This window comes from Nocardioides sp. FY1077 (genome assembly GCF_058681775.1).
In genome coordinates this window covers 400,153-455,686 of record NZ_JBZWDB010000003.1, presented here as the reverse complement: position 1 = coordinate 455,686, position 55,534 = coordinate 400,153, and the positions used below count along the sequence as shown (strand labels likewise).

The following is a 55,534-nucleotide window of genomic DNA, read 5'->3' as shown; positions in this document are numbered from 1 at the left end:
TGACCGCCTCGGTGGACGGGTCGACCCGGCCCGGCGCGCCCCTCCACGTGTTCGTCAACCCCGACGAGATGGCGGGTCTGCGGGCCCAGGGGGCGCAGGTCGTGATGAGCCACGAGGCCACCCACGCCGTCACCGACGCGCCCACCAGCCGGGCGCCGCTGTGGCTGGTGGAGGGCTTCGCCGACTACGTGGCCCTGCGCGACGTCGACCTGCCGCTGGGCACCACGGCCGCCCAGGCCGCCGCCCGGGTGCGTCGTACGGGCCTGCCGGCCGCGCTGCCCACCGGCGACGACTTCGCCGCCTCCCGCACCCATCTCGGTGCCACCTACGAGGCGGCCTGGCTGGTGTGCCGCGTCGTGGTGGCACAGGCGGGGGAGCAGGCCCTGGTGCGGCTCTACGAGCGCACCAGCGCCGGGGCCGGCCTGGCGACGACGCTGCGTGCGGTCGTGGGGCTCGACGTCGCCGGGCTCACCGGGCGCTGGCGCGCCGAGCTCGCCCGCCTGGCGGACGCACCCCGCTCGCGCTGACCAGGGGCTCCGGACGACGAACGCCCCCGCCGGCCTCGGGGGAGGTCGGCGGGGGCGGTGCGACGACGTGGTCGCAGCCGTCGAACGACGCGTCAGCAGCTCCTCGTGCCGGTGGTCCCGCTGACGGAGTTGCAGGTGTGCACGTACGCGTCTGCAAGGCTGTCGCCGAATGCGAACAGGACCACGACGACCAGCGCGGCAATGCCGCTGATGAGCAGCCCGTACTCGACCGCCGACGCCCCTGTATCGCTCTGCTTCACGACTGGGGTCAGTCGGTCGTGCAGGTCGCGCCGCTCGCAGCCGTGCCGGTCGACGAACCCACCTTGTTGCAGGTGTCGTTGAAGATGTCCTTGACGCTGTCGCCGAAGGCGAAGACGATCACCACGATCAGCGCGGCGATGCCGGCGATCAGCAGGCCGTACTCCACGGCGGACGCGCCGCGCTCGTCGTCCTCGCGGACGGAGATGACGGTGATCAGGCTGCGCAGGTAGTCGATCATGGGGGGCTCCTAGAGTCAGTGTGGTTCCTCGGGCGAGGCGCGGAGCCTCATACCGGAGATCCTGCTCGATCCCGTCGCCGTGCGGATCGACCCTCCGCCTCGACCCCGGTAGTCCATTGGGACTACCCCGGGCGCCGGGACGTCGAGCCCATGGCCCACCTGGGGTGGACGCTAGGGGCGCCCACCTGGGCTGATGCTCGACAACAGGCCGATCCGCATGGCCGTGACCAGGGCCTGGGCGCGGTTGGCGGCGCCGAGCTTCTGGTAGATCCGGGCGATGTGGGACTTCGCCGTCGACTCGCTGAGGTAGAGCTTGTCGCCGATCGCGGCAGCACCGAGGCCGTCGGCGAGCAGCAGCAGGACCTCGTGCTCGCGATCGGTGAGCCGGCTCGACTCCGACGCGGTGCGGCGCATCATCGCGCCGACCAGCCCGGTGCAGACGAACGACCGGGGCGAGACCTTGGCGTGGCGCGCCGCGCGGATGACCTCCGCGGACGGTGCGTCCTTCCCGACGAAGCCGGAGGCGCCCGCCTCCATCGAGGCGAAGATCTGGTCGTCGCCGGAGTGCATGGTCAACACGACCAGGCCCACCGTCGAGCTGCGCTTGCGCACCGCCCGCACGACGTCGAGGCCGGTGCCGTCCTGCAGCTGCAGGTCGGTGACCACCACGTCGGGGGAGAGCCGGTCGAAGGCGGCGAGCCCCTCGGTCACCGACGCGGCGACCCCGGCGATGGTCATGTCGTCCTCCAGCTCGAAGACGCCCGAGAGCCCGGAACGGATCAGCTCGTGGTCGTCCACCAGCAGGACGCGGATGGGCTGGTCGGTCATGCCCTCACTGTAGTGGGATGCGAGCCGCTCGCACCGCCCGCCGGGTCGTGCCTTTCGGCCGGGCTCACCGGGAGGTCGGCCAGAGGTTCGGTGGCGGGCTCGGCGGCGGGCTCGGTCGGCTCGGCGGGGGCGACCGGCTCGCCCAGCCGCACCTGGACGGTCACGCCCCCGTCGGGCGGGCTGCTCACGGTGAGCTCCGCGCCGACGAGCCGGGCCCGCTCGCGCATGATGCCCAGGCCGTAGGAGTCGGCGCGCGCCTCGCCCAGGCCGCGCCCGTCGTCGACGACCGTGATCAGTGCCCGCGGGGGGTGCACCTGGCAGCTGACCCGGATGGTCGAGCAGCGTGCGTGCCGCACGGCGTTGTTCAGCGCCTCCTGCGTGATCCGGAACAGCTCGGCCTCGACCTCGGGGCGCAGTCGGCGCGCGTGCTCGTCGAGGGTCAGCTCGATCGCGACGTCGGAGACCTCGCTGAGGTTGCGCACGATCGCACCGATCGCCGCACCCAGGCTCTCGCTGGTGCCGACGGTGGTGCGCAGGTTGACCACCGAGCGCCGCACCTCCGCGACCACGGCGGTGATCCGCCGGCGCAGCACGGCGATGCGCTCGGCCTGCTGGGCGTCGGCGGGGCGGGCGGCCAGGGCGTCGACGAGGTAGCCCAGCGAGGCGATCTCCTGGGCGATCCCGTCGTGCATCTCGCGGGAGAGCCGGCGCCGCTCGTCGGCGGTGGCGGCGTCGCGGAAGGAGGCGAACAGCAGGGCGGTGTCGAGGTGCACCGCGCTGGGGCCGAGGTCGCGCCCGAGGTCGCGCAGCCGGGTCAGCAGGTCGAACCCGACGGGGTCGAGCCGGTCGGAGAGGGTGCCGGCGACGATGCCGGCCACCCCGGCACCCGTCTGCAGCGGGAACGCGAACGAACGGCCCTCGACGATCGTGGCGCAACCGGCCCAGGAGCGCTCGGCCCGAAGCTCGCTGTCGCCGAGGAGGCCGTCCAGGTCGCCGTCGAAGCCGGCGTCGCCGTCGCCGTCGTCCAGCGAGCGGCTGAGCAGCGGGGTGAGGCTGTCGCCGCGCGGCACGTACAGCACCAGCCGTGACGTCGGCACGTGGTCGCCCACCGACGCCAGGATGGCCCCGCCGAGCGAGGTGGGGTCGAGTCCCGAGCTGAACCCGCCACTCAGGTCGATGAGCTGGCGCAGCAGCTCCTGGGCGAAGCGGTAGGGCTCGAGCGGGTCGGAGGTGCGGAGGATGGCCGAGCGCAGGAACGTCGCGATCAGGCCCAGCCCCAGGGCGGTGATGCCCCAGGTGAGGACGCCGGTCATCTCCTCGCGCGTCAGGCCGCCGCCGTCGTGGGCGAGGGCGGAGGCGGAGGCGGAACCGAGCACCACCAGGACGGTGGCGAGCGACACCGCCACGGCCCCGACGCCGCGCTGCAGGCCCGCGACGAACGGCGGCACGACGATCGCCCCGAGCACGGCGGTCGAGTAGTGCACCCCCACGCCACAGGTCAGGCCGACGACCACGGCCTCGAACACAGCGACGCGCAGCAGGCCACGCTGTGCGCGCAGCTCAGCGGTGCTGACCAGGAGCCAGGCCACCCCGAGGGTGACCATCGCCAGGGCGGCCTGGATCTCACGGTCCCAGAGCACGGGCACCAGCAGCGCCACCAGCACGAAGGCTCGTGCGGCGGCGCTGATGGACAGCGGGTGCAGCTCCTTCACCGGTAGCGACCCACTAGAAGCTGTCCATGATGCTGATGACCGCAGGGCCCATGACGGCGATGAACAGGCAGGGCAGGATGCAGAAGATCAGCGGCACGGTGATCTTGACCGGCACCTGCTGGGCCTTCTCCTCCGCACGCTGGCGCCGCTTCATGCGCATCTCGGCGGACTGCACGCGCAGCACCTGGGCGACGGGGATGCCGAACGCGTCGGCCTGGACCATGGCACCGACGAATGATCGCAGGTCGTCGACGTCGGTGCGCTCCGACAGGCCGCGCAGGGCGGCGGACCGGCCCTGGCCGATCTGCATCTCCTTCAGCACGCGGGCGAACTCGTCGGCCAGCGGGCCCTCGGTGTTGCGCGCCACCTGCTGCACGGCGGCGTCGAACCCGAGGCCCGACTCCACGCTGATCGTCATCAGGTCGATGGCGTCGGGCAGGTCGCGCAGGATGCGCGCGGAGCGCTCGTAGGTCTTCTGGTAGAGGTACAGCGCCGGGCTGAGGAAGCCGAGCAGCAGCCCGCCGGCGGCCACCGCGACGAGCGTGGTGACCGACAGCCCGAGCAGCAGGCTGGCCCCGAGACCCAGGGCGAGGCCGACGACCGCCCCGATCACCTTGCCGGCGACGACCCCGTCGACGGTCAGGCCCTGGGGGTTGCCGGCCACGTCGAGCTTGTGACGGATCCGCTCGCCGGCGTCGGCACCGCTGAGGCGTCGGCCGACCCTCAGTGCCCGGCCGTGCAGGGGCTCGAGCACCCGCTCGCGGAAGGGCCGGTCGATCTCCTCGGTGAGCTCCTTCGGGGCGTCGGTCATCGCCTGGAGCACCGCCAGCGAGCGGGTGACGCCCACCGCCTCGGTGTCGCTGCGCAGCGCGGAGCCGACCAGCACCAGGGCGACGGCCACCAGGGCGACCCCGAGCACGAGCACCATCGTCATCTCACACCTCGACCTTGATCAGGCGGCTCATCCAGAACACGCCGACCCCCAGGATGAGGCCCGCGCCGCTGAGCATCAACCAGCCGAGGGGCTCGGTGAACATCGGCATGATGTAGTCCCGGCTGGTCAGCAGCAGGTAGACCAGGAACAACGGGGGCAGGCCGCCCAGCACCCACGCCGACAGCTTGCCCTCGGCGGCGAGGGCGGCGACCTGGCGGCGCATGTACTCCCGCTCGCGCATGGTGCCGGCGACGTTCTCCAGCAGCTCGGCGAGGTTGCCGCCGACCTGGCGTTGGATGCGGATCGCCATGACCACCCACGCGAAGTCCTTGCTCTCGTAGCGCTCGGCCACGTGGTCCATCGACTCCTCCAGCGAGACCCCGAGGCGGGTCTCGGCCAGCACCCGGCGGAACTCGGAGGCCACCGGCTCGACGCCCTCGCGCACGATGGTGTCGGCCGACTGCGCCAGCGAGAGCCCCGCCGACAGCGAGCCCGCCATCAGCTGCAGGGTGTCGGGCAGTGCGGTGTTGAACGCCTTGCGACGACGCGAGCGGCGCACCCCGAGGTAGAGCCAGGGGCCCACCAGCCCGACGGCCAGGAAGATCAGCCCGAGCACCAGGCTGCCGCCACCGAGCAGCAGGCCGAGCACACCGGCGACGAGGAAGACCGCGGAGTGCACCAGCAGCCACTCCGCGGGTCGCAGGTCGCTGCCGGCACCGTCGAGGCGCGTCGCGATGCGCTGCTCGAGGCCCTTGGCGCGGCGCAGCACCTTGTCGGCGGCGTCGGTGGCCTGGGCACGCGCCTGCTCGGCGTCGACCTTGGGCGGCGCCGCCGCCGACGCCCGCGAGGTGTCGGCGGTGTACGACGACACCCGCTCGGCCGCCGTCGGGGGCGCGGCCGGGCGAGGGACCAGCGCCAGCGCCAGCCCCACCAGGCCGACACCGAACGTGGCCACGCCGGCGGGCATGGTCCAGGTCGGCGCCACCCACCCGCCGTCGACGACGACCGCGGCGTCGAGGCCGGCGCCGACCTCGGGTGCCCGGGCGGTGGTGGTGGTGACGGTGGTGAAGGCCTCCGCCACGACGGGGCCGGTCGGGGAGGGGAGGGTGACCCGCAGCTGGGCGTCGGCGGAGGTGAGGCCGGCCGGCGCCTCCACGCTGACCAGCACCTGGCGGTCGAGGGCCTGCGCCTCGTCGGCGAACGCCCGCTCGAGGGCTGCGCTGGTGGCCGGCACCAGCCGGCCCTGCCCGGCCCGGGCGAGCCGCGTGAGCACCCGCTCCTGCTCGGCCCCCTGCTCCAGGGCGATCACGTCGACCAGCACCTCCGCCTCCGTCACGGCGTCGGTGACGTCGCGCAGCGGGGTCCCGGAGGTGTCGGCGCCGTCGGAGAGCACCAGCACCTGGCGGGAGCCGTCGCGACCGGCCATGTCCACGGCGGCCAGCACGCCGTCGTGGAGCCGGGTCTGCGCCGTGAGGGCCAGCCCCCCGACGACAGCGCGCACGGCGTCGCGGTCGAGGGTGGGCTCCTGGGCCGCGACCACCTCGCTGGCGAAGGTGACCACGCCGATCTCGACGTCCTCGGGGGCGCTGTCGACGAAGGTCAGGGCGGCGGCCTGGGCGGCCGCGAAGCGCTCGCCGGCCATCGAGTTGCTGGTGTCGACGGCCAGCACCGCCGTGCGGCGCACGGCGTCGGAGGTGCCGGCCGGCACGGCCGTGGCGCGGGCCGGCACGCCGTCGACGTCGACCTCGACGCCGCCGAGGTCGACCGCGGCGTCCGGCGGCACCGACACCAGCACCTCGGCCCCGCCACGACGCGGCTCGACGTGCGCGATCGCGGCGGCCGGGTCGTCGGCGCCCCCCGGAGCGGCGCCCGCCGGCACGCCCGCACCACCGAGCACGAGCAGGGCCAGCACGCCGACGGCCGCCGCGGTGCGGCGGCCACCCGTGGCAGCCGAGCGCATCAGACCCGGTCCGTGGCGAAGAGGCGGGGGTCGACGGTCACGTTGGCGTAGGCCATCTTCTCGAGGAACTTCGGGCGCAGGCCGGTGGGTCGCATCCGGCCCAGCGTGCGTCCGTCGTGGTCGAAGCCGAGGGAGTTGTCGAAGAGGAAGACGTCCTGCAGCGTGATGACGTCGCCCTCCATCCGCTCGACCTCGGTGATGTGGGTGATCCGGCGGGTGCCGTCCTTGAACCGGGTCTGGTGCACGATCAGGTCGACCGCGGAGGCCACCTGCTCCCGGATGGCGCGGATCGGCAGGTCCATGCCGGCCATCAGCACCATGGTCTCCATGCGGGCCAGGGTGTCGCGGGGGCCGTTGGAGTGCAGGGTGCAGATGGAGCCGTCGTGGCCGGTGTTCATCGCCTGGAGCATGTCGAGCGCCGACGCGTCGCGCACCTCGCCGACGATGATGCGGTCGGGGCGCATGCGCAGGCTGTTCTTGACCAGGTCGCGGATGGTGATGGCGCCCTTGCCCTCGATGTTGGCCGGGCGGGACTCCAGGCGCACCACGTGGTCCTGCTTGAGCTGGAGCTCGGCGGCGTCCTCGATGGTGACGATGCGCTCGTCGGCGGGGATGAACGACGACAGCACGTTGAGCGTCGTCGTCTTCCCGGCGCCGGTGCTGCCCGACACGATGACGTTGAGCCGTCCCCGGACGCAGGCGTCGAGGAAGTCGCAGGTCTGCGGGCTCAGCGAGCCGAACCGCACCAGGTCGTCAGCGGTGAGCGGGTCGGTGGCGAACTTGCGGATGGTGAGCGCCGAGCCGTCGACGGCCAGCGGCGGCACCACGGCGTTGACCCGGCTGCCGTCGGGCAGGCGGGCGTCGACCATGGGGCTCGACTCGTCGACGCGGCGCCCGATGCGCGAGACCATCTTGTCGATGGTGCGGCGCAGGTGGTCCTCGTCGGCGAACTGCGCCTCGGCCGGCACCAGCCGTCCGCCCCGCTCCAGCCAGATGCTGTCGTGGCCGTTGACCATGACCTCCGAGACCTCCTCGTCGCGCAGGTACGGCTCGATGGGGCCGTAGCCGAGGATGTCGTCGCTGATCTCCTGGGTCACCCGGGCCCGGTCGCTGCTGCTGATCGGGCGGTCCTGCGCGCCGAGCACCTCGGCCAGCACGGTGCGCACCCGTCGGTCGAGCTCCTCCTGGTCCATGTCGGCGGCGTAGAGGTGGGGACCGAGCTGCTTGACCAGCTCGCCGTGCACGCTGGCCTTGAGGTGCTCGATGCGGTCGCCCTGCTGCGCCGTGAGCGAGCGGCGTGCGGTGGTGCCGGCCGCGGCGCGCTCGTTCCCGGCGGCGGGCTGGCGGGCGGGGGCGGGAGCGGACGCCGGCGCCTCGGACCCGGGTCCGACCTGGTCGGCGTCGGCGTGGGCGTGCCGTCCGGCCGGGGCCGGCTGCTGGCCGGCCTGCTGTGCGCTCTGCTGGGCGGGGACGGCGGGGCGCTCGGCGACCCGTGCCCCGGGCGCGCGGCGTGCGGCGGCCAGCCGGTCGGCGAGGGTGCTCACCGGGTCACCTCCTGATCCGGAAGCGGGACCTCGCGGCGGGCGCCGGCGAGGTGGCGGGGGCGGCCGACGGGTCGTCGCCGACCAGCTGGGCGGCCAGGGCGACGAAGGCGGCGCTGGACTGGTGGGTCGGGGAGCCGGCGACGATCGGGGTGCCGGTGTTGGTGGACGCCGCGATCTCCATCGACGTCGCGACCCGCGCGGCCACCGGCATGCCGAGGATCGTCTCGACCTTCTCGGGGGTGATGCCGACGGCGTCGTCGGCGCGGTTGAGCAGCAGGTGGCGGTGGCCGGGGGCGATCGCCAGCGTGTCGAGGGTCTCCAGCGCCACCTTGACGTTCTTCAGGGTGGGCACGTCGAGGGTCGCCACGACCACGCACTCGTCGGTCTCGTCCAGTGCGGTGAGCACCTGCTCGTCGAACGACGGGGCCGTGTCGACCACGACGTGGTCGAAGCTCTCCCGCAGCGTGCGCAGCACCCGGGAGACCAGCAGCGGGCTGATCCGGTCGCGGACGTCGGGGTGGCTGGGGGCGGCCAGCACCATCAGCGAGTCGCCGTGGCGGGTCAGCAGGCTCTCCAGCAGCTCCTGGTCGAGGGTCTCCTCCGAGCCGACCGCGTGCTCGATGGAGTGGTGGGGGACCAGCTGCATGGTGATCGCCACGTCGCCGAACGCGAGGTCGAGGTCGACCAGGCAGACCCGGCGCGCGCCCCCGGCGTTCAGGGCGAGGGCGAGGTTGACCGCGACGGTGGTCTTGCCGACCCCGCCCTTGGGGGAGAACACGGTGACGACCTTGCCGAGCTGGGCGGCGCCCTGGGGCCCGCGCAGGGCGACCCACAGCTGGTGGGCGCGGTCGATCGCGGCGCTCAGCGAGTCTTCCTCCTCGCGGGGGACGACGTCGCGCGCCCCGGCCTTGATGGCCTGGGTGAGCATCGCGGTGTCCATCTTGTCGAGCACCAGCACGACGCTGACGGTGGGACGGGTGGTGCGCAGCTGGTCGCACACCTCGACGGCGGCGAAGAAGTCCACACCGGGGCCGAGCACGGCGACGTACTCGTCGGGGTGCTGGGCCAGCCAGGCGGCCATGCGGTCGGTGGTGTCGACGGCCTGGCTGCCGGCGGGCAGGCGGGCCTGCAGGGAGGCCAGGACGGTGGGGTCGGGCTCGACGACGACAGGCATGCCGGTCAGCCGAACAGGTTCTCGGCGGTGACGCCGGGGTCGGGGCGGACGTCGACGTCGGCGGTGAGCAGCGCGAACGTCAGCTCGCCGCTGGACTGGGCGTAGAGGATGCGCTGCGCCTCGTCCTGGTCGAGGGCGAGGGTGAGCAGGGTGCGGGCGACCACCTCGGGGGCCGCCGCGGCCTCCTCGGTCCCGCCGGCCGCGGCCACGCTGGCCGGGGTGTCGGAGCCGACGCCGAGCACCGTGACGCGCGGCATCAGCGTGCGGGTGAAGGTCGTGCCGGCCGGGTCGGTGCCGCTGTAGATGACCGCCACCTCGGCGCCCGGCACCAGGAAGCCCGCCACGCGGCCGGGGTCGGTGAGGTTCACGGAGACCGCCATCTTGCCGGGCGGGATGGTCAGCGGCGACTCGCCCGCCGCGCTCTTGCCGAGCTTGGCGTCGATGACCTGCTCGCCGGGGTAGATCGGGGTGAGGGCGACCAGGCGGGCGATGTCGTCGGTGGCGGCGGTGGCCCCGGCGAGCACCTGGCCCTCCGCCACGGCCTCCTTCGACAGCTTGCCGCCGGCCAGCGCGTCGGCCATGGTCTCGCCCCGCTCGATGGGGGCGTTGGCGACCAGCACCTCCACGGTGGCGAACTGCTGCTGCGCGCGGTCGTCCGCCCCGCGGGCGTACAGGAACACCAGCGCCGTGCCCAGCGCGGCGACCACGGTCGCTGCGACGAGCAGCACCCTGCGTCGGTCCATCGTGTGCGACCTCTCCCTCGGTGCCCGACGCGTGGTCCCTCCGACCCCGCGCCACGGCGTTCACACCTGCCGGGGCCCTGGCCCCCTCCGCGTCGCAGCCTAGGAGCGCGCGAGGGGGCCCGGCGCGTTATCGCCGGACGGCGACCGAACGGCCACGCCTCCACCACCCGGACGGGCCATGGCCCCCGCCGACCGGCTGACCACGGCTGACCACAGCGGGTCAGTGCGGGTCAGGGCGCGGTCGGCCGGGTCAGGAGCCGTAGAGGTCGTCGACCTCGGCGCGCAGCTCGCGCATCACGACGGCGCGCTTGAGCTTGAGGCTGGGCGTCAGCTGTCCGCCCTCCTCGGTCCACTGGTCGGGGAGGATGCGGAACTTGCGGATCGACTCCGCCTTGGAGACCGCCTTGTTGGCGTCGTCGACGGCCTTCTCCACCTCGGCGCGCAGGTCGGGGTCGTCGAGGCCGTCGGCGAGGTCCGCAGGCTTGCCGTGGGTCTCGGCCCACACGGCGTACGACTCGGGGTCGATGGTGACCAGCGCGCCGATGAACGGCTGGCCGTCGCCGACGACGAGGCACTGGTCGACGAGCAGGTGGGCGCGCAGGCGGTCCTCGAGCACGGCGGGGGCGACGTTCTTGCCGCCGGCGGTCACCAGGATCTCCTTCTTGCGCCCGGTGATGCGCACGAAGCCCTCGTCGTCGACCTCGCCGACGTCGCCGGTGTGGAACCAGCCGTCGCCCTCGAGCGCCTCGGCCGTCGCGGCCTCGTTGGCCCAGTAGCCGGTGAACACCTGGCCGCCGCGGAAGAGCAGCTCGCCGTCGTCGGCCACGCGCACCGCGGTGCCGGGGAGCGGACGTCCCACGGTGCCGATCTTGACGCCGTCGGGCACGTTCAGCGTGAGCGCGCCCGTGGTCTCGGTGAGGCCGTAGCCCTCGAGCACGACCAGGCCGATGCCGCGGTAGAAGTGGCCCAGGCGCTCGCCCAGCGGGGCGCCACCGGACAGCGCGTGGGTGCAGCTGCCACCGAGCGCGGCGCGCAGCTTGCCGTAGACCAGGCGGGAGAACACGGCGTGCCGGGCGCGCACGGCCAGCGACGGCCGGCCGCGCTCGAGGCCGCGGGAGTACGCGATCGCCGTCTCGGCGGCGCGGTCGAAGATCGCTCCGCGACCGTCGGCGGCGGCGCGCTGCGAGGCGGTGTTGAAGACCTTCTCGAAGACCCGCGGCACGGCGAGGATGAACGACGGGCGGAACGCCTGCAGGTCGTCGACGAGGTGGGTGATGTCGGCGCTGTGGCCCAGCCGGGTGCGCGACTTCACGCAGCCGACCTGGATGATCCGGGCGAACACGTGGGCCAGCGGCAGGAACAGCAGCGTGGCGGCGTCCTCGTCGAAGAGCCGGTCGAGCTCGTCGACGGCCACGCCGAGCTCCACCATGAAGTTGGCGTGGGTGAGCATGCAGCCCTTGGGCCGCCCGGTGGTGCCGGAGGTGTAGATGAGGGTGGCGAGCGCGTCGGGGGTGACCGCGGCGCGGCGCTGCTCGAGCTGGCCGTCGGAGATGTCGTCGCCGAGGCGGCCCAGGACGTCGATGGCGTTGTCGCCCAGCGACCACACGTGCTCGAGGTGCTCCAGGCCGCCGCGCACCGCCCGGACCCGGGCGAGGTGGTCGGGGGTCTCGGCCACCACGGCGCGGGCGCCGGAGTCGCGCAGGATCCACCCGACCTGCTCCTCCGAGGAGGTCTCGTAGACCGGCACGGTCACCGCGCCGGCGAACCAGATGGCGTAGTCGAGCAGCGTCCACTCGTAGCGCGTCTTCGAGATCAGGGCCACCCGGTCGCCGGCCTCGATGCCCGCAGCGAGCAGGCCCTTGGCGACCGCCGACACCTCGGCGAGGAACTCGGCGCTCGTGACGTCCTGCCACTCCCCGTCGGGTCCGGGCCGGCTGAACACGGCCTGGTCGGGGGCCTCGGCGGCGTTGCGGACGACGTCGTCGGTGAGGCTGCCCGTCGTCGGGGTCTCGATGGTCAGGGGCGTGGAGAACTCACGCACGGTGCCTCCTCGGTCGCAGCGGTGGAGTGGTCGGTCGGCGACCGGGGGCAGGTCGTCCCGCGCGCACGTTACCGCCGGGGCCGCGGCCCCCGGCATCCGGTACGCTCGCTGACCGACCGGAACGGACGTCGGACGCCCCGCGGGGAGCCCGGCACCGGGCAGGTCTCCCGGCCGTCCCCACCGGCCGCGGGCCCGGGACGGACCGGGCGCCCCACGCCCGTCCGAGCCACCAGGAGGCCACCGTGGCCGAGCAGACCACGTCGTCGATCGTGATCGACGCCGCGCCCTCCGCGGTGATGGCCGTCATCGCCGACTTCCCGGCGTACCCCGCGTGGGCCAAGGGCGTGCAGACGGTCGAGGTCGTGGAGCCCGGGGCCGGCGACCGCGCCGAGCGGGTGTTCTTCGCCCTCGACGTGGCGCCGATCAAGGACGAGTACACGCTGGCCTACACCTGGGACGGCGACCGCGAGGTCACCTGGACCCTGGTGGAGGGCAAGATGCTGCGCGCCCTCGACGGCGCCTACACGCTGCGCGCGCTGCCCGGCGGCTCCACCGAGGTCACCTACCGCCTCGCCCTCGACGTCACCATTCCGCTGATCGGCATGCTCAAGCGCCGCGGCGAGAAGATCCTCATCGACGCCGCGCTGAAGGGCCTGAAGAAGCGCGTCGAGTCGGTTGCCTGACGGGGTCGACCCGGTGCGCGTCGTCCTGTTCACCGGCAAGGGCGGCGTCGGCAAGTCCACCGTCGCGGCCGGCACCGCAGCGGCCGCCGCCGCGGCCGGACGGCGCACCCTGCTGCTCTCCACCGACGGGGCCCACTCGCTGGCCGACGCCTTCGGCGTGCCGGTGGGCGGTGAGCCGACGGAGGTGGCGCCGCTGCTGCACGTGCAGCAGGTCGACGCCCAGCAGCGGCTCCAGCAGTCGTGGGCCGAGGTGCAGGGCTACCTCACCGGCCTGCTCCGCACCGCCGGCGTCGACCCCGTCGCTGCGGAGGAGCTGACCGTGCTGCCCGGCGCCGAGGAGGTGCTGGCGCTGCTCGAGCTGCGGGTGCAGGCGCGCTCGGGGCGCTTCGACGTCGTCGTCGTCGACTGCGCCCCCACCGCGGAGACCCTGCGGCTGCTGGCGCTCCCCGAGGCGCTGGGCTGGTACGTCGACCGGTTGCTGCCCGCCGAGCGCCGCCTGGTGCGGGCGCTGCGACCCGTGGTCAGCCGGGCCACCGGGGTGCCGTCGCCGGGTGAGCACGTCGTCGACGCCGTGCGCCGGCTGCACGGCGAGCTCGCCGAGGTGCGCGAGCTGCTCGTGGGGCCCACCGCGAGCGTGCGCCTCGTGCTGACCCCCGAGGCGGTGGTGCTCGCCGAGGCCCGCCGCAGCCACACCAGCCTGTCGCTGCACGGCTACCGCGTCGACGGCGTGGTGGCCAACCGCGTCTTCCCCGCGTCGGGCTCCGACGACTGGCGCGCCGGCTGGGTGCGCGCCCAGGACGACGTGCTGGCCCGGGTCGCGGAGTCGTTCGCCGGCCTGCCGGTGTGGCGCTTGTCGTACCGGCCCGGCGAGCCGGTGGGCCGGGAGGCGCTGCTCGACCTCGCCCTCGACCTCTACGCCGGCGACGACCCGCTGGCGCTGCCGCAGGGCCCGGGCCCGTTCCGGGTGACCCCCACCGCCGAGGGCGCCCTGCTCGGGCTCGCCCTGCCCGGCGCCACCCGCGCCGAGGTCGACCTCGCCCGCACCGGTGACGACCTGGTGGTCACCGTCGGCTCCCACCGCCGACCGCTCGCGCTGCCCGCGGTGCTCGCGCGGATGGACGTGGTCGGTGCGTCGGTGGTCGAGGGCGAGCTGCAGGTGCGCTTCGCAGCCCCGGCCCCGGCCGCCGCCGAGGAGCGCAGCTCGTGACCCGCGACGGCTCGGCCGACGAGACCCCCGAGGAGGTCGGTGACGTCGCCGAGGAGGCGGCCAAGCTCGTCGAGGCGCTCGCCGGCTGGGCCGGGGGTGCGGGCGGCGTCCTCGGCGGTGGGCTGACCGGGGGGCTGGCCGGCGGGCTGGCCGGCGGGCTGGCCGGGCTGGCGGGCCAGGCCGCGCAACACCTCCAGCAAGGCCTGCACGACGCCGCCGGGTCCTCGGACGGCGCCGACGAGCCCGACCCCACCGACCCCCACCAGCACGCCCCCCACGAGCACGGCCCCCACGAGCACGGTCCCCACGAGCACGGCCCCGGTGAGCACGAGCCCCGCGAGCCCGGGACCGACGCGCCACCCGAGTGCGCGTGGTGCCCGGTGTGCCGGGCGGTGCGGGCGGCGCGCGGGGTCGACCCCGAGGTGCGCACCCACCTCCTCTCGGCGCTGTCGTCGCTCACCCGGGCCGCGGAGCTCTGGCTGGCCACCGACGTGCCCGACGACGCGCGCCCCGACCCCGGCCGGGCCCGGCGCGACGGCGTCCAGCACATCGACCTCGACGAGCCCGACCCCTCGCCCGGTCCGTCGCCCGGTCGTCCGGGGCAGGCGGGTGCCGGCGGACCTGCCGACCCGGGCGGGGACGACGACGCCGTACCCTCACCCGCGGCCGACCCCACCACGCCCCACCCCGAGGAGACCCAGTGACGCTCACGTGCGGCATCGACGTCGGCGGCACCAAGATCGCCGGGGGCGTGGTCGACGAGGACGGCAGCATCCTCGAGGAGCTGCGGGTGGTCTCGCCGGCCAGCGACGAGGAGGCCATCGAGCTGGCCATCGCCGGCCTGGTGACCGAGCTGCGCTCGCGCCACGCCATCACGTCGGTGGGGGTGGGCGCCGCGGGCTACGTGGACAAGTCGCGCTCGATCGTGATGTTCGCGCCCAACATCGCCTGGCGCCACGTCGATCTCAAGAGCGAGCTGGAGGCGCGTGTCGACCTCCCGGTCGTGATCGAGAACGACGCCAACGCGGCGGCGTGGGGCGAGTTCCGCTTCGGGGCCGGCCACGACGTCGACGACCTGCTGCTGGTCACCGTCGGCACCGGCGTCGGCGGTGGGCTGGTGCTCGACGGCCACCTGCGCCGCGGCGCGTTCGGCGTCGGCGCCGAGATCGGCCACATGCGCGTCGTGCCCGGCGGGCACCTGTGCGGCTGCGGCAACTACGGCTGCTTCGAGCAGTACGCCAGCGGCTCGGCGCTGGTGCGCGAGACCCGCAACGCCGCTGCCGGAGGGTCGCTGCTGGCCAAGGGCGTCCTCGACCGCGCGCAGGGTCGGGTGGAGGCCATCACCGGGCCGCTGGTCACCGAGGCCGCGCGCGACGGCGACGCCTTCGCCGTCGAGCAGCTCGCCGACCTGGGCCGCTGGCTGGGGGAGGGCATCGCGTCGCTGACCGCCGTCCTCGACCCCGCCGTCGTGGTGATCGGCGGCGGTGTCAGCGAGGCCGGCGAGCTGCTGCTCGACCCGGTGCGCCACGCCTTCGCCGCCAACCTCACCGGCCGTGGCCACCGCCCGAGCCTGGAGATCCGCAAGGCCCGCCTCGGCAACCGCGCCGGTCTCATCGGCGCCGCCGACCTCGCCCGGTACTGACGTGGGCGATCCCGAGCCGCGCGGGCTCTACATCGGCGTCGACGTGGGCGGCACGAAGGTGCTGGCCGCCGAGGTGGCCGACGACGGCACCCTCCCGCGGGTGGCCCGCCGGTCCACCCCGGGCCGGCGCGTCGAGGTCGCGCTGGTCGAGCAGGCCCTCGACGAGGCCGTGCGCGAGGTGGCCGACGGTCGTCGCGTGGACGGCGTCGGCCTGGCCGCGGCCGGGTTCGTCGACGCGGCGGGCGAGCGGGTCGCGTTCGCCCCCCACCTGCCGTGGCGCGGCGAGGACGTGCGTGCCCGGCTCGCCGCACGGTGGTCGACCGTCGTGGCGCTCGACAACGACGCGAACTGCGCGGCGCTGGCCGAGTCGCTCACCGGCGCCGCCGTGGGCGCCCAGGACGCCGTGGTGGTGACCATGGGCACCGGCATCGGCGGCGCGCTCGTCGTGGGTGGACGGGTGCACCGCGGGCGCAACGGCATGGCCGGCGAGTTCGGCCACATGCAGGTCGTGCCGGGCGGCGCGTCGTGCGAGTGCGGCGGCCAGGGGTGCTGGGAGCAGTACTCCAGCGGCAACGCGCTGGTGCGCCACGCCCGCAGCCGCCTGGCCGCGGCGCGGGGCCAGGTCGACGGTCGGCGGCCCGGCGTGCTGGCAGAGCTCTGCGGCGGCGAGCCCGAGCAGCTGGTGGGCCCGATGGTGACCACCGCCGCCGAGCAGGGCGACCCGGTGGCGCTGGAGGCGTTCGCGTCGGTCGGCGACTGGCTGGGCGTGGGCGTGGCCAACCTGGTGGCCGCCTTCGATCCCGACGTGGTCGTGGTGGGCGGCGGGGTCGCTTCCGCCGGCGACCTGCTGCTCGACCCGGCGCGCACCGCGCTGCGCCGCTCGCTCGTCGGCGCCGCGCACCGACGGGTGCCGCGGGTGCTGCGGGCCCGCTTCGGGCCCGAGGCCGGGGTGGTGGGCGCCGCCCACCTGGCCCGCCAGGCCGTCGCCGCGCGCGTCTGACGGCGGGGCCGGGGGACCGGTCGCCGGACCGGCGGCCGGCGGCCCGAGGGGTCAGACCTGGGCGCCGTCGTCCCAGGGCTCGCGGGGCTCCCGGGGCATCTGGGAGACCAGGTAGCAGAACCCGCCGACGAAGGCGGTGGCGAGCAGCAGCAGCACCCAGCCCGGCACGCTCAGGCCGAACGTGAAGGCCAGGACGATCAGCACCACCACGACGACGGGGCTGCCCAGCACGCCGGCCCAGGCCGCCAGCCGGTCGGCGGGCGGGCGGGGCGCCGCCGGCGGGTCGGGCGGCACGAACCGGTCGTCCGGCTCGGCCGGGGGCTCGTGGCGGGGCGCGTCGATCGGGGCGTCCAGCAGCGCGTCGTACGACGTGGCGCCGGCGGCGGTGTCCACGGGCGGAAGGGGCTCCTCGTCGAGGGGCGTCCGCTCGCCGTAGTTCTCGACGATCGAGCGCCAGGCGGCGTCGTGGGGGTCGCCCGCCGCGGGCTCGTCGTGGGGATCGCGCTGCACGTGCCCACCGTACGGGGTCGGTCGCGGCCTGCGCCCGCCCGCGACCGCGGAGGTGGCTGCGATCGTGGCTCGGGCGTCGGGGCCGCGATGCCCTAGTCTTCGGCTGACGGAACGGGCCGGCGGCCCGGGGGTGCCCCGGACGGCTCCCGGCCTCCGTCGAGGCCGCAGGCGGGAGGGATGGCTCGGTGTTCTACTGGTTCCTGAAGTGGGTGGCGCTCGGGCCGCTGCTGCGTGTGGTGTTCCGGCCGCAGGTCGTCGGCGCCGGCCACGTGCCCGACGAGGGCCCGGCGATCCTGGCCAGCAACCACCTGTCCTACGCCGACTGGCTGTTCATGCCTCTCACGCTGTCGCGGCGGGTCACCTTCGTCGCCAAGGCCGAGTACTTCACCGGCACCGGCCCCAAGGGCTGGCTGCAGCGCGGGTTCTTCTCCGGCGCCGGGCAGGTGCCGATCGACCGCTCCAGCGCCGACGCCGCGGCCGGTGCGCTGGCCTCGGCGAAGAAGGTGCTGGGCCAGGGCGGGCTGTTCGGCATCTACCCCGAGGGCACCCGCTCCCACGACGGTCGGCTCTACCGCGGCAAGACCGGGGTCGCCCGCCTCGCGCTGGAGACCGGGGTGCCGGTGGTGCCCGTGGCCGTGGTCGGCACCGACGTCGTGGCGCCCCCCGGCAAGACCTTCGGCACCTTCACCCGCCCGATCGTGCGCTTCGGCCGCCCGCTGGACTTCTCCCGCTACGAGGGCATGGCCAACGACCGCTACATCCTGCGCTCGGTGACCGACGAGATCATGTACGAGATCATGCGCCTCTCCGAGCAGGAGTACGTCGACATGTACGCCGGCCGCGCCAAGGACCTGGCCAAGGAGCAGGCCAAGGAGCAGGCCAAGGAGCAGGCCGCCCGCGAGAAGGCCGACGCGGCCCGCGACGAGCAGCAGCGCGCGTCCTGACCGCGCCGCTCGTCCCGATGGCCCCCGCGCCTGCGTCCGTCCCCCCGGTCGGCCCCGTCCGGGGGAACCGGTGAGGGCCGGGTCCCGGCCCACGGCCGCGGCGGCGGCGGTCGAGGACCGGCTGTTCGCGGCGCTCGCGGTGCTGCGCGTGGTGGTGCTGCTCAACGCCGTCGCCCTCAACGCCTACCGCGCCGACAACTTCCAGCGCCCCGTGGCGGGCGCCGTCGCGGTCGCGGTCATGGTGGCCTGGACCGGCACCGCGCTGTGGGCGCAGGCCGACGCGCGGCGCCGCAGCACGGCGGTGATGGTGCTCGACCTCGCGGTGGCGGTGGGGGCGCTGGCGGTGACGCCGTGGCTCAAGGGCGACGGGTTCAACGCCACGCTGCCCGGGTTCTGGGTGATGGGCGCGCTGCTGGCGTGGGCCGTGCACTACCGCTGGGTCGGCGGGCTCGTCGCCGGCGTCGCCCTGGCCGCCACCGACCTGCTGGTGCGCGACGAGCTCAACCAGGACGTCTACGGCAACGTGTTCCTGCTGCTCGTCGGCGGGCCCATGGTCGGCTACATGTGCGGCTCGCTGCAGCAGATGGCCACCGAGCGCGACGCCGCCGAGCGGGCCGCCGCAGCGTCGGCGGAACGGGTGCGCCTGGCCCGCGCCGTGCACGACGGCGTGCTGCAGGTGCTGGCGCTGGTGCAGCGACGGGGCCGCGAGCTCGGCGGCGACGGCGCCGAGCTCGGCCGGCTGGCCGGCGAGCAGGAGGTGGCGCTGCGCCGCCTGGTGCAGGCCGACGCCGCCCTCGACCCGGGTGGCCCCGGCGGCCCCGGCGGCCCCGCCGGCCCCGTGGCCGACGTCGACCTGGGGGCCGCCCTGCAGCGCACGGCGTCCCGGCCGGGCCTCACCGTGTCCGTCCCGGGCCGTCCGGTGCTGCTGCCGGGCGCGGTCGTCACCGAGCTGGTCGCCGCGGTGGGTGCCTGCCTCGACAACGTCGCGCGCCACGTCGGCGACGACGCTCCGGCCTGGCTGCTGGTCGACGACCGCGGCGACGTCGTGGAGGTGAGCGTGCGCGACGAGGGGGGCGGCATCGCCGAGGGCCGCCTGGCCGACGCCGCCGCCGAGGGCCGCCTCGGCGTCTCCGGCTCGATCCGCGGCCGGCTGCTCGACCTCGGCGGCACCGCCACCGTGCACACCGGACCCCACGGCACCGAGTGGGAGCTCGTCGTGCCCCGCTCGCAGGAGGACACGTGACCATCCACTCCACCCACCCGTTCGCCGACCCCGACCCCGACCCGGTACGCCGCTTCCGCGCCCGGGTGGGCGGCGCCGTGTCGCTCTGGGCGACGGGCGCCGGCGCGACCCGCGCGGGCCTCACCCTCACCTCGCTGATGGTCGCGGGGGGCGAGCCGGCGCGGGTGCTCGGGCTCGTCGACCCCGACTCCGACCTGGCCGACTCCCTCGACGTCGGCGACCCCGTGGTGGTGCAGCTGCTGTCGTGGCCCCACCGCGACCTCGCCGACCAGTTCGCCGGCACCACCCCCGCGCCGGGCGGGCCGTTCCGCCAGGCGGCGTTCGTCGACACCGACTGGGGGCCGCGGCTGGCCGGGCCGGTCACCTGGGCGGGCGCCCGGGTGGAGGTCCGCCAGCAGGTGGGCTGGTCGGACCTGCTCACCTGCACCCTCGAGCACGTCGAGGTGGTCGACGACCCCGAGCCGCTCGGCCACCGCCGGGGCCGCTACCTGCGCCTGGGCTGAGCCGCCCCGCGCCGCCGCCCTGCGCCCCGCCGCATCGGCCCGGCGGAGGGGGGCCCGCGGGGCTCGGTAGGGTCCCGACCGTGGAGGAGCCGGCGGTGCGGGTCATGGTGGTCGACGACCACCCCATGTGGCGCGACGCCGTGGAGCGCGACCTCGCCGCCGCCGGGTTCGACGTCGTCGCGGTGGCCGGCACCGGCGCCGACGCGGTGGCCCGGTTCCCGGCGGCGCGCCCGCAGGTGGTCGTGCTCGACCTGCAGATCCCGCCGCCGAGCGGGGTGGAGGTCACCGCGCAGGTCCTGCGCCACGACCCGTCGGCGCGGGTGCTGGTGCTCTCGGCGTCGGGCGAGCAGAGCGACGTGCTGGAGGCCGTGAAGGCGGGCGCCACCGGCTACCTGGTCAAGTCGGCGTCGCGCGAGGAGCTCGTCGACGCGGTGACCCGCGTGGCCCGCGGCGACTCGGTGTTCACCGCCGGCCTGGCCGGGCTCGTGCTGGGGGAGTTCCGCCGGATGGCCGAGGGACCCGCCACCGCGCCCGACCCCGCCGTCCCGGCGCTCACCGACCGGGAGACCGAGGTGCTGCGGATGGTGGCCAAGGGCCTGTCGTACAAGCAGGTCGCCGAGCGGCTCGTGCTCTCCCACCGCACCGTGCAGAACCACGTGCAGAACACGCTGCGCAAGCTGCAGCTGCACAACCGCGTCGAGCTCACCCGCTACGCCATCGCCCAGGGTCTCGACGAGCCCGACGGCGAGCCCACCGGCGAGCCCACCGGGCGCGGCGACGATGGCTGACCCCGACGACGAGCAGCCGCAGCTGCTCCAGATCGCCGACGAGCTCTACGCCCTGCCGCTGGCGCAGTTCACCCCCGCCCGCGACGCCCGGGCCAAGCAGCTCAAGGGCAGCGACCTCGCCGCGCCGGTGAAGGCGCTGCGCAAGCCGTCGACGGCGGCCTGGGTGGTCGACCTGCTCGTGCGCCGCGAGGCCGCCCAGGTGGAGCAGGTGCTGCAGGTGGGGGCGGCGCTGCGCGAGGCGCAGGCCGGCATGTCGGGCGAGCAGCTGCGGGCGCTCACCCGCCAGCGCCGTCAGCTCACCGCGGCGCTGACCCAGCAGGCCCGCTCGCTGGCCGGCGACGAGGGGCTGCGCGTCACCCAGGCCGTGGCCGACCAGGTGGAGGAGACGCTCACCGCCGCCGTGGTCGACGAGCGCTGCGGCCAGGCCGTGCGCAGCGGGCTGCTGGTGGCGACCCTCAGCTCCACCGGCGTGGGGGAGGTGGACGTCGCCGCCGCGGTGGCGCTGCCCGAGGCCCTCGGGTTCGCCGCCACCGCGCGCGCCGCGGAGCCCGCGCCCCGCCCCGACCTGCGCGTCGTGCCCGACCCGGAGGCCGAGGCGAAGGCGCTCGCCGCGGCCCGGGAGCGGCTCGCCGAGGCCGACGAGGCGCTCGACGTCGTGCGCACCGGCCACGACGAGGCCCAGGCCCAGGTGCAGGAGCTCGAGGCCCGCTCGATGCAGCTGCAGGCCGACCTCGACGAGCTGCGCCGGCGCATCGCCGAGGTCGAGGCGACCGCCGAGCAGGTCGACGACGAGCTCGACGACGCCGAGGACGCCCGCGACGGCGCCCGCACCGCCCTCGCCGACGCCCAGGCCGCCCGTGACGCCGCAGCCGCCGACGTCGCCCGCCTCGCTCCCTAGCCGCGGGCCGGCGGGTCTCGACACCGACGTCGGCGCGGTCCGGTCCCCGTTCCGTTGGTCGAGGAGCGAGCGCAGCGAGCGTCTCGAGACCACCGCAGCCCGCGCTGGGACCTGCCCCGGGCGGTGGTCAGGCGGGGCTGAGGGCGTGCAGGGGGAGGCGGAGGCCGAGGAAGGTGGTGGGGTCGGTGGTGCCCCAGGCGCCGGTGCGACCGGACGGCTCGACCACCTCCGGCAGCGCGTCGAGGGGCACGCCGAACAGCGCGCAGAGCTCGGGTGACCAGTCCTCGTCGCCGAGCAGCAGCGTGGGGCGGGCGTGGGCCCGGTCGGTGAGGTGCTCCAGCCCGCGGGTCATCCGCGCCACGAGGTAGGACTCCACGCCGCCGACGGCGTAGCGGCCCTCGGTGACCAGCGCCCAGGTGTGCGGCTCGTGCTCGGCCAGCCAGCGCAGCCGGGGGGCGGCCACCCGGTGGTCGAGGGGCTGGTCGGCGAGGGTCTCGGCGCGCGCGGCGGCACCCTCGGCCCGCAGCTGCTCGCACAGCGCCGTCGTACGGCGGTCGCCGGCGGCGAGCACGGGGCGGGGGGAGCCGAGGGTCTCGCGGTCCCAGAGCACCAGCGTGTGGGGGTCGCCGGCCACGCCGACCTGGTCGGGGCGGGTGCCGGCGGGCAGGGCGGCGAGGGCCTCGCCGACGGCGGCGAGGGTGCCCTGCCAGAGCTCTTCGGCGGACAGCTCGGTGCGGTCGGCGGCCGGGAGGTGGTGGCGCAGGGTGAGCGCAGCCGACGTGGACCCGGCGTCCCCCTCGGCGTCCCCCTCGGCGGCGCGGCTCACCGCCGCGTGCACCGCGGTGGAGGTGACCCGCACCGCGAGCAGGGTCACGACCCGTTCACGACCCGCTCGAGCGCACGACGTCGAGGATGCGGCCGTCGATCCAGGCCAGGGCCGGGTCGACGCGCATCTCGTAGTTCTCCGTGCCGACCCAGGCGTGGAAGTCGCGGTGGCCGTGGGCCTCCGCGAAGGCGGCGAGCTCGGCCTCGAGCTCCGGGGTCACGGCCACCTTCTCCTCCTCGGTCGAGGCGGTGAGGTAGAGGTCGTTGAGGTCGAGCAGGCGGGCCAGCTCGCCCACCGGCGCGGTGTGGTCGTCGACGCGCAGGTCGACGGCGATGTCGTCGAGGCCGCCGTACCCGGCGCCGTCGCTGACCACGAGCAGCGCGGCCGACTGGCGTCCGCGCTTGTCGCCACCCGCCTCGTCGCCGGCGGTGAGCGCGGCGAGCAGGCGGCGCGCGAGGGGCGCCTCGGGGGAGCTGGCCTCCCACGCGGCCTGCATGGCGTCCACGACGTGGGCGCCGGCGAGCACGTTGCCCTGGATGGCGAAGCCCTCGCCGCTGGCGCCACCGGCCCAGTCGAGGCAGGCGGGGCCGGTGTGGGTGACCGCGCCGCCGTCGACGTCGACGATGCCGACCTGGCGGTGGTCGCGCCCGTCGTCCTCCTCGAGCAGCCGGTCGAGCGCGACCTCGGCGGTGGCGCCCTCGTCGAGGTGGGACAGCGCGAGGCCCTTGTAGGCGACGTTGGCGTCGGCCTGGGTGGCGATGGCGCCGACCTGGGCGACGGCGGCGGGCACGGCCGAGCCGACCGCGAGGAACTTGGAGGCCACGGCGACGCCCCACGACTCGCCGTCGGCGGAGCGGGCCACGATCGAGAAGGTCATGGCCCGACCCTAGGACACGCCGGGGCGGCGGCCCGCAGGCACACGGGCTGGACGCGTCCTGGCTCCGGGGTGTGACCCGCACTACAGTCGGGCGCGGCCGTTGTGAACGATCCAACCCATCGCCGGCGGCGGACGCCTGCCGGCCCAGGACAGGAGCACCATGCGCGTCGGAGTACTCACCGGGGGCGGGGACTGCCCCGGCCTGAACGCCGTGATCCGCGCGGTCGTGCGCAAGGGCGTGCGCGACCACGGGTTCGACCTCCTGGGCTACCGCGACGGGTGGCGCGGCCCGCTCGAGGGGCTGACGATGCCGCTGGGCGTCGAGCAGTGCCGCGGGATCCTGCCCCGGGGCGGCACCATCCTCGGCTCGAGCCGCACCAACCCGTTCGCCCTCGAGGGCGGCGTGGAGCGGATCAAGGACAACCTGGCGGCCGACGGCGTCGACGCGCTGATCGCGATCGGCGGCGAGGACACCCTGGGCGTGGCGACGCGGCTGGCCGACCTGGGCGTGCAGGTGGTGGGCGTGCCGAAGACCATCGACAACGACCTGTCCGGCACCGACTTCACCTTCGGCTTCGACACCGCCGTCAACATCGCGACCGAGGCCATCGACCGGCTCCACACCACCGCGGAGTCGCACCACCGCGTGCTCGTGGTGGAGGTGATGGGCCGCCACGCCGGCTGGATCGCCCTGCACGCCGGCATCGCCGGTGGCGCCAGCGCCGTGCTGATCCCCGAGCAGCCGTTCGACGTCGCCGCGGTCTGCGCGCACGTCGAGACGCGCTTCCAGAGCGAGTACGCCCCGATCGTCGTCGTCTCCGAGGGTGCGGTGCCGGTCGCCGGCGGCGAGATGACGCTGATGTCGGGGGAGAAGGACGCGTTCGGCCACGTCCGCCTCGGCGGCATCGGCGACCGGCTGGCCGCCGAGATCGAGCTGCGCACCGGCAAGGAGGCCCGCGCGGTGGTGCTCGGCCACGTGCAGCGCGGCGGCACGCCGACGGCGTTCGACCGGTGGCTGGCCACCCGCTTCGGGCTGCAGGCCGTCGACGCCGTGGCCGACGGCGACTTCGGCACGATGATGGCGCTGCGCGGCACCCGCATCGAGCGGGTCCCCCTCGCCGAGGGCACCGCCCGGCTGAAGCTGGTGAGCCCGGCGGAGTACGCCGAGGCGGAGGTCTTCTTCGGCTGATCGCCTCCGGCGTCCGCTCGGGTGCGCGAGCGTGCCCGAGCAGGGGGGTCGTCGGCGCAGACCCCTGGTTGTCGACCGAGGCTTCGGCCGACGACCACGGGTCTCACCGGACATCCGGTGAAACCCGCAGGTCCACCACCAGCGGCAGGTGGTCCGACAGCGGCTGGCGGGGGGTCGAGCTGGCGAGCACGGTGACGTCGCCACGGGCGAGCACGTGGTCGAGCTGGCGACGGGGGCGGCCGGCGGGGAAGGTGGGGTGCTCGGCGAGCGGCCGCAGCCCGCTCAGCCTCGCCGCGCGGGCCGCGCCGGTGTTCAGGTCGCCGGTCAGCAGCAGCGGCCCGGGGGCGGCCGCGAGGTCGGCGGCGAGGGCGGTGAGCTGCCGGGCGCCCGACCACGGCAGGTAGGACAGGTGGGTGGTGGCCACGGTGACCGGCCCGTCGGGGGTGACCACGGTGGCCACCAGCGCCACCCGCGGCTCGTCGGTGGCCAGCGTGCGCAGCAGGTCGCCGTCGAGGTCGCGCGCCCGCCCGCCGGTCGGCCCCGGCAGCCGCACCACGCGCCAGTCGCGCACCGGGTGGCGGCTGAGCAGCGACACGCCGTACGCCGGCGTGCCCGGCGGTTCCGCGCCGGTGGCCGGCACCCAGCGCTTCCCCGGCGTACCGCTCAGCGCCGCGGCGAAGCGGTGCTCGACGGCCCCCATGGCCTGCGCGGCGAGCGCGGTGAGGTCGAGGTGCCGCGAGCGGGGCTGGTCGCGGTCGACCTCCTGCAGCGCCAGCACGTCGGCGTCGAGGGACGCCACGGCGCGGGCGAGCAGGTCGGGCTCGACCGGTCCGTCGCCGCGCACCCGCCCGCCGAGGACGTTGAAGGTGACCAGGCGCACCGCTCCTGAGTAGCAGGCCCGGGCAACCGGGGGCCGGCCGCCCCGCGGGGCGGGTAGCCAACGACCGCGCACCTGCGGTTGGCTGTGCCATCCCCGTCGACCCTGGAGGCCCGATGAGCACCCCCCACCCGACCCCGGTCGAGACCCGTGACTCGGAGCCCACCCTGAAGCGGGTGATGGGCCCCCGCCTGCTGCTGCTGTTCATCGTCGGCGACATCCTCGGCGCCGGCGTCTACGCCGTCACCGGTCAGATGGCCGGCATCGTCGGCGGCGTCGTGTGGCTGCCGTTCCTGGTGGCGTTCGTCGTCGCGACGCTCACCGCGCTGTCGTACCTCGAGCTGGTCACCAAGTACCCGCAGGCCGCGGGCGCCGCGCTCTACACGCACAAGGCGTTCGGCATCCACTTCATCACCTTCCTGGTGGCGTTCGCGGTGATCTGCTCCGGCATCACCAGCGCGTCGACCTCGGCCAACGTGCTGGCGCAGAACCTGCTGGCGGGCCTCGACGGGGTGGGCCTGGAGACCGGGCTGTCGACGGCCGGCACGACGGTGATCGCGATGCTCTTCATGGGCCTGCTCGCCGCGATCAACCTGCGCGGCGTGGGGGAGTCGGTGAAGTTCAACGTCGTGCTCACCCTGGTCGAGATGACCGCGCTGGCGATCGTCATCGGTGTCGGCTTCTGGGCGATGGCCCGGGGCGAGGGCAACTTCAGCCAGGTCACCACGTTCTCCTCGCCCGACGACAAGGGGCTCTTCCTCGCCGTGACCGCGGCGACGTCGATCGCGTTCTTCGCGATGGTCGGCTTCGAGGACTCGGTGAACATGGTCGAGGAGACCAAGGAGCCCGAGCGCATCTTCCCCAAGATGATGCTCACCGGCCTCGGCATCGCGGTGATCTTCTACATGCTGGTGGCCATCGCCGTGGTCACCGTGCTGACCCCCGACGAGCTGTCCACGATCAACGAGTCGGAGGGCCGCGCGCTGCTCGAGGTGGTCGGCAAGGGCGCCCCCGACTTCCCGATCGACAAGGTCTTCCCGTTCCTCGCGGTCTTCGCCGTGGCCAACACCGCGCTGATCAACATGCTGATGGCCAGCCGCCTGGTCTACGGCCTCGCGCGCCAGGACGTGCTGCCCCGTTCGCTGGGCAAGGTCTCGCCGCACCGCCGCTCGCCGTACGTCGGCATCATCTTCACCACCGTGCTCGCGGTGGCGCTGATCTGGTACGTCGCGACGCAGTCGGAGAGCAGCATCGTCACGGCCCTGTCGGGCACCACCTCGCTGCTGCTGCTCGCGGTGTTCACCATCGTCAACGTCGCCTGCCTGGTGCTGCGCCGCGACGACAAGCAGGGCGCCGGGTTCTTCCGCTCTCCGGGCGTCACCCCGGTCGTCGCCGCCGTGCTGTGCGCCTTCCTCATCGGCCCGTGGGTCGACCGCGACGTGCTGCAGTACAAGATCGCCGGCGTGCTGCTGCTCATCGGCGTGGGCCTGTGGGCGCTCACGTGGATGACCAACCGCGGCATCCGTGCCAAGAAGACCGGGTTCCGCGACATCGAGCACCTCGAGGACTGACTCCGCCGCGCCCCGCGGGCAGGGCACGGCGCGGGGGCTCGTCCGGCATCCGGGCGGGCCCGCGCTGGTGGGGGTCGGACCCGCGTGCGCACGTACCCTTGGCGGCGTGAGCACCGTCCCCGACCTCGCCAGCCTGCACGCCCTCGCCCCGGCCCAGCAGCCGTCCTACCCCGACCCCGCGGCCGTCGACGCCGCCGTGTCGCGGCTGCGCACGATGCCGCCGCTGGTGTTCGCGGGCGAGTGCGACGAGCTCAAGGGCAAGCTGGCCGCCGTCGCGCGCGGCGAGGCGTTCCTGCTCCAGGGCGGCGACTGCGCGGAGACCCTGGCCGGGGTCACCGCCGACAACGTGCGCAACAAGCTGCGGGTCCTGCTGCAGATGGCGGTCGTGCTCACCTACGCCGCGTCCGTGCCGGTGGTGAAGGTGGGGCGGCTCGCCGGGCAGTACGCCAAGCCCCGCTCCTCCGACCTGGAGACCCGCGAGGGCGTCACGCTCCCGGCGTACCGCGGCGACGCCGTCAACGGCTTCGAGTTCACCCCCGAGTCGCGGGTGCCCGACCCCCAGCGCCTCGTCGACGTCTACAACGCCTCCGCCGCCACACTCAACCTGGTGCGCGCCTTCACCACCGGCGGCTACGCCGACCTGCGCCAGGTGCACACCTGGAACACCGACTTCGTGCGCGAGTCGCCGGTCGGGCAGCGCTACGAGGTGATGGCCGGCGAGATCGAGCGCGCGCTGACGTTCATGGAGGCCATCGGCGCCGACCCCGACGAGTTCCACCGCGTCGACTTCCACTCCAGCCACGAGGCGCTGGTGCTGGAGTACGAGCACGCCCTCACCCGCATCGACTCGCGCACCGACTCGCCGTACGACGTCTCGGGCCACTTCGTCTGGATCGGCGAGCGCACCCGCCAGCTCGACGGCGCCCACGTGGAGCTGCTCAGCCACATCCGCAACCCCATCGGCGTCAAGCTCGGCCCCACCACCAGCCCCGACGACGCCATCGCGCTCGCGGCCAAGCTGAACCCGCTCAACGAGCCCGGCCGGCTCACCTTCATCACCCGCTTCGGCGCCGGCAAGATCCGCGACGGCCTCCCGCCGCTGGTGGAGAAGGTCACCGCCGAGGGCCTGCAGGTGGCGTGGGTCTGCGACCCGATGCACGGCAACACCTTCGAGGCGTCCTCGGGCTACAAGACGCGCCGCTTCGGCGACGTCATCGACGAGGTGCAGGGCTTCTTCGACGTCCACCGCAGCGCCGGCACCTGGCCCGGCGGGGTGCACGTCGAGCTCACCGGCGACGACGTCACCGAGTGCGTCGGCGGCGGCGAGGACCTCACCGACATGGACCTCTCCTCGCGCTACGAGTCCGTCTGCGACCCGCGCCTCAACCGCGTGCAGTCCCTCGAGCTCGCCTTCCTCGTCGCCGAGATGCTCCGCAAGGCCTGACCAGGCGGCCGGAGGTCGGGGGCGCAGGCGCCCGGCCCCGTTCGTCGGTCGACCAGGGCGCGCAGCGCCCGCCCCTCATTGATGATTGCGCAGGGCGCGCAGCGCTGAGTGCCTCCGTTGGTCGGCAGGGCGCGCAGCGCGCCCGCCCCTCATCGTTGGTTGAGCAGGGCGCGCTAGCGCCCGTGTCGAAACCTCTGCAGCCCGCGCTGGGACCTGCCGTGGTCGAGACCCAGGGGGCGGTTGCGGGGTCTCGATACACCTCGTCGCTGGCGCTCCTCGGCACTCGACCACCGAGGTCCCGGCTTCTTGTTGGTCGGCAGGGCGCGCTAGCGCCCGTGTCGAAACCCCCGCAGCCTGCGCTGGAACCTGCCCTGAGGCGAGTACCAGCGGACGGTTGCGTGGTCTCGATACACCTCGTCGCTGGCGCTCCTCGGCACTCGACCACCGAAGGTCGCTGGCGTGGTTCCTGAGGAGCGAGCGCAGCGAGCGTCTCGAAGGGCTTGTCGGCACTCGACCACCGACGGTCACTGGCGCTGGGCGCCCGGCCGGCGGGGCCGTCGCCCGGCCGGAGGAGTGGGGAGGGGCTGGGGCAGGATGGAGGGCGTGATCGACCTGCGCAGCGACACCCTGACCCGGCCGACCGAGGCGATGCGGACGGCGATGGCCCGTGCGGAGGTCGGTGACGACGTCTACGGCGAGGACCCCACCGTGCTCGCGCTCGAGGAGCGGGTGGCCGACCTGCTGGGCCACGAGGCGGCGCTGTTCACCCCCACCGGCTCGATGGCCAACGTGCTGGCGGTGCGCGCGCTGGTGGGTCCCGGCGAGGAGGTGCTGTGCGAGGCCTCCGCCCACATCGTGCGCGCCGAGCTGGGCGCCCACGGCGCCTACTCCGGCATCACCTCCCGCACCTGGGTGCACCCGCAGGGCCAGGTCGACCTGCCGGTGCTGGCCGGGATGATCGCGCCCGACATGGGTCCGTTCTTCGTGCGCACGGCGGCGGTGTCGGTGGAGAACACCCACAACTTCGCCGGCGGCCGGGTGCTCCCGATCAGCGACCTTCGCGACGTGCGCGAGCTGGCCACCGGCGTCGGCGCCTCGGTGCACATGGACGGCGCCCGCCTCTGGAACGCCCACGTCGCCACCGGCACCCCGCTGCGCGAGTACGGCGCGATCGCCGACGTGATGGCGGTGTGCCTCTCGAAGGGCCTCGGCGCCCCCGTGGGCTCGCTCGTGGTGGGCCCGGCCGACGTGATGGCCGAGGCCCGCGTGTGGCGCAAGCGGATGGGCGGCGGGATGCGCCAGGTGGGCGTGCTGGCCGCCGCCGGCCTGCACGCCCTCGACCACCACCTCGAGCGGCTCGCCGACGACCACGCCCACGCCCGGCTGCTCGCCGAGGCCGTCGGTGTCGACCCCGCCGGGGTCGACACCAACATCGTGGTGGTGCCCCACGCCGACGCCGCCGGCTTCGTCGTGCGCGCCCGGGAGGCCGGCGTGCTGGTCTCGGCCGTGGGTCCCTCGGTCGTGCGCCTGGTCACCCACCTCGACGTCAGCCGCGCCGACGTCGACCGCGCCGCGCAGGTGCTCGCCGGCCTCTGACCCCGCGCGACCCCGGGCGACCCCGCCCCACCGCGCCCGGCGCGCGTCGGCGCCTTGCCGCCCGACGTAGCGTCGCCCGGTATGAGCCCCGCCCTCGGCAGCACCGGTCGCTGGAGCGCCGTGGCGCTCGGCACCGCGCTGGTCGTGGGCGTGCCGGTCGGCCTGCAGGCGCTACCCGCCGACGACAGCGACCTCGGCGCCCCGGAGGTCGTGGCACTGGTCGAAGCCGCGCGCGACCAGCCCTACAGCGGGTACGTCGAGACCGACGGCACCCTCGCGCTGCCCGCCGCCGACGACCTCGACGACCTCGGCTCCCTGGCCGGCGGGCGCACCCGGCTGCGGGTGTGGTGGCGCTCGCCGACGTCGTGGCGCGTCGACCGTCTCTCGACCGCGGGGGAGTCGGACGTCGCCCGCGACGGCGACCTCGTGTCGCTGTGGGACTACGAGGACGCCGAGCTGCGCGTCGACGCCGAGCCCGACATCCGGCTCCCGCGCGCCGCCGACCTGACCCCGCCCGAGCTCGGCGCCCGCGCCCTCGCCGAGGGGGACGCCGCGGTGGAGCGCCTGCCCGCCGCGCGCGTCGCGGGGGTCTCCGCCGTGGGACTGCGGGTGGCACCCGCCGCCGCGCAGGCCAGCATCGACCACGTCGACCTCTGGGTCGACCCCGCGAGCGGCGTGCCGCTGCGCGTGGAGGTGCACGCCGACGCCACGGGCGACCCCGACTTCACCACCGAGTTCCGCGAGTTCGAGGCCGCGGCGCCGCCGGTCCCGGTGGTGCGGGTCGAGGGCCGCGACGGCGTCGACGTGGAGCGGGGCGGGGTGCTCGACATCGCCGAGGCGGCCGGGCAGTACGCCCCGCTGCGGCCACCCGCCACCGTCGGCGGCCTCGAGCGCACCCGCGGCACCGGCGCCGTCGGCGTCTACGGCACCGGCGTCACCCAGCTCATCGCGGTGCCGCTGCGCGACCGCGAGGCCCAGCCGCTGCGCGAGCAGCTGCAGGCGACGCTCGGCGCGGTGGCCGACGTGCCCGGCACCGGCGGCGGGACGTCGCTGGCGGCCGGCCCGCTCGGCGTGGTGCTCACCGGCTCCGAGGACGACGGGGGCTGGCTGGTCGCCGGCACCGTCACCCCCGACGCGCTCGCCGCCGCCGCCGGGGACCTCCTCGCCGGCACCGTCTACACGGGGGACCGATGATCACCACCCACGGGCTGACCAAGCGCTACGGGCGGATCACCGCCGTCGACCACGTCGACCTCGACGTGCGCGAGGGCGACGTCTACGGCTTCCTCGGCGCCAACGGCTCGGGCAAGACCACGACGGTGCGGATGCTGCTCGGGCTGGTGCTGGCCACCTCGGGCACCGCGGAGGTGCTCGGGCGCGCGATGCCTCGTCACGCCGCCGGCGTGCTGCCGCAGGTGGGGGCGATGGTCGAGGGCCCGGCCGCCTACCCGCACCTGTCGGGCCGCGCCAACCTGCGGCTGTTCGACGCCATGGGCACCGGCGGCGCTCGGCGCACCCGCCGTGACCGCGTCGAGGAGGCCTTCGACCGGGTGGGCCTGGGTGGGGTCGACGCCCGCGCGGTGTCGGCGTACTCCCTGGGCATGCGCCAGCGCCTCGGGCTGGCCCAGGCGCTGCTGCAGCGGCCCCGGCTGCTGGTGCTCGACGAGCCCACCAACGGCCTCGACCCCCAGGGCATCCACGAGATCCGCGAGCTGCTGCTCGCGCTGAACGCCGCCGGCACCACCGTGTTCGTCTCCAGCCACCTGCTCACCGAGATCGACCACATGTGCACCCGCGTCGGCGTGCTCGACCGCGGGCGGCTCGTGCTGCAGGAGCAGCTCGACGACCTGCGCCGGGCCACCGGCCGCGTGGAGGTGCTGCTCGCCGGGCCGGACGACGCCGCGGCCGCCGTGCGGCTGCTGGGCGACGCGGTGGACGCGGTGGACGCGGTGGACGCTGCCGGGTCGACCCGGCTGTGGGTGCGCGCCGACGACCCCGCGGCCCTGAACGCCCACCTGGTGGCGGCGGGGGTGGGCGTGGCCGGCATCGGGGCCGAACGGCGCAGCCTGGAGGAGGTCGTGCTGGCCGCCACCTCCCGCGGCAGCGACCGGCTCGACCGCGCGACCGCGGCGGCACCCCCGGCGGTGCCGGCGTGATCGCGGTCGAGCTGCGCAAGCTGCTGCTCAGCCGGCGCACCTGGGTGACCATCCTGCTCATCGACGCGCTGCCGTCGCTGGTGGCGGTGCTCCTGGCGCTGACCGACGTCGGGCCGCGCCCGGGCACCGGCCCGGCGTTCCTGTCGGCGGTGCTCACCGACGGCACGCTGTTCCCCCTCGCGGCGCTGGCGATCGTGCTGCCGCTCTTCCTGCCCATCGCGGTGGCGATCACCGCCGGCGAGGCGATCGCCGGGGAGGCCCAGCAGGGCACGTTGCGCTACCTGCTGGTGCGTCCGGTCGGCCGCACGCGGCTGCTGGTGGCGAAGCTGGTCAGCGTCATGGCGTTCGTGGTGGTGACCGTGCTGGTGGTGGCGGTGACGGCGTACGTGCTGGGGGTGCTGCTGCTGGGCCAGCAGGACGTGACGACCGGGGCCACCGGGTCGGTCTCCGGCACGTCGCTGTCGACCCAGGAGCTCGCGCTGCGCACCGGGGCGGCCCTGGCCTACGCGATGCTGTGCATGCTCGGGGTGGCCGCGATCGCGATGTTCTTCTCCACGCTGACCACCTCGCCGCTGGGCGCCGCGCTCGGCACCCTGGCCATCCTGGTGGCCTCGACGCTGCTGCTGACCCTGGAGGCCGCGTCGGTGCTGCAGCCCTACCTGCCCACCCGCTACTGGCTGGCCTTCGTCGACCTGTTCCGCGACCCCGTGCTGTGGCGCGACCTGCAGCGGGGCGTGCTGCTGCAGCTGGTGTACGTCGGGGTGTTCCTCGGGGCGGCCTGGGCCAGCTTCGCCACCAAGGACGTCACCAGCTGAGACCAGGCCCGACGGGTCGGCCCGTCGGGTCAGGCGCAGACGTCCGGCCCCGGCAGCGACGGAGCGGCCACGCCGAGCGCCGCCTCCACCATGGCCACGACCTGCGGGGTGCGCGGCACGTCGGCGTGGGCGACCTGGAGGCCGGGACACACCGACTGCACGCTGTAGCCCAGCGCGCCGTCGAGGTCGCCGGAGGTGGGCGGCACCACGGTGCGGTCGTCCTCGGTCCACAGCGCCACCCACCGCGGACCCGGCGGGGTCTCGTCGCCGGCGTCGAGGGCGGTGAGCAGCTCGCTGCCGGGCGCCAGCTGCCGGCACGCCACGGGGCACGCCCCGTCGCCCAGCCCACCGGCGAGCGCGGCGAGGTCGGTGCCGTGGTGGGGCGAGGCGAGGGTGACCACCCGGCGCGCCGTCGACCCGCCGCCCAGCTCGGCCACCCACCACCGCACCGCCACGCCACCGGCGGAGTAGCCGACGACGTCCACCGACGGGGCGCCGTCGGCCACGGCCGCCTCGGCCGCGTCGGCGACGTCGGCGGCCTGCGCGCGCAGGTCGCCGGTGCTGTCGCCGGGGCGCACCAGCACCACCTCGCGCCCGGCGCGCTCCAGCGCGGCCCCGAGCACCTCGAGGGAGGCCGTGGAGCCGCCGTACCCGGGCACCAGCAGCACGGGCCCGCGCTCGTCCTGCGCCACCGGCACGACGGGGTCGGGGCGGGTGGCCACCACCGCGACGACGGCGCCGACCACGGCCAGCACCACCAGGGCGACCACCGCCAGCACGAGGCGGCGGCGGGCGGGGGCCAGGGAGTCGAGCACGCTCAGGCCGGCCGGCCGACCAGCGACAGCCCGCTCAGGGCGGTGTAGTCCTTGGCGTCGGCACCCGCACCGGGCTCCGAGACGTCGAGCAGGCGCAGCCGCACGGTGCTGGTGACCACCTCGCCCAGGTCGAGCACCTGCTGCGCGCGGGTGTCACCGAGGCGCTGGCGCACGGTGGTGCCGTCGTCGAAGACCCACTCGACCTCCTGCACCCGCCGGTTCAGGGCGTACCAGTCGTAGCGGCGGCCGTCGGGGCCGGTCGCGGTCTTGGCGTAGCCGTTGACCAGGCCGACCCGGGTCAGCGCCACCTGGCCGGGCAGCGCCAGCACCAGCTCGGCACCGGTGCCGTCGCCGACCATCCGCCAGGCGGTGGTGGGGTCGCCGTCGGTGAGCCGGCCGGCGTCGTACGACACCCGGGTGACGCCGTCGGCCACGTCGACGCCGGGCGGGGCCGTGGCCGGCACCGTGAGCGCCGCCCGGGCGACCAGCTCGCGCGGCGCCGGAGCCGGGCGCCGCGCCGGCGCCTGCGAGCGTACGTCGGGCGCCTGCGCCCCCGCGTCGGCGCGGCCAGGGGTCGTGGTGCGCTCCGCGCCGCGTCCCACCGCCGCGGGCCGGGTGGTGTCGGTGGCGGTGCCGGCGGGGTCGCCGCCCGAGGCGTCGCCGGTGACCAGCCACGCGCCGAGGCCGACCAGCGCCGCGACGAACAGGCCCCCGGCCACCCACGGCAGCAGCGGGGCGGAGCGGGACGTCCGTGACGGCGGGGTGGTCACCGCCACCGGGGCGGCACCGAGCCCGGGCACGACCTCGTCGGCGGGCGCCTCGTCGGCGGGCACCTCGTCGGCGTAGAGGGGCCAGCGCGGACCGGGCAGCGGCGGCAGCGGCGGCGCGGGCGGGGCTGCCCGGCGGCGTCCGGGGTCCTGCCCGGTGTCGCGCACGGCGGGGCGCTCGGCGGTGTCGGTGCGCCGGGCGAGCAGGCCGGGGTCGGCGGCGGCGGCCGGGGGCGCGTCGCGCCGGGGAGCCGGGTCGGAGGGGGTCACGACCGTCCAGGCTAGGCCACCGCCCGCGGGCGGGCCCGGCGCCGCCGTCCTCACACCACCAGGTGCTGCACCTCGCCCTCCACCTTGCGCCGCGGCAACAGCTCGACGACGAGCATCGCGGCCAGCACCATCAGCCCGCCGGTGACCATGCGTCCGGTCACCCCCTCACCGCCCAGGAGCACCGCGAAGAACGCCGCGAACACCGGCTCCATGCTCATGATGATCGCGCACCGCGTGGGGGACAGGTGGGCCTGCGCCCAGGTCTGCCCCAGCAGCGCGAGGGCGCCGGCGAACAGCGCCATGTAGACCACCGAGGCCCAGTCGCCGCGGGTGGCGGGCAGCACGACGCCGTCGGGGGCGGTGGCGACCAGGCAGATGACGGCGATCACCAGGAGCTGCACGATCGACATGCCGAGCGCCTGCCGCGCGTCGGACCACGCGCCGAGGCCGACGATGTGCAGCGCGTAGAGCACCGCGCTGACCAGCGTGATGGCCTCGCCGTAGCCGACGGAGAAGCCGTCGAGGGTGAGCACACCCAGGCCGGCCGCCGCCAGCGCGACCGCCGCCCAGGTGGGCGCCGAGAGCCGCGTGCGCAGCAGCGCCGCGGCCAGCAGCGGGGTGAGCACGACGTACATGCCGGTGATGAACCCCGACACGCTCGCGGGGGTGTCGGCGAGCCCCGCGGTCTGCAGGATCTGCGCCCCGCCGTACACCCCGCCCAGCACCAGCGCGTGACGCCGCGACGCCGGCGTCAGCCGGGCCACCGCCCGGGGCGCGACCAGCAGCATCACCAGCCCCGCGATCGTGAAGCGCACCGCCAGGAAGTCGAGCGTCGGCACCCGCTCCAGCAGGTCCTTGATCAGGAAGAAGGTGGAGCCCCAGCAGGCCGTCATCGCCAGCAGCGCGGCCGTGGCCAGCAGCGTCGTGCGCCGGCTCGTGGTGTCGGCGGTCACCGGGCAGCGGGCCGCGACGAGGCGGCGCGGACGCGGAGGTCGCGCAGCAGGGGCAGGTCGGGGTCGCCGACCTCGCGGGAGCCGGGCGTCTCCAGGACGAACGGCACGCCGTCGGTGGCGGGGTGGGCCAGCAGCTCGACGAACGCCTCGGTGCCGATGTGGCCCTGGCCGATCTTCTGGTGCCGGTCCTTCATCGCGCCGCGCACGTCCGTCGAGTCGTTGGCGTGCACCAGCCTCAGCCGTGCGGGACCGGCCAGCTCCACCAGCCGGTCGAGGGTGGCCGTCGCGCCGCCCGGCTCGTCGAGCGGGGCGCCCGCGGCGAACACGTGGCAGGTGTCGAGGCAGACCCCGGCCTTCGGGTGGTGGTCGAGCGCACCGAGGTAGGTCTCCAGGTCGTCGACGCCGGCGCACAGCGAACGGCCCTGGCCGGCCGTCGGCTCGAGCAGGAGCCACGGCGCGGCGTCGTCGGCCACGGCGTCGAGCAGCGGCAGCAGCCCCTCCCGCACCTGGCGCAGGGCGGCGGCGTGCCGCGCCGCGCGCTCCCGCTCGTCGCCGCCGGCGTCGACGTACGACCCGGTGTGCACCACCACGCCCTCGGCGCCGATCTCGGCGGCGCGGCGCAGCTGGTGGGCCACCACCGCCACGCTGTGGTCGTACGTCGACGCGGTGGGCGAGCCCAGGTTGACCAGGTAGGGCGTGTGCACGAACACGCGGGTGCCGCGCTCGGCGGTGGCCGCGCGGAACGCGGCGTCCTCGGCGGGCCGGCCCGGCGAAAGCCGCCAGCCGCGGGGGTTGCCCAGGAACACCTGCATGGCCTCGCAGCCGAGGCGGTCGGCGTCGGCGAGGGCACCGGTGACCAGGCCGCTGCCGACGCGCACGTGGGTGCCGACCGGGTTGCGCATGGCGCGACCCTAGGCGGCGGCGCCGCGGCCCCCGACACCTGGTGACGCCCGGTCGCGCCGGTCGGTGGCCCGCGTCTCAGACCAGCGAGATGGTGACGGTGCTGCCCTTCGGCACCAGGTCGCCGGCGCCGGGATCGGTGGACAGCACGTAGCCCAGGCCGATGTAGGTCGAGGACTCCTCGACCTGCACCTCGAAGCCGAGGTCCTCGAGCCGCGCCGTGGCCTCGGCGACGCCGACGGCGGTGAGCCGCGGCATCTCGACGAGCTCGGGACCCTTCGACACCACGAACGTCACGGTCTCGCCGCGGAACAGCGTGCCCCCCTGCGGGCTCTGGCTCACCACGTCGCCCCGGGGCACGTCGGCGGAGAACACCCGCTGGTCGCGCACCACCACCAGTCCCCGGTCGACGAGCTCCTGCTCGGCCTCCGCGGCACTGTCGCCGACCCAGTCGCCCACCTCGACGGGCCGGCGGCCCTTGCTCACCACGACCTCGACCACCGCGCCCGGGCGCCGCACCGTGCCGCGGGCGGGGTCGGTGCGCACGACCGAGCCCACCGGCACCGACTCGGAGAAGCGCCGCACGACCTCGGGGCGCAGCGACAGCTCGCGCAGCGCCGCCTCGGCCTCGGCCTCGGTGCGCCCGCCGAGCCGCGGCACCTCGTAGACCTCCTCGCCCAGGGACGTCGTGACGGTGACGGTCTCGCCGTCGAGCACCCGCGAGCCCGGCTCGGGGTCGGTGGTGACCACGCTGCCCTCGGCCACCTCGTCGTCGTAGACCGGCTCGCCCAGCTCGACGTCGAAGCCGGCGTCCTCCAGCTCGCCGACGGCGCTGGCCCGGGTCTGCTCGAGCACGGTGGGCATGGTGGTGTAGCGCGCCCAGCCGAACCACCAGGCCCCGGCCCCCACGGCCAGGGCGACGGCCAGGGCGAGCAGCAGCACGAGCAGGCCGCGCCGCGAGCGACGCGGCCGGGCGCCACGCACCGGTGTCGACCCCGCGCGTCGCGGCGGCCCGGGCGGCTCCTGCGGCCCGTCGGGGCCCCCCGGTGCCCCCGGTGACCGGACCGGGGCGGGCTGGGCGGCGACGGCCAGGGCGGTGCTGCCGGTCAGCACGACCGGCCCGGCGCCCGGCAGGCCGCGCGGGTCGGCCTCGCCGTCGCGGGCCAGCCACGAGGTCGGCTCCGGGGCGGGCCGGGAGCGGTCGGGCCCGAGCAGCGCCTCGATCTCCTCGGGGTCCCACACCTCGGGGGCGGTGTCGCCGGGTGCGGGCACGTCGGGCGCGGGCAGGTCGGGGGAGCGCTCGCCCACCGGCAGGGCCCGCGGGGTCAGGTCGAGGGTCAGCTCGGGGTCGTCGGCGACGCCGTCGGCCAGCGCGTGCTGCACGCGGTGGAGCTGGTGGAGCAGGACGCCGGCGTCGGCGGGGCGCTGCGTGCGGTCGCGGGCGGTCGCGCGCGCCACCAGCGCGTCGACGTACGGCGGCAGCCCCGGCACCAGCCGGGAGGGCGGGGGCACGTCGGCGTGCACGTGCTTGTAGGCGACCTGGATGGGGGTCTCGCCCTCGTGGGGCTTGCGCCCGGTGAGCAGCTCGTGGAGGACGACACCGACGGCGTACACGTCGGCGCGGGTGTCGGAGCGGCCGTCGACCACCAGCTCGGGGGCCAGGTAGGACACCGTGCCGATCAGGACGCCGCCGGTGGCGGTGTGCTGGGTGTCGGTGGAGACCGCGCGGGCCAGGCCGAAGTCGGCGACCTTCACCACCTCGGCGCCGCCGCGGTGGGGGTCAGCGGCGATCAGCACGTTCTCGGGCTTGACGTCGCGGTGGATGATGCCGGCGCGGTGGGCGGCGGCGAGCGCCGAGACCACGGGCTCCACCAGCGCCAGGGCCCGCAGCGGCGCCATCGCGCCCTCGGCGGCGATGGTGTCGCGCAGGGTGTGGCCCGCCACGAGCTCCATCACCAGGAAGACGGTGCCGTCGTCGTCGCCCTGGTCGTGCACGGCCACGACGTGGGGGTGGGACAGGCGGGCCGCGGCCCGGGCCTCGCGCACGAAGCGGGCCGCGAACTGCTCGTCGTCGCCGAGACCGGCGTGCATCACCTTCACCGCCACCGTGCGCTGCAGGCGCAGGTCGAGGCCCTCGTAGACGCTGGCCATGCCGCCCCGCGCGATCCGGGCCCCCACGCGGTAGCGCCCGTCGAGCACCCGCCCGGTCATGGGGTCGCCCACGGGCGCCGGCGAGCCCGGCGAAGCGGGTCCGGCGTCACGGTGCGGCTGCCGGTCTGTCGGCACAGCGACCCTCCTGCGGTCCGGACGGGATCCGGGGCGCCCATCGTACGGTCGCCGGGGCCGCCCGGGCCGCTGCGACGGCCCCCGGCGTGGCGCCACCGGGCAGGTGGGACGATGACGCCATGAGCGAGCCCACGAGCGAGACCGCGTCCACGGGCGAGGTGCCCCTGGCCGACCACGACCTGGCGGTGCTGGTGCCGACGTGGCTCGACTGGGCCGCGGCCGCGCGCGAGCTGGAGGTCACCGTGGCGAAGGTGCGCACGATGATCCGCGACCACGAGCTCGCCGCGGCGGTGCCCTCGCCGGGCGCCGGCCAGCAGGTGCCGGCCGACCTCATCCAGGAGGGCTTCCCCGTCAAGGGCCTGCCCGGGCTGCTCACCGTGCTCCACGACGGCGGCTACACCGACCGCGAGATCATCGCGTGGCTCTACCTCGACGCCGGCCTGCCGGGCCGTCCCATCGACGCGCTGCGCGAGAACCGCGGCTCCGAGGTCAAGCGCCGCGCCCAGGCGATGGCCTTCTAGGCGACCGGGGCACCACCGTGGTCTACCGTCTGCCGCCCGTCGAGGACGCGCCGAAGCGCCGCCCCACCGGGCTGATGGCCATGGTGCTCGTCGTCGGGCTCGCGGTCGGCATCTGGCTGCTCGCCGGCCGCGACCCCGGCACCTCCACCGCCCAGCCGGAGACCACCGACCCCGTCAGCGGGCTGCCCTGGATCGACCTCGACCGCCTTCCCCCCGAGGCCGTCGAGACGCTGGCGCTCATCGACACCGGCGGGCCGTTCCCCGAGGACGAGGACGGCCGCACCTTCTACAACAACAAGGGCCTGCTGCCCGCCCAGCCGTCCGGCTACTACGCCGAGTACACGGTGGAGACCCCCGGTGAGGACGACCGCGGCGCACGCCGGATCGTGGTGGGCGACGACGGCGAGCAGTACTGGACCGTCGACCACTACTCCAGCTTCGAGCGGATCCGGTCGTGACCGTGCCGCCCGTGCCCGCCGTCCCCGGCGACCTGCCCGAGGTCGACCTCGAGGACGTGCTGTCGGGACGCACGGCGCCCGGCGTGCACCGGTGGCCGGCCCGCCGCCGGCGCACCGGTTCCGCCGAGCTCTCCGACGTGCGCCGCTCCGCCGAGCACGTCGGGTGGCGCTTCGCCTACCTCGACGGCTCTGGCCTCATCGACCTGCCCGACGTGCTGGCCGCGATGGGCTCCGCGCTCGACCTGCCGTCCTGGTACGGACGCAACCTCGACGCGCTGCACGACTGCCTGCGCGGCCTGCCCGGCCCCACGCTGCTGGTGTGGGAGGGCTGGCGCCGCCTCGCCCACGACGACGCCGCCGGCTTCACCCGGCTGCTGGCCGTGGTGGGCGGGCGCGACGACGGCGACCCGCTGGTCGAGGTGCTGCTCCCCACCGACGACCGCGACGACTGAGCGCTCCACCGGCGCGACCGCCCACGCGCGTGCGGCACCCACGCGGTCGCGACACCGCCGGCCGGGACGACGCCCGACCCGCGACCCGCGACCTCAGACGGTGCGCTGGGTGGCGGCGGCGGCCAGGTCGGCCAGCACCTCGCGTGCGGTGGGGGCCAGGCCGGAGCGGCGCAGCGACGCGGTGGCGCGGCTCGTCAGGGCGGTGATGACCTCCTCGAGCTGCGCGAGCGCGCCGGAGCTCGCGATGACCTCGCGCAGCCGCTCGACCTGGGCGACGTCGAGGGGGCGGCCCAGCGCGGCGTCGAGGCGCTCGGCGTCGGCCGGCTCCGCGGCGTCGAGGGCGAGCGCCACCAGCACGGTCCGCTTGCCCTCCACGAGGTCGTCGCCGGCGGGCTTGCCGGTCGTGGCGGGGTCGCCGAAGACGCCGAGCACGTCGTCGCGCAGCTGGAACGCCTCGCCCAGCGGCAGGCCGTAGGAGGTGAGCGCCTCGAGGGTGGCCGCGTCGGCGCCGGCCAGCGCGGCGCCCACGTGCAGGGGTCGCTCGACGGAGTACTTGGCCGACTTGTAGCGCAGCACCGTCATTGCGGCGTCGACGTCGGCGCGGCCGCGGGCCTGCACGGACACGTCGAGGAACTGCCCGGCGATGACCTCCGAGCGGCACAGGTCGAGCACCTCGAGGGCCGGCACCACCCGCTCCAGGGGCAGCCCGCAGCGGCGCAGCAGCTCGTCTGACCAGCTCAGCAGCAGGTCTCCGAGCAGCACGGCGGCGGCGGCGCCGTACTGCACGGGGTCACCGCGCCAGCGGTCGGCGCGGTGCTCCGCCTCGAACGCCTTGTGGGTGGCCGGGCGCCCGCGGCGGGTGTCGGAGGCGTCCATCAGGTCGTCGTGCACCAGCGCGCTGGCGTGCAGCAGCTCCAGCGCTGCGCAGGCGCGCACCAGGGCGCGCTCGGCCTCCGGCGACGGGGCCGGGTCGACGGCGTGGAACCCCCACCAGCAGAACGACGCCCGCAGCCGCTTGCCGCCGGCGACCAGGGCCCGGGCCTCGTCGAGCAGCCGGGTGGCGTCGGGGCCGACGGGCGCGAGCCGCACCACCTGCTCGTCGAGGAACGCGTCGAGGGCCACCTGCACGCGCCCGCGGAAGTCGCTGCCGTCCCAGGGGTGCGTGGCCGTCATGCCCCGACCCTAGGGCGTCGTCGCGGCGGACGGTCGCCGGGCGTCGGGCGGGCCGTGGCGCGGGCGGCCCCGCGAGGTGGACGGATGCGGGGGCGTGAGGCCCCCGAACCTACGATGGGACCCATGACCGACGGCCCCGGGCGCTCCCTCGCCGAGCTCATCTCCCGCGGGGAGCGATCGTTCTCCTTCGAGTTCTTCCCGCCCAAGGACGCCGCCGGGGAGGACCACCTCTGGCAGGCCGTCGCCGCGCTCGAGCCCTACCGCCCCACGTTCGTCTCCGTCACCTACGGCGCCGGCGGCGGCACCCGCGACTCCACCGTGCGCATCACCGGCCGCATCGCCCAGGAGACCTCGCTGCTCCCGATGGCCCACCTCACCTGCGTGGGTCACACCCGCGGCGAGCTCGAGGCCATCCTCGACGAGTACGCCGCAGCCGGGGTGCACCACGTGATGGCCCTGCGCGGCGACCCCGCCGAGGGCCCCCGCGCCGACTGGACGCCGACCGAGGGCGGGCTGACCTACGCCACCGAGCTGGTCGAGCTGGCCCGCGCGCGCGGTGACTTCCGCGTCGGGGTGGCGGCGTTCCCGGAGGGCCACCCCACGGCCGCCTCCCTCGACCACGACGCCGACGTGCTGGTCGCCAAGGCGCGGGCGGGTGCGGAGTTCGCGGTGACCCAGATGTTCTTCCGCGCCGCCGACTACTTCGGCCTCGTCGACCGCGTGCGCGACCGCGGCGTCGACCTGCCGGTCCTGCCGGGCATCATGCCGATCCTCAACCTGGCCGCGATCCGGCGCCAGGGCGAGCTCATCGGCACCGACGTGCCCGAGGAGGTGGTGGCCCGCATCGCCGCCCACGACGGTGACCCGGTGTCGATGCGCGCGGAGGGCATCGCCGCGGCCGCCGAGCTGTGCGAGGAGCTGCTCGAGGGCGGCGCGCCGGGGCTGCACTTCTACACGCTGAACCGCTCGCGGGCCACGCTGGAGATCTTCGAGAAGCTCGACGTCAACCTCTGACGCGCACGCCCTCGGCCGGCCCGACGGCCTGCGCCACGAGCGCGGCTGACAGCGCCACGAACGGCAGGCCCGCTCCGGGCGTGGCGTGGGCGCCGGCGGCGTACAAGCCCGGCACCGGGGTGTCCGGGCCGAGCCGGCGCCGCACGGTGGCGCGGCCCTGCCACAGCACGCCCAGCGGTGAGCCGCCCCACTCCTGCACCAGCTCGCGCGGGGTCAGGTCGAGGCGGGTGACGACCTGGCGGCGCACGTCGACCTGCGCGCGCGCCAGGGCGGTGACGACGTCCTCGGCGAGGCGACCGCGCCCGTGCAGCGTCCAGGCCGCGGCGCCGTCGGGGGCCTGGCCGCCGGTGCGCACCACCAGGGTCGGGTCGCCGTGCAGGACGACCTCGTGGGGCAGGTCGGGCAGGTCGCCCTCCAGGCCGAGGTGGCACACGGTCGGGGGGATGGCCGGCATCGTGCGCTCCACCAGGCCCGCCACCGACGGCAGCCCGCGCGGGTCGACGCCGAGCACGACCACGTCGGCGTCCGCCTCACCGGCGTCGGTGGCCACCGCCACCACCCGCCCGCCGCGCAGCACGACGTCGCGCACCGCCGTGCCGGTCACGACCTCCACCCGGCGGGTGGCCAGGCGGGCGGCCAGCGCCGCGCCCACCTGGTGCATGCCGCCCGGCACGATCCAGGCCCCGAAGCGCTGCTCGACGTAGGAGACCAGCCCGGCCCACGCCGGCACGTTGCGCGGGTCGTGGCCGTCGGCGGTGAACGGGTGGGCGGCCACCGCGCGCAGCCGCTCGTCGCGGAAGGTGCGGCGCAGGCGCCGGTGGAGGGTCTCGCGCGAGCCCAGGCGCGCCGCCACCTCGCGGGGCAGCTCCTCGCGCTGCCAGGGCACCTCGAGGTAGCCGCGGCGCAGCACCTCCCAGTCGTCGGTGAACGACGCAGTCCAGTCGGCCCAGCGCGCGCCGAGGCCGTCGCCGAGCTCGTCGAAGGCGCGCACCTGCGGGGCCCGGCCGACCGGCAGCCGCAGCCGGGAGCGGTCGGCGAAGCGGTGCTCGCGCACCAGGTCGAGCGGCACCAGCTCGAGCTCGCGCTCCAGCGGGCGGCCCGACTTGCGGAACAGGTCGCGCAGGGCGGCCGGCAGCAGGGTGGAGGTGGGGCCGGCGTCCCAGGTGAACCCGTCCTGGTGGCGCGCGGCGAGGGCGCCGCCGAGGTGGGTCGAGCGCTCGAGGAGGCTCACCCGGTGGCCGAGCTTGGCAAGCCGCACGGCCGCGGCCATCCCGCCGTACCCCCCGCCGACCACCACCACGCGCGCCATGGGCAGACCCTAGGCCCCGGTAGGTCGGCGCCGGGCGGCGCTCACCGCGTCGGCTCGAGACCGGTGACGGCGTCGCCCACCCGCACCGTGCCGGAGGTCAGGGCCCGCAGCACCGAGCCGCCGCGCCGACGCAGCGCCGCGGCGCCACCCGGGCCGATCGAGCGCTCCATCAGCGCGCACGGCGCCGCCACCCGCACGACCTCGAGCTCCACCTCGCCGACCCGCACCCGGTCGCCCGGGGTGGTCGGCACCCGGCCGTGGCTGACCGTCACGGTGCGTCGGGTCGCCGCTGCCGTAACCGGCGCGCCCAGGGCCGCTGCGGCCTCGGCGAGCGCCTCGGCCGACTGCACGGTGACGTGGCGGTGGCGGCTGCCGTGGAAGCGGTCGCCGACGACGCCCGCCCCCGCCTCGACCCGGACCTCGTCGCGGGGCTCCATCGGGGCGTGACGCTGCGGGGCCACCCACAGCTCGGTGACCACGGGTCCGGGCCCGGCGGCGGCAGGGCGGGCAGGCTCGAGGTCGGGGGCCTCAGGGGCCCTCGACATCCACCGGGCTCCCGCCGGTCATCTCGACCAGCTCGTCGTACGTCGTGGAGAACACCGCCGCCGGGTGGCCGGCCGCGGCCCACACCACGGGGTGCCGGCTCAGCCAGGTGTCGACGTGGGTCGGGACGCGCTCGGGGTGGCCGACGGGGGAGACCCCGCCGATGACCTGGCCGGTGTGGCGGCGCACGAAGTCGGGCGTGGCCCGGCGCAGCCGGGGCGTGCCGAGGCGCCGTGACACCGCGGTCGTGTCGACGCGGTGGGCGCCCGAGGTCAGCACCAGCACCGGTGCGCCGTCGGCGTCGAAGAGCAGGCTGTTGGCGATCGCCCCCACCTCGCAGCCCAGCGCCTCGGCGGCCAGGGCGGCGGTGTGGACCGCGGCTGGGAGCACCACGACCTCCCCGCGGCCGCCGCGGGCGCGGTGCGCCTCGCGGAATCGGGTGATGCCCAGGTGCTCGTGGTCCATGCCCCGACCCTAGGCGCCCGCGCGGCGGACGTGGCAGTCCCCGGCGCGCTCGCGCCCCGGGTGGCCCGGTCGCGACCCCGTCGGACGCCCGTCGGGCGCCCGTCTGGGACGATGCTGGCGATCAGGGTCGTGACGGACGGAGGAACGAGATGGTGCGCCAGCAGCCGAGGTCGTTGCGGGTCGCGGTGGCGCTGCTGACGCTGCTCGTGGTCGTGGGCGGGGTGACCACCGTCCTCACCGGCCTGCTGCGTGACGAGCTGATCCTCAACTGGGCCGAGGGCAGCCGCTCGGCCCAGGAGATCCTGCAGACCCAGAGCCTGGAGCAGTTCAAGGCCGAGGAGCCGATCGTCATCCCGCAGTTCTTCCAGGTGGCGGCGGTGCTGTTCGTGGTGATGGCCATGCTGCTGGCCGTGCTGGTGGTGTTCCTGCGCGACGCCCACAACTGGGCCCGGCTGAGCCTGACGGCGGTCGTCGTGATGATCGCGGTGGCCACGATCGGCGGCATCCGCATCGACCCGCCGGCGGTGTTCGTCGCGATCTCCTACCTCGCCCTGGTCGTCGACGCCGGGGTTCTCGCCGCGCTGTGGCACCGCGACACCAACGCGTTCATGCGCGGCGACGTCCGGCAGCCGGCCTGACGCCGACCGGCCCCGCCCGCCGGGCGCGCCCGCCCGGTGCACAGCCTGAGCGGCCTCAGTCGTCCAGCGGACGCTTGAGGCCGAGGTGCGTGGCGGCGTACCCCAGCCGCTCGTAGAACCGGTGGGCCCCGGTGCGGCTCGTGTCGGTGGTCAGCTGGGCCAGCACGGCTCCCCGCTCGCGGCCCCAGCGGTGCGACCAGTCCAGCAGCGCCGCGCCGAGGCCGGTGTCGCGCGCTGACGCGGCCACCCGCACCCCCTCGACCTGCAACCGGGTCGCCCCACCGCGCGCGAGGCCGGGCAGGAGGGTGAGCTGCAGGGTGGCCACCGCGGCGCCACGGGGCTCGCGCACCACGACGAGTAGGTGCCGGTCGTCGGCGTCGACGGCGGTGAACGCCGCCTCGTACGGCGCGAGGTCGTCGAGCTCGCGGGTGGCGCCCAGCGGGTCGTCGCGCAGCAGCGCCACGATCTCGGGCAGGTCGCTGCGCGTGGCGCGCGCGACGGTGTGGCGGGTGCCGGCGACGTCGAGGTGGTCCATGCCCGAGTGTCCACCGCGACACCGGGGCGGGACCACGCCGGGTCCCGACCGGCCCCGCCCGGCCCGGTCGAGTGCGGCGCGTCCTCGCCCTTGACGCGCTGTCGGTGCGGCGGTGTACCTTCGTCCTGTGTTCGAACGCGTGTTCGAACACTGCCGGCGGGGGCGACCTCGACCCCCGTCCCCGCCGGCACCCGCCCCGGAGGCGGGGCGCCCGGGGTCGGTGCGGGTCGACGAGACGAACGAGGTGGACCATGACACGAGACGACGACCCGATCGAGGTGCGCACCGCAGCGGTGGCGGGCGCGGAGGCCCCCGAGCAGTTCCTGTGGCGCGGGCGGGTGTGGAAGGTGCGGGCGGTGCTGGCCCGCTGGCTCGACGCGCCGTGGTCGCAGCACCGCTGGCAGGTGGAGGCGGGCTGCGGGGCCGGGCGCGAGCGCGAGGTCTTCGAGCTGGTGCACGACACCACCGACGGTGGCTGGCGGCTCACCGGGTCGGCCGACCCCACCGGGTCCGCCGGGTCCGCCGACCTCGCCAGGTGCGGGGGCCGGTGATGGCCACCTCGCGTCGCTCGTCGGTGCCGGCGCCGCAGCCCCACCCCTACGCCCTCTCGGCGACCACCCACTCCTACCTCGCCCGCGCCGCCGAGTCGCTGCAGGAGGCGATGACCTCCACCGAGGTGCCCACCCGCTACGCCTGCGCCCACGTCAGCGCGCTGCGGGCCGCCGCCGCGCTGCTCGCGGCGCGGGCCCAGCCCGCCCCGGCGCGGCGGCGCCCGCAGAAGAACGCCTGGGTGCTGCTCACCGAGGTCGCCCCCGAGCTCGCCGAGTGGGCCACCTTCTTCGCCGCCGGGGCCGCGAAGCGGGCGGCGGCCGAGGCCGGCTCGCGCCGCGCGGTCACCGAGCGGGAGGCCGACGACCTCGTGCGCGACGCCGACCGGTTCCTCGGCGTGGTCGAGCAGTCGCTCGGGCTGGTGCCCCACGCGGCACCCGCCGAGCGCATCGCCCGCGCCGGCTGAGGTCGCCCACCCGTGCCCCACCTGTCCCCGCCACCCGCCCCCGCCGGGTCGAGGCGGCGCGGGCGCTCGCAACCGGGCGCCCAGCGCGGGGCACCGGGGCCCGGGGAGCGCCACCGGAGTCCCCTAGGGTGGGCCGCATGGCACCGACCGAGCGGCCCGGCGAGCGTCCCCCCGAGCGACCCGGCGAGCGGCGGGGCGCCGCCCGCACCGCCGTGGTGTGGGAGGCGCTGCGCGGCGTCCTCGACGACGGCGGCCCCGGTGGCCTCGACGTGCTCGACATCGGCGGCGGCACCGGTGGCCTCGCCGTGCGGGTCGCCGAGCTCGGCCACCGCGTCTCGGTGGTCGACCCCAGCCCCGACGCGCTCGCCTCGCTCGCACGCCGGGCGCGCGAGCGCGGGGTCGAGGTCTCCGGCCAGCAGGGCGACCTCTCCACGCTGCCCGACGTGGTCGCCGCGGCCAGCGCCGACGTCGTGCTGTGCCACGGCGTGCTCGAGGTGGTCGACGACCCCGCGGCCGCGCTGGCGGCACTGCAGGAGGCGATGCGGCCGGGCGCGACCCTCAGCCTGCTGGTGGCCCAGCGCCACGCGGCGGTGGTCGCCCGCGCCATGGCCGGGCACTTCGGCCAGGCCCTCACCCTCCTCGACACCACCGCCGACCAGCCGCTCAGCGGTCGCTCGGGACGCCGCTTCACCCACGACGAGATCGTCGACCTGCTCTCCGACGCGGGGCTCGCGCTGTCGTCGGTGCACGCCGTGCGGGTCTTCGCCGACCTCGTCCCCGGCTCGCTGCTCGACCTCGAGCCGGGCGCCGCGGCCGCGCTGGTCGAGCTGGAGCGGGCGGTGTCACGACGTCCGGAGTACCTCCCGCTCGCCACGCAGCTGCACCTGCTCGCGCACTGACGACCCCGGGGCCCTGAGCGGCGCCGTCGGCGGGTCCCGCGCCCGAGGACGGGCGCGGTCGTGGTGAGCGGCGCCCCGGACGTGGCGACGCCCATCCTCCACGTCGACATGGACGCCTTCTACGCCTCGGTGGCCACGCGCGACCGCCCCGACCTCCAGGACGTCCCGGTGGTCGTCGGCGGCGGGCACCGCGGGGTGGTGCTCTCGGCCAACTACCTCGCCCGCGGCTTCGGCGTCCGCTCGGCGATGCCGACCGCCCGGGCCAAGCGGCTCTGCCCGCAGGCGGTGGTGATCCGACCCGACTTCGCGGTCGTGCAGACCGTGTCGGCGGCGGTGATGGAGAACTTCCGCCGGGTGACACCGCTGGTGGAGGCGATGTCGCTCGACGAGGCGTTCCTCGACGTGCGGGGCGCGGTGCGCCGGCTCGGCCCGCCCGAGGCGATCGCCGAGCGGCTGCGCGCCACGATCCACGACGAGCAGGGCATCACCTGCTCGGTGGGCGCGGCCGCGTCGCTGTCGGTGGCCAAGCTGGCCAGCCGCCGCGCCAAGCCCGACGGCGTCGTCGTGGTGCCCCCCGACGAGGTCACCGCGTTCCTGCACCCCCTCGACGTCGGTGAGCTGCACGGCGTGGGGGAGAAGACCCGCGCGATGCTCCACCGCCACGGCCTGGTCACCGTGGGGCAGGTCGCCCACACCCCGCTCGACACCCTCCAGCGCACCGTCGGCACCGGCCTCGGCGCCCACCTCCACCAGCTGGCGTGGGGCACCGACCGGCGCGAGGTGGTCACCCGCCGGGCGCCCGGCTTCGGCGGGGGCGACCCCGAGCGGTCGATGGGCGCCCAGCACACGTTCGGCCGCGACGTCGACGACCGCGACGTCGTGCTGCGCGAGCTGCTCCGGCTCACCGGCACCGTCACCACCCGGATGCGTGCTGCCCGGATGGCGGGGCGCACCGTCGCGATCACCGTGCGGTTCACCGACTTCACCACGATCAGCCGCTCGCGCACGCTGGGCGAGCCCAGCGACGTCACCCAGGACGTCTACCGCGCTGCGGCCGGCCTGTTCGACGCCCTCGGCACGCCGCGGTCGCGGCTGCGCCTGGTCGGGGTGCGCGTGGAGGGGCTGGTGCCGCGCGGCAGCGTGCACCACCAGCTCGAGCTGGGGGAGCGCGAGCACGGCTGGTCGGAGGCCGACCGCGCGGTCGACCGGGCCGCCCGCCGCTTCGGGTCGGCCGCGGTCCGACCGGCCAGCCTGCTGGGGTGAGCCGCGCCCGGCGCGGGCGTGGCACGGTGAGCAGGCCGGTGTGGTGGACGGCCCCGCTCACCGGCACAGCAATTTGTGCACGCGCCTACCGTGACGCACATCGCCTGCCTAGACTTGTCATGACGGCGCGAGCCGTCGACGAACCGGTCGACCCTGGAGGATCCCGTGCCACTCTCCGAAGAGGAGCTGCGACTGCTCGAGCAGATGGAGCGCGCCCTCTCGGAAGAGGATCCGAAGTTCGCCTCCACGCTGCGCGGCACGTCGCTGCGCCGCTCCGCGCGCCGCCGCGCCATCCTCGCCGGCGTCGTGTTCCTGCTCGGCATCGTGGTCCTGATGACCGGAGTGGTCACCCAGGTCTACCCCATCGGGATCGTGGGCTTCGTCATCATGCTGGCCTCGGCGACCATCGGGCTCAACGCCGTCAAGGGACAGCAGGCCGCTGCGGCCGCCGAGGTGCAGGGCGGGGGCGCCCACCCGGCGTCCGGCTTCACCGTCATCGAGGGCGGCCGCTCGGGCCGTGGCCGTTCCAAGGCCCGCTCGACCCGCCGCCCCCGCAAGTCCGGCACCTTCATGGAGCGCACCGAGGAGCGCTGGCGCCGCCGCCGCGAGGAGAACGGCGGCTTCTGAGCCGCCTCTCCAGCTCCTGACCGCACCGCTCCTGACCGCGCCGCGCGCAGGCCGGTCCGAGGCCGTTCACCCGACCTCACCGACCGGTGCTCGCGCCCCCGGTCGCTCAACCGGGGGCCGGTGCCCGGTGCCCGGTGCGGCCGACCGTTGGCGGCCGCACCGTTGACCGCCTCTGAACGGGCGGCCGACGGCCGGGTCAGCGCACCTCGTCGACCACGGCGACTGACGGGCCCCGCGGGGTGGACAGCAACGACGACGGGGTGGCGGTGGCCGCAGGGGCGCCACGACGGCGGGGCGAGACCACCGAGCGCGGCCACCAGTGCGCCCGGCGTCGGGCCCGCGGTGACACGCCCGCCTCGAGCGCGGCCAGGCTGACGGCGGCGTCGGCGCGCAGGGCGTCGTCGGAGGCCACCGCCGCAGCGGCGCCGCCCCGCGCGTAGCGCAACCGTTCCAGCGAGCCCACGACGCGGGTGGTGGCCAGCGCGGCCTCGGGAGCGACGCCCGACCCCCGGCGCGGCCGGTCGAGCGGCGCGGCGTCGGGGTCGCCGTACCAGCCGACCAGGGTCGTGCCGGTGTGGCGCAGCGAGCGCTGGTCGGGCCAGGGGTGGCCGAGGTCGACCGCGGTGGCCCGCAGCTCCTCCCACACGCCCTCGGGTCCGCCGGCCAGGCGCACCTCGCGGCGGCGGGTGCGCAACGCACGGGGGAGCACGAGGCCCACCGCGAGCAGCGCCGCACCGGCGAGGCCGCCACCGACGGGTGCCCACGGGAACCCGCCGGCCTCGTCGTCGCCGCCGCTGTCGGCCTCGGCGCCCTCCGGGAGCACCGGGTCGGTGCTCGGCACGGGACGCGGTGCCACGGTGGCGGCCGGCTCGCGGGTGGTCGAGGCGTCGTCGCTCGGCTCCTGCTGCGGCTGGGGGACGTCGGCGGTGTAGCCGGGGGAGTCGCCCGAGCGGTCGGGCGGGGTCGGCTCGAAGCGCACCCAGCCGGAGCCCGCGATGTAGAGCTCGGGCCAGGCGTGCAGGTCGTAGGCGCTGTACTCCCAGGTGGCGGGCGCGACCTCGTCGGGTCGCAGGAAGCCCACCGCGACGCGGGAGGGGATGCCGAGCTGACGTGCCATCACGGCCATGGCCGAGGCGAACTGCTCGCAGTAGCCCACCCTGCCGCCGGGGGCGTCGGTGAGGAACTCCTCCAGGGCGTCGACGCCGTTGGCGGCCGAGGCCTGCTCGATGTCGTAGGTGAACTCGGAGCGGAACCACTCCTGCAGCGCCACGGCCTGCGCGAACCGGGTGGGCTGGTCGGCGGTCACCCGGGTGGCCAGGTCGCGCACGATCGGCGGCATGTCGGTCGGCAGGTCGGTGTAGGACGACGCCACCATGCCCGCCGCCGACGGCGCGGCCGCGAGCTCCTCGGCGCTCAGGTCGAGCTCCACCCCGGTCATCTCGTAGGAGAGGCCCGCGGTGTCGAGGTCGTCGGAGCTGGCCAGGAAGTCCATCGTCGACTCGTCGTAGCGCCAGTCGCCCTCGGCGGCGATCTCGCGGATCGGGGCGTAGGTCGGCAGCCAGGTCGACTGGAAGTCGTCGCCCACGTCGAGGCGGTAGTCGTACTGCTCGCGCGGGACGTCGTCGCGCACGCCCTCCAGGGCAGGCATCCGGCCGTCGGGCAGGTTGGTGGTGGGGATGGCCCGGTCGCCCGAGCTCCACTGGTCGCCGGTGAAGCGGTTCAGCACCGAGATCCGCAGGTACGACGGGTCGGGGTCGTTCGTGGCGACCTGCAGCAGCGGGACGTCGGCCTCGCGGCGCAGGTCGCGGCGCAGGTCGAGCATCGGGTTGTCGATCTCGATGTCGTCGTCGCCGTCGTCACCGCGCCCGAGGTCGAAGGCGCTCACCTGCAGGGTCGGCACCGCCAGGGGGACGACGACCGCCAGCGCGACGGCCACCCCGCCGATCACCCAGGCGCCGGTGCGGGTGGCGCCGGCGCGGACGCCGGTGCCGGGGGGCGCCGGGCGCACGGGGGTCGTGGCGTCGTGGGCCTGCTCGTCGACCGAGCGTCCCCAGCGGGTGACCTGCTCGCCCTCCTGCAGGTACAGCATCGTCATGAAGCCGGCCGCGGCCAGCACGAACACCCACCACGTCAGCTCGGTGCCGGCCAGGCCGACGGGCACCGCGTAGACCGCGAGCAGCGGCAGCCCGGCCAGCGGCACGCGGCGCAGGCCGCACGCCAGCAGGTCGACGAGCAGCAGGCACGCCAGACCGCCCCCGACCAGCAGCGGGTCGATGGGTGGGACGTCGGCCGGCACCGGGGCCCGGTACTGGTTGGAGGAGCCGACCGCGGCCTCGACGGCGCGCACCAGCTCGGCCCAGCCGACGCCGATCGGCAGCGGGGTGCCGATCAGGGCCACCGAGGAGGCCACGCCCCCGACGACGGCCTGGGCGAGCAGCACGAGCGGGAAGGGGACCCGGCCCCAGCGTGCGAACGCCCCCACCGCGGCGACCAGCAGCCCCACGACGAGCAGCGGGCGCAGGAACCCGCCGGGTGCCTCGGTGAGGCCGCGCCAGGCGAACACCGCGACCCAGGTGGTCATGGCGGCGGTCGTCGCCAGGACGAGCTCGGTGCCGAGGTGCCGGCCGGGTCGGGCGGGCGGTCGCGGCGGGGCGGAGGAGGGGGCGGTCTGGGTCACGAGGTGGCTCCGGCGCGGTGGTCGGTGGGGGCGGGTCCGGGGGAGGCGGCGCGCACGGCGCTGCGGCCCAGGGCCTGCCAGGCGGTGTCGATGCGGTCGCGCGGGCCCAGCGGCGCGGTGCGCCAGCCCTGCTGGGCCAGGCCGAGCGCCCCCGCGCCGCTGGGCGCGGCGCCGGTCCAGGCGTCCACGTCGAGGCACAGCGCGAGCGCCGAGCCCGCGCCGTGCTGGATGCGGCGCAGCACCGGCAGGTCGTGCTGCTCCATCGAGCCGAGGACGGCCACGACGAGGCCGCCGCCGCCCTGGTCGCGCAGCCAGGTCGTGTCGAGGCGCGGGGCGTGCTGCGCCTTCAGCACCGCGAGCGACTCGAGGATGGGTGCGGTGTCGAGCGAGGCCTGCCGCACGTGCCACGGAGCGGCGACGTCCTCGCCCTCGGCGGTCACCAGGCGCACCGCGAACCCGCGGCGACCGAGGTGCTCGGCGATCGAGGCGGCCGCGACCACGGCGGTCTCCAGCGACGAGGCCACGCCCTGGCCGCGGTGGCTGCGCAGCCGGTTGTCGACGAAGAGGGTGGCCCGCGAGTGCCACGGCTGCTCCTCGCGGCGCACCATCAGCTCGCCGGTGCGCGCCGAGCTGGGCCAGTGCACGCGTCGCAGGTCGTCACCTCGGCGGTACTCGCGCACCGTGACGTCCTCGGCGCTGCCGTGGGCGAAGGCCCGGGGGCGGTTGTCGCCCGAGCCCGACGACGACCCGCCCAGGCCGATCGGGGGCAGCGGGACGGTGGGCGGGGTCACCGTCAGCGGCACGGTGGTCTGGAAGGCGCGGCCCAGCTCGACGAGGCCGAAGGGGTCGCTCACCCGGACGGTCATCGGGCCCACCTCGTAGCGCCCGCGCACGTCGCTGCGCACGGTGTAGGACACCTCGCGACGCCACCCCTGGCCGATGCCCTGGAGCACGAAGCGCGGGCGGGTGCCGAGCACGTAGGGCAGCTGGTCCTCCAGCAGCAGCACGGCGCTGGGGGTGCGGCCCTGGTTGGTCAGGGTGAGGTCGACCCGGGCGGGCTGCCCGGCGGTGACCAGCTGGGGGGTCACCGTGCGCACCAGTGCGAGGCGGTAGCGGCTGCGCCCGACGTAGACCGCGGTGACCAGCGGCAGTGCCAGCACCAGCACCCCGACCCGGGTGAGCGCCGGCTGCCCGAGCAGCACCGCGCACACCACGGCGGTGACGCCGGCGGCCAGGAAGGCACGCCCGCGCACCGTCAGGCCGGCGAGTGCTTCACGCATGGGGGGCTCGGCGTCCGGTGGCTCAGGTGCGGTCGGGCTCGGGGACGGGCACGGTGGCCACGATCCGGTCGAGCACGGCCTCGGTGGTGCGCCCGCTCATCGCGGCCTCGACGCTGGGCATCAGGCGGTGGGCCAGCACGGGGCGGGCGAGCACCTGCAGGTCGTCGGGGACGACGTAGTCGCGGCCGTGCATGGCGGCGTACGCCTTCGCGGCGCGCACGAGGTGGAGGGTGGCGCGGGGGGAGGCCCCGAGGGTGAGGTCGCCGGTGGTGCGGGTGGCGCCGGTGAGGGCGACGGCGTAGCGCTGCACGGCGTGCGCGACGTGCACCTGGGCCACCGAGCCGGCCAGCTTGCGCAGCTCGGCGGCGTCGGTGACCGGCTCGAGGTCGTCGAGCGGGTTGGCACCGGTGTGGGAGTCGAGCATCGCGATCTCCGCCGACGGCACGGGGTAGCCCATCGACACCCGGGCCATGAAGCGGTCGCGCTGCGCCTCCGGGAGGGCGTAGGTGCCCTCCATCTCGACGGGGTTCTGGGTCGCGATCACCATGAACGGCGGCTCCAGGTGGTAGGTCGCGTTGTCGACGGTGACCTGCCGCTCCTCCATGGCCTCGAGCAGGGCCGACTGGGTCTTGGGCGAGGCGCGGTTGATCTCGTCGCCCACCACGATGTTGGCGAAGATGCCGCCGGGGCGGAACTCGAACTGGCGGGTGTCCTGGTTGAACACCGAGACGCCCGTGACGTCGGAGGGCAGCAGGTCGGGCGTGAACTGGATGCGCCGCACGCTGCAGTCGATGCTGCGGGCCAGGGCCTTGCTCAGCATCGTCTTGCCGACGCCGGGCACGTCCTCGATGAGCAGGTGGCCCTCGGCCAGCAGCACGACGAGCGCGGCGGAGACGACGTCGGGCTTGCCCTCGATGACCCGCTCGACGTTGTCGCGCACCCGTCCGACCACCCGGGCCAGGGTCTCGAGGTCGGCGCCTCCCGCGTGCTGGGCAGCCACGTCGGTCCTTCCGGTCGTCGGGTGGTCCGGCCGAGGCTCGGACGGCACAGGTCGTGCCCCCTCACCGTAGGACGTCGGGGCAACCCGTGTCCCGCGCTGCCGGGCCGCGGTCGGCCGGTCGGGCGGCGCGCGCCACGCCCCGGCACCCCACGGTTCCTCCACGGGCCCTCCACCGGCGCTCCACCTGCGGTCGTGTCCGCTCCACCACGCTCCACCCCGCTGTCGCGGAGCTTCCCGAGCACCGGCCGGGGACGGGTCAGGTGGGCGCCCGCAGGGCGCTGACCTGCGACGACGTGCGACGCGCAACGTGCGGATCGGCCCGTGGGGTGGCGGCGCGCGCCGGTGGCCGGACGCCGGCGCGGCGCCGGGTGGGGGCCGCAGCAGCGGGTCGGACGGCCCATGGAGGGGTCGAACGTGGTTGACGGTGGAGGGAAGTGGAGTAAGGTGGTGCGAAGTGGAGGAGGCTCCCGAATCGGAGGTGCGACGTGTTCTTCATGGGCACGTACACGCCGAAGCTCGACGAGAAGGGACGCCTCTTCCTGCCGGCCAAGTTCAGGGACCGACTCGCAGAGGGGCTCGTCGTGACACAGGGTCAGGAGAAGTGCCTGGTCGTGTGGCCCGAGGACGTCTTCATGCAGGAGGCCCAGCGCGCCCAGTCGACGCCGATGACCAACCGCGACGCCCGCGACTACGCCCGCGTGCTGTTCGCCGGCGCCGAGCAGGGCACGCCCGACAAGCAGGGGCGCATCGGCATCCCGCCGGTGCTGCGCCAGTACGCCTCGCTCGAGCGCGACGTCGTCGTCATCGGCGTGATGGACCGCATCGAGATCTGGGACCCCGCCCGGTGGAGCGACTACGCCTCCGGCGCCCAGGAGAAGTTCGCCGAGCTCGACGAGCAGCCGCAGGCCTGACCTGCCCCCGCTCCAGCCGCACCACCAGCACC

56 protein-coding genes (1 of these 56 cut by a window edge) are annotated in these 55,534 nt (G+C 75.7%); 29 read left to right on the top strand and 27 right to left on the bottom strand.

The window, feature by feature from the left end; translation table 11 throughout:
• Window positions 1-527 carry the final stretch of a peptidase MA family metallohydrolase gene (locus tag AC4OR8_RS11680; RefSeq protein ID WP_492165729.1) on the top strand. The gene continues 694 nt to the left of window position 1, outside the view, so 527 of the gene's 1,221 nt are visible here — the last part of the coding sequence; its start codon lies off the left edge, out of view; it ends in the stop codon at window positions 525-527.
• 92 nt (window positions 528-619) lie between these two features.
• Here AC4OR8_RS11680 and AC4OR8_RS11675 read toward each other — a convergent pair whose 3' ends face one another.
• The 10 genes from AC4OR8_RS11675 to AC4OR8_RS11630 form a co-directional block, all read right to left on the bottom strand.
• Window positions 620-787, bottom strand: coding sequence for a Flp family type IVb pilin (locus tag AC4OR8_RS11675; RefSeq protein ID WP_492165728.1), 168 nt, complete (start codon window positions 785-787; stop codon window positions 620-622).
• 8 nt (window positions 788-795) lie between these two features.
• Window positions 796-1,026 carry a Flp family type IVb pilin gene (locus AC4OR8_RS11670; protein ID WP_492165727.1) on the bottom strand — a complete coding sequence of 77 codons (231 nt, stop codon included), beginning with the start codon at window positions 1,024-1,026 and terminating at the stop codon, window positions 796-798.
• 171 nt (window positions 1,027-1,197) lie between these two features.
• Entirely contained in the window at window positions 1,198-1,854 is a 657-nt protein-coding gene (locus AC4OR8_RS11665) for a response regulator (RefSeq protein WP_492165726.1), read from the bottom strand.
• Window positions 1,851-3,566, bottom strand: coding sequence for a sensor histidine kinase (locus tag AC4OR8_RS11660; protein ID WP_492165725.1), 1,716 nt, complete (start codon window positions 3,564-3,566; stop codon window positions 1,851-1,853). The genes AC4OR8_RS11665 and AC4OR8_RS11660 overlap by 4 nt, the downstream gene beginning before the upstream one ends.
• A 13-nt stretch (window positions 3,567-3,579) precedes the next feature.
• Window positions 3,580-4,500: a type II secretion system F family protein gene (locus tag AC4OR8_RS11655; RefSeq protein ID WP_492165724.1), complete on the bottom strand. Its 921-nt coding sequence runs from the start codon at window positions 4,498-4,500 to the stop codon at window positions 3,580-3,582.
• Between the two features lies 1 nt (window position 4,501).
• Entirely contained in the window at window positions 4,502-6,460 is a 1,959-nt protein-coding gene (locus AC4OR8_RS11650; protein ID WP_492165723.1) for a type II secretion system F family protein, read from the bottom strand.
• Window positions 6,460-8,004: a TadA family conjugal transfer-associated ATPase gene (locus AC4OR8_RS11645; RefSeq protein ID WP_492165722.1), complete on the bottom strand. Its 1,545-nt coding sequence runs from the start codon at window positions 8,002-8,004 to the stop codon at window positions 6,460-6,462. The genes AC4OR8_RS11650 and AC4OR8_RS11645 overlap by 1 nt, the downstream gene beginning before the upstream one ends.
• Window positions 8,005-8,008: 4 nt before the next feature.
• Window positions 8,009-9,178, bottom strand: coding sequence for a CpaE/TadZ family protein (locus tag AC4OR8_RS11640; RefSeq protein ID WP_492165721.1), 1,170 nt, complete (start codon window positions 9,176-9,178; stop codon window positions 8,009-8,011).
• 5 nt (window positions 9,179-9,183) lie between these two features.
• Complete coding sequence (gene cpaB / locus AC4OR8_RS11635) at window positions 9,184-9,921, bottom strand: Flp pilus assembly protein CpaB (RefSeq protein WP_492165720.1); 738 nt, start codon at window positions 9,919-9,921, stop codon at window positions 9,184-9,186.
• Between the two features lie 250 nt (window positions 9,922-10,171).
• Window positions 10,172-11,962: an AMP-dependent synthetase/ligase gene (locus tag AC4OR8_RS11630; RefSeq protein WP_492165719.1), complete on the bottom strand. Its 1,791-nt coding sequence runs from the start codon at window positions 11,960-11,962 to the stop codon at window positions 10,172-10,174.
• 242 nt (window positions 11,963-12,204) lie between these two features.
• Here AC4OR8_RS11630 and AC4OR8_RS11625 point away from each other — a divergent pair, with 242 nt between their 5' ends.
• Genes AC4OR8_RS11625 through AC4OR8_RS11605 form a run of 5 tightly spaced genes read left to right on the top strand, consistent with a single transcriptional unit; the run spans window position 12,205 to window position 16,494 of the window.
• On the top strand, window positions 12,205-12,645 hold the full coding sequence (locus tag AC4OR8_RS11625; RefSeq protein ID WP_492165718.1) for an SRPBCC family protein: 441 nt from the start codon (window positions 12,205-12,207) through the stop codon (window positions 12,643-12,645).
• Window positions 12,646-12,658: 13 nt separating this feature from the next.
• On the top strand, window positions 12,659-13,852 hold the full coding sequence (locus tag AC4OR8_RS11620) for an ArsA family ATPase (RefSeq protein WP_492165717.1): 1,194 nt from the start codon (window positions 12,659-12,661) through the stop codon (window positions 13,850-13,852).
• Complete coding sequence (locus AC4OR8_RS11615; RefSeq protein WP_492165716.1) at window positions 13,849-14,556, top strand: hypothetical protein; 708 nt, start codon at window positions 13,849-13,851, stop codon at window positions 14,554-14,556. Before AC4OR8_RS11620 ends, AC4OR8_RS11615 begins: the two co-directional genes overlap by 4 nt.
• Window positions 14,553-15,494, top strand: a complete 942-nt coding sequence (locus AC4OR8_RS11610) for an ROK family glucokinase (RefSeq protein WP_492165715.1) — start codon at window positions 14,553-14,555, stop codon at window positions 15,492-15,494. Before AC4OR8_RS11615 ends, AC4OR8_RS11610 begins: the two co-directional genes overlap by 4 nt.
• Before the next feature lies 1 nt (window position 15,495).
• Window positions 15,496-16,494, top strand: coding sequence for an ROK family protein (locus AC4OR8_RS11605; protein ID WP_492165714.1), 999 nt, complete (start codon window positions 15,496-15,498; stop codon window positions 16,492-16,494).
• A 51-nt stretch (window positions 16,495-16,545) separates the two neighbouring features.
• Here the strand turns inward: AC4OR8_RS11605 and AC4OR8_RS11600 are convergent, their stop codons facing one another.
• Window positions 16,546-17,004, bottom strand: a complete 459-nt coding sequence (locus AC4OR8_RS11600) for a hypothetical protein (protein ID WP_492165713.1) — start codon at window positions 17,002-17,004, stop codon at window positions 16,546-16,548.
• A 185-nt stretch (window positions 17,005-17,189) separates the two neighbouring features.
• Here AC4OR8_RS11600 and AC4OR8_RS11595 point away from each other — a divergent pair, with 185 nt between their 5' ends.
• The 5 genes from AC4OR8_RS11595 to AC4OR8_RS11575 all read left to right on the top strand — a co-directional run bounded on the left by AC4OR8_RS11595 (window position 17,190) and on the right by AC4OR8_RS11575 (window position 21,380).
• Window positions 17,190-17,948, top strand: a complete 759-nt coding sequence (locus AC4OR8_RS11595; protein ID WP_492165712.1) for a lysophospholipid acyltransferase family protein — start codon at window positions 17,190-17,192, stop codon at window positions 17,946-17,948.
• A gap of 70 nt (window positions 17,949-18,018) precedes the next feature.
• Window positions 18,019-19,191: a MacS family sensor histidine kinase gene (gene macS, locus AC4OR8_RS11590; protein ID WP_492165711.1), complete on the top strand. Its 1,173-nt coding sequence runs from the start codon at window positions 18,019-18,021 to the stop codon at window positions 19,189-19,191.
• Window positions 19,188-19,694: a flavin reductase family protein gene (locus AC4OR8_RS11585; protein ID WP_492165710.1), complete on the top strand. Its 507-nt coding sequence runs from the start codon at window positions 19,188-19,190 to the stop codon at window positions 19,692-19,694. The genes macS and AC4OR8_RS11585 overlap by 4 nt, the downstream gene beginning before the upstream one ends.
• 104 nt (window positions 19,695-19,798) lie before the next feature.
• Complete coding sequence (locus AC4OR8_RS11580; protein WP_492166414.1) at window positions 19,799-20,482, top strand: response regulator; 684 nt, start codon at window positions 19,799-19,801, stop codon at window positions 20,480-20,482.
• Entirely contained in the window at window positions 20,475-21,380 is a 906-nt protein-coding gene (locus tag AC4OR8_RS11575; RefSeq protein ID WP_492165709.1) for a hypothetical protein, read from the top strand. Before AC4OR8_RS11580 ends, AC4OR8_RS11575 begins: the two co-directional genes overlap by 8 nt.
• Window positions 21,381-21,507: 127 nt before the next feature.
• Here the strand turns inward: AC4OR8_RS11575 and AC4OR8_RS11570 are convergent, their stop codons facing one another.
• Window positions 21,508-22,254, bottom strand: a complete 747-nt coding sequence (locus AC4OR8_RS11570) for an FGGY family carbohydrate kinase (RefSeq protein WP_492165708.1) — start codon at window positions 22,252-22,254, stop codon at window positions 21,508-21,510.
• 7 nt (window positions 22,255-22,261) lie between these two features.
• Window positions 22,262-23,083 (bottom strand): DUF1028 domain-containing protein, encoded by an 822-nt coding sequence (locus AC4OR8_RS11565; protein WP_492165707.1) that lies wholly within the window; start codon window positions 23,081-23,083, stop codon window positions 22,262-22,264.
• A gap of 160 nt (window positions 23,084-23,243) precedes the next feature.
• On the opposite strand from AC4OR8_RS11565, the gene AC4OR8_RS11560 reads away from it, so the two are divergent.
• The gene (locus AC4OR8_RS11560) at window positions 23,244-24,272 is read left to right on the top strand and encodes a 6-phosphofructokinase (protein ID WP_492165706.1); all 1,029 of its coding nucleotides are present in this window, start codon (window positions 23,244-23,246) and stop codon (window positions 24,270-24,272) included.
• Between the two features lie 103 nt (window positions 24,273-24,375).
• Here AC4OR8_RS11560 and AC4OR8_RS11555 read toward each other — a convergent pair whose 3' ends face one another.
• The gene (locus AC4OR8_RS11555) at window positions 24,376-25,152 is read right to left on the bottom strand and encodes an endonuclease/exonuclease/phosphatase family protein (RefSeq protein ID WP_492165705.1); all 777 of its coding nucleotides are present in this window, start codon (window positions 25,150-25,152) and stop codon (window positions 24,376-24,378) included.
• 113 nt (window positions 25,153-25,265) lie between these two features.
• On the opposite strand from AC4OR8_RS11555, the gene AC4OR8_RS11550 reads away from it, so the two are divergent.
• The 6 genes from AC4OR8_RS11550 (at window position 25,266) to AC4OR8_RS11525 (ending at window position 32,731) form a co-directional block, all read left to right on the top strand.
• Window positions 25,266-26,720, top strand: a complete 1,455-nt coding sequence (locus AC4OR8_RS11550; protein WP_492165704.1) for an APC family permease — start codon at window positions 25,266-25,268, stop codon at window positions 26,718-26,720.
• Between the two features lie 106 nt (window positions 26,721-26,826).
• Window positions 26,827-28,164, top strand: coding sequence for a class II 3-deoxy-7-phosphoheptulonate synthase (locus AC4OR8_RS11545; protein ID WP_492165703.1), 1,338 nt, complete (start codon window positions 26,827-26,829; stop codon window positions 28,162-28,164).
• Between the two features lie 594 nt (window positions 28,165-28,758).
• On the top strand, window positions 28,759-29,760 hold the full coding sequence (locus tag AC4OR8_RS11540) for a threonine aldolase family protein (protein ID WP_492165702.1): 1,002 nt from the start codon (window positions 28,759-28,761) through the stop codon (window positions 29,758-29,760).
• 81 nt (window positions 29,761-29,841) lie between these two features.
• Entirely contained in the window at window positions 29,842-30,954 is a 1,113-nt protein-coding gene (locus AC4OR8_RS11535; RefSeq protein WP_492165701.1) for a hypothetical protein, read from the top strand.
• Window positions 30,951-31,916 (top strand): ABC transporter ATP-binding protein, encoded by a 966-nt coding sequence (locus tag AC4OR8_RS11530; protein ID WP_492165700.1) that lies wholly within the window; start codon window positions 30,951-30,953, stop codon window positions 31,914-31,916. Before AC4OR8_RS11535 ends, AC4OR8_RS11530 begins: the two co-directional genes overlap by 4 nt.
• Window positions 31,913-32,731, top strand: a complete 819-nt coding sequence (locus AC4OR8_RS11525) for an ABC transporter permease (protein WP_492165699.1) — start codon at window positions 31,913-31,915, stop codon at window positions 32,729-32,731. Before AC4OR8_RS11530 ends, AC4OR8_RS11525 begins: the two co-directional genes overlap by 4 nt.
• Before the next feature lie 29 nt (window positions 32,732-32,760).
• On the opposite strand, the gene AC4OR8_RS11520 is transcribed toward AC4OR8_RS11525, so the two are convergent.
• From AC4OR8_RS11520 to AC4OR8_RS11500, 5 genes are all read right to left on the bottom strand, one after another.
• A complete protein-coding gene (locus AC4OR8_RS11520; protein WP_492165698.1) occupies window positions 32,761-33,546 on the bottom strand; it encodes an esterase/lipase family protein in 786 nt (261 codons plus the stop codon).
• 2 nt (window positions 33,547-33,548) lie between these two features.
• Window positions 33,549-34,583 carry an NADase-type glycan-binding domain-containing protein gene (locus tag AC4OR8_RS11515; protein WP_492165697.1) on the bottom strand — a complete coding sequence of 345 codons (1,035 nt, stop codon included), beginning with the start codon at window positions 34,581-34,583 and terminating at the stop codon, window positions 33,549-33,551.
• A 50-nt stretch (window positions 34,584-34,633) separates the two neighbouring features.
• Window positions 34,634-35,536 (bottom strand): DMT family transporter, encoded by a 903-nt coding sequence (locus AC4OR8_RS11510; protein WP_492165696.1) that lies wholly within the window; start codon window positions 35,534-35,536, stop codon window positions 34,634-34,636.
• Entirely contained in the window at window positions 35,533-36,438 is a 906-nt protein-coding gene (locus AC4OR8_RS11505) for a deoxyribonuclease IV (protein ID WP_492165695.1), read from the bottom strand. The genes AC4OR8_RS11510 and AC4OR8_RS11505 overlap by 4 nt, the downstream gene beginning before the upstream one ends.
• A 76-nt stretch (window positions 36,439-36,514) precedes the next feature.
• Entirely contained in the window at window positions 36,515-38,659 is a 2,145-nt protein-coding gene (locus AC4OR8_RS11500; protein WP_492165694.1) for a Stk1 family PASTA domain-containing Ser/Thr kinase, read from the bottom strand.
• Between the two features lie 182 nt (window positions 38,660-38,841).
• On the opposite strand from AC4OR8_RS11500, the gene AC4OR8_RS11495 reads away from it, so the two are divergent.
• From AC4OR8_RS11495 to AC4OR8_RS11485, 3 genes are read left to right on the top strand one after another with little or no spacing between them, the layout of a single operon-like run.
• The gene (locus tag AC4OR8_RS11495) at window positions 38,842-39,243 is read left to right on the top strand and encodes an Rv2175c family DNA-binding protein (protein ID WP_492165693.1); all 402 of its coding nucleotides are present in this window, start codon (window positions 38,842-38,844) and stop codon (window positions 39,241-39,243) included.
• Between the two features lie 17 nt (window positions 39,244-39,260).
• Window positions 39,261-39,701 carry a guanyl-specific ribonuclease gene (locus tag AC4OR8_RS11490; protein ID WP_492165692.1) on the top strand — a complete coding sequence of 147 codons (441 nt, stop codon included), beginning with the start codon at window positions 39,261-39,263 and terminating at the stop codon, window positions 39,699-39,701.
• Window positions 39,698-40,153 carry a barstar family protein gene (locus tag AC4OR8_RS11485; RefSeq protein WP_492165691.1) on the top strand — a complete coding sequence of 152 codons (456 nt, stop codon included), beginning with the start codon at window positions 39,698-39,700 and terminating at the stop codon, window positions 40,151-40,153. Before AC4OR8_RS11490 ends, AC4OR8_RS11485 begins: the two co-directional genes overlap by 4 nt.
• A gap of 93 nt (window positions 40,154-40,246) precedes the next feature.
• Here AC4OR8_RS11485 and AC4OR8_RS11480 read toward each other — a convergent pair whose 3' ends face one another.
• Window positions 40,247-41,326 (bottom strand): polyprenyl synthetase family protein, encoded by a 1,080-nt coding sequence (locus AC4OR8_RS11480; protein WP_492165690.1) that lies wholly within the window; start codon window positions 41,324-41,326, stop codon window positions 40,247-40,249.
• Window positions 41,327-41,449: 123 nt separating this feature from the next.
• Between AC4OR8_RS11480 and metF the strand changes: the two genes are divergently transcribed.
• The gene (metF, locus tag AC4OR8_RS11475; protein WP_492165689.1) at window positions 41,450-42,340 is read left to right on the top strand and encodes a methylenetetrahydrofolate reductase [NAD(P)H]; all 891 of its coding nucleotides are present in this window, start codon (window positions 41,450-41,452) and stop codon (window positions 42,338-42,340) included.
• Here the strand turns inward: metF and AC4OR8_RS11470 are convergent.
• Genes AC4OR8_RS11470 through AC4OR8_RS11460 form a run of 3 tightly spaced genes read right to left on the bottom strand, consistent with a single transcriptional unit; the run spans window position 42,330 to window position 44,657 of the window.
• On the bottom strand, window positions 42,330-43,649 hold the full coding sequence (locus AC4OR8_RS11470) for a phytoene desaturase family protein (protein WP_492165688.1): 1,320 nt from the start codon (window positions 43,647-43,649) through the stop codon (window positions 42,330-42,332). The genes metF and AC4OR8_RS11470 overlap by 11 nt on opposite strands.
• A 41-nt stretch (window positions 43,650-43,690) precedes the next feature.
• Window positions 43,691-44,194 (bottom strand): MOSC domain-containing protein, encoded by a 504-nt coding sequence (locus AC4OR8_RS11465; protein ID WP_492165687.1) that lies wholly within the window; start codon window positions 44,192-44,194, stop codon window positions 43,691-43,693.
• Window positions 44,178-44,657: a YbaK/EbsC family protein gene (locus tag AC4OR8_RS11460; protein WP_492165686.1), complete on the bottom strand. Its 480-nt coding sequence runs from the start codon at window positions 44,655-44,657 to the stop codon at window positions 44,178-44,180. The genes AC4OR8_RS11465 and AC4OR8_RS11460 overlap by 17 nt, the downstream gene beginning before the upstream one ends.
• 152 nt (window positions 44,658-44,809) lie before the next feature.
• Between AC4OR8_RS11460 and AC4OR8_RS11455 the strand changes: the two genes are divergently transcribed.
• Window positions 44,810-45,295, top strand: coding sequence for a hypothetical protein (locus AC4OR8_RS11455; RefSeq protein ID WP_492165685.1), 486 nt, complete (start codon window positions 44,810-44,812; stop codon window positions 45,293-45,295).
• 55 nt (window positions 45,296-45,350) lie between these two features.
• Here AC4OR8_RS11455 and AC4OR8_RS11450 read toward each other — a convergent pair whose 3' ends face one another.
• Window positions 45,351-45,830 carry a GNAT family N-acetyltransferase gene (locus AC4OR8_RS11450; protein WP_492165684.1) on the bottom strand — a complete coding sequence of 160 codons (480 nt, stop codon included), beginning with the start codon at window positions 45,828-45,830 and terminating at the stop codon, window positions 45,351-45,353.
• Window positions 45,831-46,081: 251 nt separating this feature from the next.
• Here AC4OR8_RS11450 and AC4OR8_RS11445 point away from each other — a divergent pair, with 251 nt between their 5' ends.
• The 5 genes from AC4OR8_RS11445 (at window position 46,082) to AC4OR8_RS11425 (ending at window position 49,634) form a co-directional block, all read left to right on the top strand.
• On the top strand, window positions 46,082-46,381 hold the full coding sequence (locus AC4OR8_RS11445; protein ID WP_492165683.1) for a DUF6504 family protein: 300 nt from the start codon (window positions 46,082-46,084) through the stop codon (window positions 46,379-46,381).
• On the top strand, window positions 46,381-46,845 hold the full coding sequence (locus tag AC4OR8_RS11440; RefSeq protein ID WP_492165682.1) for an SAV_6107 family HEPN domain-containing protein: 465 nt from the start codon (window positions 46,381-46,383) through the stop codon (window positions 46,843-46,845). The genes AC4OR8_RS11445 and AC4OR8_RS11440 overlap by 1 nt, the downstream gene beginning before the upstream one ends.
• A 137-nt stretch (window positions 46,846-46,982) precedes the next feature.
• Complete coding sequence (locus AC4OR8_RS11435; protein WP_492165681.1) at window positions 46,983-47,744, top strand: methyltransferase domain-containing protein; 762 nt, start codon at window positions 46,983-46,985, stop codon at window positions 47,742-47,744.
• A gap of 63 nt (window positions 47,745-47,807) precedes the next feature.
• Window positions 47,808-49,007 carry a DNA polymerase IV gene (gene dinB, locus AC4OR8_RS11430; protein WP_492165680.1) on the top strand — a complete coding sequence of 400 codons (1,200 nt, stop codon included), beginning with the start codon at window positions 47,808-47,810 and terminating at the stop codon, window positions 49,005-49,007.
• Window positions 49,008-49,172: 165 nt separating this feature from the next.
• Complete coding sequence (locus tag AC4OR8_RS11425) at window positions 49,173-49,634, top strand: SCO2097 family morphological protein (protein ID WP_492165679.1); 462 nt, start codon at window positions 49,173-49,175, stop codon at window positions 49,632-49,634.
• A gap of 196 nt (window positions 49,635-49,830) precedes the next feature.
• Here the strand turns inward: AC4OR8_RS11425 and AC4OR8_RS11420 are convergent, their stop codons facing one another.
• The 3 genes from AC4OR8_RS11420 to AC4OR8_RS11410 form a co-directional block, all read right to left on the bottom strand.
• The gene (locus tag AC4OR8_RS11420) at window positions 49,831-52,215 is read right to left on the bottom strand and encodes a transglutaminase TgpA family protein (protein ID WP_492165678.1); all 2,385 of its coding nucleotides are present in this window, start codon (window positions 52,213-52,215) and stop codon (window positions 49,831-49,833) included.
• Between the two features lie 92 nt (window positions 52,216-52,307).
• Window positions 52,308-53,591, bottom strand: coding sequence for a DUF58 domain-containing protein (locus AC4OR8_RS11415; protein ID WP_492165677.1), 1,284 nt, complete (start codon window positions 53,589-53,591; stop codon window positions 52,308-52,310).
• 22 nt (window positions 53,592-53,613) lie between these two features.
• Window positions 53,614-54,591 carry an AAA family ATPase gene (locus tag AC4OR8_RS11410; RefSeq protein ID WP_492165676.1) on the bottom strand — a complete coding sequence of 326 codons (978 nt, stop codon included), beginning with the start codon at window positions 54,589-54,591 and terminating at the stop codon, window positions 53,614-53,616.
• Between the two features lie 485 nt (window positions 54,592-55,076).
• Here AC4OR8_RS11410 and mraZ point away from each other — a divergent pair, with 485 nt between their 5' ends.
• Complete coding sequence (mraZ, locus tag AC4OR8_RS11405) at window positions 55,077-55,502, top strand: division/cell wall cluster transcriptional repressor MraZ (protein WP_492165675.1); 426 nt, start codon at window positions 55,077-55,079, stop codon at window positions 55,500-55,502.
• Window positions 55,503-55,534 lie beyond the last annotated feature (32 nt).

Bases quoted from the DNA above. Each gene is read 5' to 3' on its own strand.
- AC4OR8_RS11670 (WP_492165727.1), bottom strand. From the start codon at position 1,026: ATGATCGACTACCTGCGCAGCCTGATCACCGTCATCTCCGTCCGCGAG.
- AC4OR8_RS11665 (WP_492165726.1), bottom strand. From the start codon at position 1,854: ATGACCGACCAGCCCATCCGCGTCCTGCTGGTGGACGACCACGAGCTG.
- AC4OR8_RS11655 (WP_492165724.1), bottom strand. From the start codon at position 4,500: ATGACGATGGTGCTCGTGCTCGGGGTCGCCCTGGTGGCCGTCGCCCTG.
- AC4OR8_RS11650 (WP_492165723.1), bottom strand. From the start codon at position 6,460: ATGCGCTCGGCTGCCACGGGTGGCCGCCGCACCGCGGCGGCCGTCGGC.
- AC4OR8_RS11640 (WP_492165721.1), bottom strand. From the start codon at position 9,178: ATGCCTGTCGTCGTCGAGCCCGACCCCACCGTCCTGGCCTCCCTGCAG.
- cpaB (WP_492165720.1), bottom strand. From the start codon at position 9,921: ATGGACCGACGCAGGGTGCTGCTCGTCGCAGCGACCGTGGTCGCCGCG.
- AC4OR8_RS11580 (WP_492166414.1), top strand. From the start codon at position 19,799: ATGGTGGTCGACGACCACCCCATGTGGCGCGACGCCGTGGAGCGCGAC.
- AC4OR8_RS11575 (WP_492165709.1), top strand. From the start codon at position 20,475: ATGGCTGACCCCGACGACGAGCAGCCGCAGCTGCTCCAGATCGCCGAC.
- AC4OR8_RS11565 (WP_492165707.1), bottom strand. From the start codon at position 23,083: ATGACCTTCTCGATCGTGGCCCGCTCCGCCGACGGCGAGTCGTGGGGC.
- AC4OR8_RS11560 (WP_492165706.1), top strand. From the start codon at position 23,244: ATGCGCGTCGGAGTACTCACCGGGGGCGGGGACTGCCCCGGCCTGAAC.
- AC4OR8_RS11550 (WP_492165704.1), top strand. From the start codon at position 25,266: ATGAGCACCCCCCACCCGACCCCGGTCGAGACCCGTGACTCGGAGCCC.
- AC4OR8_RS11540 (WP_492165702.1), top strand. From the start codon at position 28,759: ATGGAGGGCGTGATCGACCTGCGCAGCGACACCCTGACCCGGCCGACC.
- AC4OR8_RS11535 (WP_492165701.1), top strand. From the start codon at position 29,842: ATGAGCCCCGCCCTCGGCAGCACCGGTCGCTGGAGCGCCGTGGCGCTC.
- AC4OR8_RS11530 (WP_492165700.1), top strand. From the start codon at position 30,951: ATGATCACCACCCACGGGCTGACCAAGCGCTACGGGCGGATCACCGCC.
- AC4OR8_RS11505 (WP_492165695.1), bottom strand. From the start codon at position 36,438: ATGCGCAACCCGGTCGGCACCCACGTGCGCGTCGGCAGCGGCCTGGTC.
- AC4OR8_RS11495 (WP_492165693.1), top strand. From the start codon at position 38,842: ATGAGCGAGCCCACGAGCGAGACCGCGTCCACGGGCGAGGTGCCCCTG.
- AC4OR8_RS11480 (WP_492165690.1), bottom strand. From the start codon at position 41,326: ATGACGGCCACGCACCCCTGGGACGGCAGCGACTTCCGCGGGCGCGTG.
- metF (WP_492165689.1), top strand. From the start codon at position 41,450: ATGACCGACGGCCCCGGGCGCTCCCTCGCCGAGCTCATCTCCCGCGGG.
- AC4OR8_RS11470 (WP_492165688.1), bottom strand. From the start codon at position 43,649: ATGGCGCGCGTGGTGGTGGTCGGCGGGGGGTACGGCGGGATGGCCGCG.
- AC4OR8_RS11465 (WP_492165687.1), bottom strand. From the start codon at position 44,194: ATGTCGAGGGCCCCTGAGGCCCCCGACCTCGAGCCTGCCCGCCCTGCC.
- AC4OR8_RS11460 (WP_492165686.1), bottom strand. From the start codon at position 44,657: ATGGACCACGAGCACCTGGGCATCACCCGATTCCGCGAGGCGCACCGC.
- AC4OR8_RS11450 (WP_492165684.1), bottom strand. From the start codon at position 45,830: ATGGACCACCTCGACGTCGCCGGCACCCGCCACACCGTCGCGCGCGCC.
- AC4OR8_RS11445 (WP_492165683.1), top strand. From the start codon at position 46,082: ATGACACGAGACGACGACCCGATCGAGGTGCGCACCGCAGCGGTGGCG.
- AC4OR8_RS11440 (WP_492165682.1), top strand. From the start codon at position 46,381: ATGGCCACCTCGCGTCGCTCGTCGGTGCCGGCGCCGCAGCCCCACCCC.
- AC4OR8_RS11435 (WP_492165681.1), top strand. From the start codon at position 46,983: ATGGCACCGACCGAGCGGCCCGGCGAGCGTCCCCCCGAGCGACCCGGC.
- AC4OR8_RS11420 (WP_492165678.1), bottom strand. From the start codon at position 52,215: ATGACCACCTGGGTCGCGGTGTTCGCCTGGCGCGGCCTCACCGAGGCA.
- AC4OR8_RS11415 (WP_492165677.1), bottom strand. From the start codon at position 53,591: ATGCGTGAAGCACTCGCCGGCCTGACGGTGCGCGGGCGTGCCTTCCTG.